This is a genomic window from Frigoribacterium endophyticum (genome assembly GCF_011759585.1).
In the GTDB taxonomy this organism is placed as follows: Bacteria; Actinomycetota; Actinomycetes; order Actinomycetales; family Microbacteriaceae; genus Frigoribacterium; species Frigoribacterium endophyticum.
On the sequence record NZ_JAAOYV010000001.1, the window covers coordinates 1372002 to 1428813 of the forward strand.

At 72.7% G+C, this 56812-nt stretch carries 53 protein-coding genes (2 of these 53 only partly in view); 12 read left to right on the plus strand and 41 right to left on the minus strand.

Annotated features, from left to right (window positions below):
• The 4 genes from ctaD to FHR77_RS06395 all read right to left on the minus strand — a co-directional run.
• Positions 1–1042, minus strand: partial view of an aa3-type cytochrome oxidase subunit I gene (ctaD, locus tag FHR77_RS06380; RefSeq protein WP_167259245.1) — the 5' portion only. 701 nt of this gene lie to the left of the window's left edge; 1042 of the gene's 1743 nt are visible here — the first part of the coding sequence; its start codon is at positions 1040–1042; its stop codon lies beyond the left edge, outside the window.
• A 12-nt stretch (positions 1043–1054) separates the two neighbouring features.
• A complete protein-coding gene (ctaC, locus tag FHR77_RS06385) occupies positions 1055–1942 on the minus strand; it encodes an aa3-type cytochrome oxidase subunit II (RefSeq protein ID WP_481797694.1) in 888 nt (295 codons plus the stop codon).
• Between the two features lie 230 nt (positions 1943–2172).
• Positions 2173–2556 carry an iron-sulfur cluster insertion protein ErpA gene (gene erpA / locus FHR77_RS06390; RefSeq protein ID WP_056055034.1) on the minus strand — a complete coding sequence of 128 codons (384 nt, stop codon included), beginning with the start codon at positions 2554–2556 and terminating at the stop codon, positions 2173–2175.
• Between the two features lie 108 nt (positions 2557–2664).
• On the minus strand, positions 2665–4080 hold the full coding sequence (locus FHR77_RS06395) for a dipeptidase (RefSeq protein ID WP_167259247.1): 1416 nt from the start codon (positions 4078–4080) through the stop codon (positions 2665–2667).
• A gap of 39 nt (positions 4081–4119) precedes the next feature.
• Here FHR77_RS06395 and FHR77_RS06400 point away from each other — a divergent pair, with 39 nt between their 5' ends.
• On the plus strand, positions 4120–4698 hold the full coding sequence (locus tag FHR77_RS06400) for a DUF3043 domain-containing protein (RefSeq protein WP_341777245.1): 579 nt from the start codon (positions 4120–4122) through the stop codon (positions 4696–4698).
• Between the two features lie 101 nt (positions 4699–4799).
• Here FHR77_RS06400 and FHR77_RS06405 read toward each other — a convergent pair whose 3' ends face one another.
• From FHR77_RS06405 to hisD, 3 genes are read right to left on the minus strand one after another with little or no spacing between them, the layout of a single operon-like run.
• Positions 4800–5843 carry a quinone-dependent dihydroorotate dehydrogenase gene (locus FHR77_RS06405; RefSeq protein ID WP_167259249.1) on the minus strand — a complete coding sequence of 348 codons (1044 nt, stop codon included), beginning with the start codon at positions 5841–5843 and terminating at the stop codon, positions 4800–4802.
• Positions 5840–6322, minus strand: coding sequence for a transcriptional regulator NrdR (gene nrdR / locus FHR77_RS06410; RefSeq protein ID WP_056055048.1), 483 nt, complete (start codon positions 6320–6322; stop codon positions 5840–5842). The genes FHR77_RS06405 and nrdR overlap by 4 nt, the downstream gene beginning before the upstream one ends.
• Before the next feature lie 60 nt (positions 6323–6382).
• Complete coding sequence (hisD, locus tag FHR77_RS06415; protein ID WP_167259250.1) at positions 6383–7693, minus strand: histidinol dehydrogenase; 1311 nt, start codon at positions 7691–7693, stop codon at positions 6383–6385.
• Between the two features lie 71 nt (positions 7694–7764).
• On the opposite strand from hisD, the gene FHR77_RS06420 reads away from it, so the two are divergent.
• On the plus strand, positions 7765–8283 hold the full coding sequence (locus tag FHR77_RS06420; RefSeq protein ID WP_167259251.1) for a flavin reductase family protein: 519 nt from the start codon (positions 7765–7767) through the stop codon (positions 8281–8283).
• A gap of 6 nt (positions 8284–8289) precedes the next feature.
• Here FHR77_RS06420 and dnaE read toward each other — a convergent pair whose 3' ends face one another.
• The 21 genes from dnaE to FHR77_RS06525 all read right to left on the minus strand — a co-directional run bounded on the left by dnaE (position 8290) and on the right by FHR77_RS06525 (position 32845).
• Positions 8290–11754, minus strand: a complete 3465-nt coding sequence (gene dnaE, locus FHR77_RS06425) for a DNA polymerase III subunit alpha (protein WP_208380712.1) — start codon at positions 11752–11754, stop codon at positions 8290–8292.
• Between the two features lie 98 nt (positions 11755–11852).
• On the minus strand, positions 11853–12776 hold the full coding sequence (locus FHR77_RS06430; protein ID WP_167259253.1) for an RluA family pseudouridine synthase: 924 nt from the start codon (positions 12774–12776) through the stop codon (positions 11853–11855).
• A complete protein-coding gene (gene lspA, locus FHR77_RS06435; protein ID WP_208380414.1) occupies positions 12773–13393 on the minus strand; it encodes a signal peptidase II in 621 nt (206 codons plus the stop codon). The genes FHR77_RS06430 and lspA overlap by 4 nt, the downstream gene beginning before the upstream one ends.
• Before the next feature lie 4 nt (positions 13394–13397).
• Positions 13398–14210 (minus strand): DivIVA domain-containing protein, encoded by an 813-nt coding sequence (locus FHR77_RS06440; RefSeq protein ID WP_167259254.1) that lies wholly within the window; start codon positions 14208–14210, stop codon positions 13398–13400.
• A 160-nt stretch (positions 14211–14370) separates the two neighbouring features.
• The gene (locus FHR77_RS06445) at positions 14371–14661 is read right to left on the minus strand and encodes a YggT family protein (RefSeq protein ID WP_056055064.1); all 291 of its coding nucleotides are present in this window, start codon (positions 14659–14661) and stop codon (positions 14371–14373) included.
• A gap of 79 nt (positions 14662–14740) precedes the next feature.
• Entirely contained in the window at positions 14741–15277 is a 537-nt protein-coding gene (locus FHR77_RS06450; protein WP_056055069.1) for a cell division protein SepF, read from the minus strand.
• A gap of 38 nt (positions 15278–15315) precedes the next feature.
• Positions 15316–16014, minus strand: a complete 699-nt coding sequence (locus FHR77_RS06455) for a YggS family pyridoxal phosphate-dependent enzyme (protein ID WP_167259255.1) — start codon at positions 16012–16014, stop codon at positions 15316–15318.
• Complete coding sequence (ftsZ, locus tag FHR77_RS06460; RefSeq protein ID WP_056055076.1) at positions 16014–17177, minus strand: cell division protein FtsZ; 1164 nt, start codon at positions 17175–17177, stop codon at positions 16014–16016. Before ftsZ ends, FHR77_RS06455 begins: the two co-directional genes overlap by 1 nt.
• 137 nt (positions 17178–17314) lie before the next feature.
• Entirely contained in the window at positions 17315–18031 is a 717-nt protein-coding gene (locus tag FHR77_RS15965) for a cell division protein FtsQ/DivIB (protein WP_341777246.1), read from the minus strand.
• A gap of 431 nt (positions 18032–18462) precedes the next feature.
• The gene (gene murC, locus FHR77_RS06470; protein ID WP_167259256.1) at positions 18463–19893 is read right to left on the minus strand and encodes a UDP-N-acetylmuramate--L-alanine ligase; all 1431 of its coding nucleotides are present in this window, start codon (positions 19891–19893) and stop codon (positions 18463–18465) included.
• Positions 19890–21053: a UDP-N-acetylglucosamine--N-acetylmuramyl-(pentapeptide) pyrophosphoryl-undecaprenol N-acetylglucosamine transferase gene (locus FHR77_RS06475; RefSeq protein ID WP_167259257.1), complete on the minus strand. Its 1164-nt coding sequence runs from the start codon at positions 21051–21053 to the stop codon at positions 19890–19892. Before FHR77_RS06475 ends, murC begins: the two co-directional genes overlap by 4 nt.
• Positions 21050–22438: a putative lipid II flippase FtsW gene (gene ftsW, locus FHR77_RS06480; protein ID WP_167259258.1), complete on the minus strand. Its 1389-nt coding sequence runs from the start codon at positions 22436–22438 to the stop codon at positions 21050–21052. Before ftsW ends, FHR77_RS06475 begins: the two co-directional genes overlap by 4 nt.
• Positions 22395–23966 carry a UDP-N-acetylmuramoyl-L-alanine--D-glutamate ligase gene (murD, locus tag FHR77_RS06485; RefSeq protein ID WP_167259259.1) on the minus strand — a complete coding sequence of 524 codons (1572 nt, stop codon included), beginning with the start codon at positions 23964–23966 and terminating at the stop codon, positions 22395–22397. The genes ftsW and murD overlap by 44 nt, the downstream gene beginning before the upstream one ends.
• Positions 23963–25066, minus strand: coding sequence for a phospho-N-acetylmuramoyl-pentapeptide-transferase (gene mraY / locus FHR77_RS06490; RefSeq protein ID WP_056055088.1), 1104 nt, complete (start codon positions 25064–25066; stop codon positions 23963–23965). Before mraY ends, murD begins: the two co-directional genes overlap by 4 nt.
• Positions 25063–26469: a UDP-N-acetylmuramoyl-tripeptide--D-alanyl-D-alanine ligase gene (locus FHR77_RS06495; protein WP_167259260.1), complete on the minus strand. Its 1407-nt coding sequence runs from the start codon at positions 26467–26469 to the stop codon at positions 25063–25065. Before FHR77_RS06495 ends, mraY begins: the two co-directional genes overlap by 4 nt.
• Positions 26466–28019, minus strand: a complete 1554-nt coding sequence (locus tag FHR77_RS06500) for a Mur ligase family protein (protein ID WP_167259261.1) — start codon at positions 28017–28019, stop codon at positions 26466–26468. Before FHR77_RS06500 ends, FHR77_RS06495 begins: the two co-directional genes overlap by 4 nt.
• A gap of 14 nt (positions 28020–28033) precedes the next feature.
• Positions 28034–29863, minus strand: a complete 1830-nt coding sequence (locus tag FHR77_RS06505; protein ID WP_341777247.1) for a peptidoglycan D,D-transpeptidase FtsI family protein — start codon at positions 29861–29863, stop codon at positions 28034–28036.
• Between the two features lie 76 nt (positions 29864–29939).
• A complete protein-coding gene (gene ftsL / locus FHR77_RS06510) occupies positions 29940–30593 on the minus strand; it encodes a cell division protein FtsL (protein WP_167259262.1) in 654 nt (217 codons plus the stop codon).
• Positions 30590–31540, minus strand: a complete 951-nt coding sequence (rsmH, locus tag FHR77_RS06515) for a 16S rRNA (cytosine(1402)-N(4))-methyltransferase RsmH (protein WP_167259263.1) — start codon at positions 31538–31540, stop codon at positions 30590–30592. The genes ftsL and rsmH overlap by 4 nt, the downstream gene beginning before the upstream one ends.
• A gap of 103 nt (positions 31541–31643) precedes the next feature.
• Positions 31644–32075 (minus strand): division/cell wall cluster transcriptional repressor MraZ, encoded by a 432-nt coding sequence (gene mraZ, locus FHR77_RS06520; RefSeq protein WP_056055098.1) that lies wholly within the window; start codon positions 32073–32075, stop codon positions 31644–31646.
• A gap of 365 nt (positions 32076–32440) precedes the next feature.
• A complete protein-coding gene (locus FHR77_RS06525; RefSeq protein ID WP_056055956.1) occupies positions 32441–32845 on the minus strand; it encodes a DUF3040 domain-containing protein in 405 nt (134 codons plus the stop codon).
• A 96-nt stretch (positions 32846–32941) separates the two neighbouring features.
• On the opposite strand from FHR77_RS06525, the gene FHR77_RS06530 reads away from it, so the two are divergent.
• Positions 32942–34063, plus strand: coding sequence for a polyprenyl synthetase family protein (locus FHR77_RS06530; RefSeq protein WP_167259264.1), 1122 nt, complete (start codon positions 32942–32944; stop codon positions 34061–34063).
• A gap of 48 nt (positions 34064–34111) precedes the next feature.
• Here FHR77_RS06530 and FHR77_RS06535 read toward each other — a convergent pair whose 3' ends face one another.
• Entirely contained in the window at positions 34112–34468 is a 357-nt protein-coding gene (locus FHR77_RS06535) for an Rv2175c family DNA-binding protein (RefSeq protein ID WP_341777248.1), read from the minus strand.
• A 278-nt stretch (positions 34469–34746) separates the two neighbouring features.
• On the opposite strand from FHR77_RS06535, the gene FHR77_RS06540 reads away from it, so the two are divergent.
• Positions 34747–36000, plus strand: a complete 1254-nt coding sequence (locus tag FHR77_RS06540) for a LysM peptidoglycan-binding domain-containing protein (protein WP_424955677.1) — start codon at positions 34747–34749, stop codon at positions 35998–36000.
• Positions 36001–36105: 105 nt separating this feature from the next.
• On the plus strand, positions 36106–38064 hold the full coding sequence (gene pknB / locus FHR77_RS06545) for a Stk1 family PASTA domain-containing Ser/Thr kinase (RefSeq protein WP_208380718.1): 1959 nt from the start codon (positions 36106–36108) through the stop codon (positions 38062–38064).
• A 74-nt stretch (positions 38065–38138) separates the two neighbouring features.
• Here pknB and FHR77_RS06550 read toward each other — a convergent pair whose 3' ends face one another.
• From FHR77_RS06550 to FHR77_RS06560, 3 genes are read right to left on the minus strand one after another with little or no spacing between them, the layout of a single operon-like run.
• Entirely contained in the window at positions 38139–39512 is a 1374-nt protein-coding gene (locus FHR77_RS06550; protein WP_167259267.1) for a class II 3-deoxy-7-phosphoheptulonate synthase, read from the minus strand.
• A gap of 52 nt (positions 39513–39564) precedes the next feature.
• The gene (locus FHR77_RS06555) at positions 39565–40254 is read right to left on the minus strand and encodes a lysophospholipid acyltransferase family protein (protein ID WP_056055110.1); all 690 of its coding nucleotides are present in this window, start codon (positions 40252–40254) and stop codon (positions 39565–39567) included.
• Between the two features lie 34 nt (positions 40255–40288).
• Positions 40289–41239 carry an ROK family glucokinase gene (locus tag FHR77_RS06560; protein ID WP_056055112.1) on the minus strand — a complete coding sequence of 317 codons (951 nt, stop codon included), beginning with the start codon at positions 41237–41239 and terminating at the stop codon, positions 40289–40291.
• A 99-nt stretch (positions 41240–41338) separates the two neighbouring features.
• Here FHR77_RS06560 and FHR77_RS06565 point away from each other — a divergent pair, with 99 nt between their 5' ends.
• Positions 41339–43192 (plus strand): AMP-binding protein, encoded by a 1854-nt coding sequence (locus FHR77_RS06565; protein WP_167259268.1) that lies wholly within the window; start codon positions 41339–41341, stop codon positions 43190–43192.
• A 25-nt stretch (positions 43193–43217) separates the two neighbouring features.
• On the opposite strand, the gene FHR77_RS06570 is transcribed toward FHR77_RS06565, so the two are convergent.
• Positions 43218–43715 (minus strand): peptide deformylase, encoded by a 498-nt coding sequence (locus FHR77_RS06570; protein ID WP_167259269.1) that lies wholly within the window; start codon positions 43713–43715, stop codon positions 43218–43220.
• Positions 43716–43818: 103 nt separating this feature from the next.
• On the opposite strand from FHR77_RS06570, the gene FHR77_RS06575 reads away from it, so the two are divergent.
• Positions 43819–44631 carry a ParA family protein gene (locus FHR77_RS06575; protein WP_056055961.1) on the plus strand — a complete coding sequence of 271 codons (813 nt, stop codon included), beginning with the start codon at positions 43819–43821 and terminating at the stop codon, positions 44629–44631.
• 84 nt (positions 44632–44715) lie between these two features.
• Here FHR77_RS06575 and FHR77_RS06580 read toward each other — a convergent pair whose 3' ends face one another.
• The 3 genes from FHR77_RS06580 to FHR77_RS06590 all read right to left on the minus strand — a co-directional run bounded on the left by FHR77_RS06580 (position 44716) and on the right by FHR77_RS06590 (position 46644).
• Positions 44716–45264 carry a MerR family transcriptional regulator gene (locus FHR77_RS06580; RefSeq protein WP_167259270.1) on the minus strand — a complete coding sequence of 183 codons (549 nt, stop codon included), beginning with the start codon at positions 45262–45264 and terminating at the stop codon, positions 44716–44718.
• Between the two features lie 157 nt (positions 45265–45421).
• On the minus strand, positions 45422–46120 hold the full coding sequence (gene ftsR / locus FHR77_RS06585; protein ID WP_056055123.1) for a transcriptional regulator FtsR: 699 nt from the start codon (positions 46118–46120) through the stop codon (positions 45422–45424).
• Positions 46120–46644 (minus strand): FHA domain-containing protein, encoded by a 525-nt coding sequence (locus FHR77_RS06590; RefSeq protein ID WP_056055126.1) that lies wholly within the window; start codon positions 46642–46644, stop codon positions 46120–46122. The genes ftsR and FHR77_RS06590 overlap by 1 nt, the downstream gene beginning before the upstream one ends.
• Before the next feature lie 224 nt (positions 46645–46868).
• On the opposite strand from FHR77_RS06590, the gene FHR77_RS06595 reads away from it, so the two are divergent.
• Positions 46869–48353, plus strand: coding sequence for a S1C family serine protease (locus tag FHR77_RS06595; RefSeq protein WP_167259271.1), 1485 nt, complete (start codon positions 46869–46871; stop codon positions 48351–48353).
• A gap of 115 nt (positions 48354–48468) precedes the next feature.
• Here the strand turns inward: FHR77_RS06595 and FHR77_RS06600 are convergent, their stop codons facing one another.
• Positions 48469–49401: an NUDIX domain-containing protein gene (locus tag FHR77_RS06600; protein WP_341777250.1), complete on the minus strand. Its 933-nt coding sequence runs from the start codon at positions 49399–49401 to the stop codon at positions 48469–48471.
• A gap of 239 nt (positions 49402–49640) precedes the next feature.
• Positions 49641–50594: a DnaJ domain-containing protein gene (locus tag FHR77_RS06605; RefSeq protein ID WP_167259273.1), complete on the minus strand. Its 954-nt coding sequence runs from the start codon at positions 50592–50594 to the stop codon at positions 49641–49643.
• Between the two features lie 130 nt (positions 50595–50724).
• On the opposite strand from FHR77_RS06605, the gene FHR77_RS06610 reads away from it, so the two are divergent.
• Complete coding sequence (locus FHR77_RS06610) at positions 50725–51870, plus strand: glycerol dehydrogenase (RefSeq protein WP_167259274.1); 1146 nt, start codon at positions 50725–50727, stop codon at positions 51868–51870.
• A 78-nt stretch (positions 51871–51948) separates the two neighbouring features.
• Here the strand turns inward: FHR77_RS06610 and FHR77_RS06615 are convergent, their stop codons facing one another.
• Positions 51949–52281, minus strand: a complete 333-nt coding sequence (locus FHR77_RS06615; protein ID WP_167259275.1) for a PGPGW domain-containing protein — start codon at positions 52279–52281, stop codon at positions 51949–51951.
• Between the two features lie 152 nt (positions 52282–52433).
• Here FHR77_RS06615 and FHR77_RS06620 point away from each other — a divergent pair, with 152 nt between their 5' ends.
• From FHR77_RS06620 to FHR77_RS06630, 3 genes are read left to right on the plus strand one after another with little or no spacing between them, the layout of a single operon-like run.
• Positions 52434–53405: an aldo/keto reductase gene (locus FHR77_RS06620; RefSeq protein ID WP_167259276.1), complete on the plus strand. Its 972-nt coding sequence runs from the start codon at positions 52434–52436 to the stop codon at positions 53403–53405.
• Between the two features lie 13 nt (positions 53406–53418).
• Entirely contained in the window at positions 53419–54297 is an 879-nt protein-coding gene (locus tag FHR77_RS06625) for an aldo/keto reductase (protein WP_167259277.1), read from the plus strand.
• The gene (locus tag FHR77_RS06630) at positions 54294–54833 is read left to right on the plus strand and encodes a YbhB/YbcL family Raf kinase inhibitor-like protein (RefSeq protein ID WP_167259278.1); all 540 of its coding nucleotides are present in this window, start codon (positions 54294–54296) and stop codon (positions 54831–54833) included. The genes FHR77_RS06625 and FHR77_RS06630 overlap by 4 nt, the downstream gene beginning before the upstream one ends.
• A 106-nt stretch (positions 54834–54939) precedes the next feature.
• Here the strand turns inward: FHR77_RS06630 and FHR77_RS06635 are convergent, their stop codons facing one another.
• Both FHR77_RS06635 and FHR77_RS06640 read right to left on the minus strand, forming a co-directional pair.
• Positions 54940–55446, minus strand: a complete 507-nt coding sequence (locus FHR77_RS06635; RefSeq protein WP_167259279.1) for a hypothetical protein — start codon at positions 55444–55446, stop codon at positions 54940–54942.
• A 127-nt stretch (positions 55447–55573) separates the two neighbouring features.
• A protein-coding gene (locus FHR77_RS06640) for an MFS transporter (RefSeq protein ID WP_167259280.1) crosses the window boundary here: on the minus strand, positions 55574–56812 show its 3' portion. The gene runs 78 nt beyond the window's last position; 1239 of the gene's 1317 nt are visible here — the last part of the coding sequence; its start codon lies off the right edge, out of view; it ends in the stop codon at positions 55574–55576.

The window sequence follows — 56812 nt, forward strand, 5'->3', positions numbered from 1 at the left end:
AGTTGAAGATCTTCACGCCAGTGGGGACGGCGATGAGCATCGTCATCAGCGAGAAGAACGGCAGCAGCACCGAGCCGGTCACGTACATGTGGTGGGCCCACACCGTGACGGAGAGGGCCGCGATCGAGATCGTCGCGTAGACGAGGGTCTTGTAGCCGAAGATCGGCTTGCGGCTGAAGACCGGCAGGACCTCGCTGATGATGCCGAAGAACGGCAGCGCGATGATGTAGACCTCGGGGTGACCGAAGAACCAGAAGAGGTGCTGCCAGAGGATGGCGCCGCCGTTGGCCGGGTTGAACACCTGCGCGTCGAAGACGCGGTCGAAGCCGAGCCCGAAGAGGGCAGCCGCCAGCACGGGGAACGCCATGATCACGAGGATCGAGGTGATCAGCGTGTTCCAGGTGAAGATCGGCATGCGCCACATCGTCATGCCCGGCGCACGCATGGTGACGATGGTGGTGATGAAGTTGACCGAGCCGAGGATGGTGCTGAAGCCGGTCATGCCCAGTCCGAAGACCCACAGGTTCCCGCCGAGGCCTGGCGAGAACGTCGTGTCGGAGAGGGGCGCGTACGCGAACCAGCCGAAGGACGCGGCACCCTGCGGCGTGAGGAAGCCGGCGACCGCGATGATCGAGCCGAAGAGGTAGAGCCAGAAGGCGAAGCCGTTGAGCCGCGGGAACGCGACGTCGGGGGCACCGATCTGCAGCGGCATGAGCACGTTGGCGAAGCCCGAGAAGAGCGGCGTCGCGAACATGAGCAACATGATCGTGCCGTGCATGGTGAAGAGCTGGTTGTACTGCTCCTTCGTCGCCACGACCTCGAGGCCCGGAGCGAACAGCTGCGCACGGATGATCAGCGCCATCACGCCGCCGAGGCAGAAGAAGAGGAACGACGCGATCAGGTACATGTACCCGATCGTCTTGTGGTCCGTCGACGTGATCCAGCTCACGACGACGTTGCCCTTGCGGCCGACCTTGGAGGCCCCGAAGTCCTGGCCTGAGGACGCCCCACCGGTGGTGGGACGCGTGGCGGTGGCTGTCATCGAACCGTGCCCTTACTTCTCGTCGGAGCCGGCGGCGACGGGCGCCTCGTTGTTCGGCTCGTTGGTGTTGGTGTTGTACTGGTCGCCCAGCAGGCCGGTGTTGCCCTGCTGCGCGAGGGTCGCGAGGTAGTCGTCGTACTCGGACTGCGACACGACCTTGACGTTGAAGAGCATCAGCGAGTGGTACTCGCCGCAGAGCTCCGCGCACTTGCCGGTGAAGGTGCCTTCCTTCTCCGGCGTGAAGTACATGTAGTTCGTCTTGCCGGGGATCGTGTCCTTCTTGTAGAGGAAGTCGACGACCCAGAAGGAGTGGGCCACGTCGCGCGAGTTGAGGTCGATCTCGACCGACTTGCCGACGGGGAGGTAGAGGACGGGCAGCTGGCTCTCGTCGATGTTGCCGTCGCCGAGCTCTTGGGCCTGGATGCCCTGGTAGTAGACGCTGTCGTCGTCGTTCTTCTGGTCGATGTAGTTGAAGTCCCACGCCCAGCGCTTGGCGTAGACGTCGATCTTCACGTCGGGGCTCGCGGTCGGCGCCTCGATGGCGGCCTGGTCGCGGGCCGTGAAGGCGAAGAAGCCGAGGACGAGGATCAGCGGCACGACCGTGTAGAAGATCTCGATCGGCATGTTGTAGCGCAACTGCACCGGGAGGCCGGTCTGGCCCTTGCGACGGCGGTAGGCGATGCACGCCCAGATGACGAGGCCCCAGACGATCAGACCGACGATGAGCAGCACGATCCACGACGTGACCCAGAGGCCGATGATGCTGTCGACGTGGTTGGTGGTGCCCGCGGTGGTGGGCAGCCACCCCTGGAGCTGGTCGGTCGTGCAGCCTGCCAAGACCAGGGCCATGACGGCGGCCACGGGGATGGCGGCCCAACGAAGACGGCGGTTAGAACGCACTGTTACCTCTCGGATGACACGACAGCAAGGGGGATCTCCCAGTCTAGGACGGGACTTCCCTAGCCTACTCGCAGGTTGCACCGTCGATCGAACGCAGCACGCCGTTCGTTCGACATCGAGACGGGAGCCCTGCTCACGGACGACGACGGGGACCGCCCCGGACGGGACGATCCCCGGGATCGCGGTGCTGATGGTGGCCCGGACCGGCAGCCCGGTCGGGCGGGAGCGACCTAGTGGAAGCTGTCGCCGCAGGCGCAGCTGCCCTGGGCGTTGGGGTTGTCGATCGTGAAGCCCTGCTTCTGGATGGTGTCCTCGAAGTCGATGGCGGCACCGTCGAGGTAGGGCACGCTCATCTTGTCGACGACGACCTCCACGCCGTCGTAGTCGACGGTCGCGTCGTTCTCGAGCAGTCGCTCGTCGAAGTACAGCTGGTAGATGAGCCCCGAGCAGCCACCGGGCTGGACGGCGACCCGGAGGCGCAGGTCGTCGCGCCCCTCCTGCATCAGGAGGCTGCGGACCTTGTCGGCCGCGGTGGAGGTCAGCTGCACGCCGTGGGCGGCGGCCTCGGCCGTGCTGGCCGTCTCGACGGGGGCGGTGGTCGCGGTGTCGGTCATGGTGTCTCCGTTCGGGCGGTGGGAGTGTCGGACACTCGTCGTCGACCAGTGTAAGCAGCACTCCCCCGGTTTTGTTCCTCGTACGGCGGACGACCAGGGAGGCGGGCCTCAGCCCCGGGCGTCGAGGCGCGCCAGCAGGATGGCCTCGCTGAGGACGGCCCGGTGCAGCACGCCGAGGTGCTGCGACTCGTTCGGGCTGTGGGCGCGCGTGTCGGGGTCCTCCACGCCGGTCACGAGGATCTGCGCGGCGGGGAAGGTCCGCACGAGGTCGGCGATGAAGGGGATGGAGCCGCCGATGCCGGTCTGGAGCGGCGCCTCGCCCCAGCCCTCGGTCATCGCCACGGTCGCGTCGGCGATGGCCCAGCCGGTGGTGTCGACCAGGAAGGGGTCGCCCTTGTCGACGTCGGTGATCTCGACGTGCGCCCCGAACGGCGCGTGCCCGAGCACGTGAGCCTCGAGCGCCTCGTAGGCGGAGTCCGCCGTCTGGCCGGGGGCGATGCGCGCGCTGACGCGGACGGATACCTCGGGCAGGAGCGTGTTCGACGCGTTCGCCACCGACGGGGCGTCGATGCCGGTCACGGTGATGGAGGGCTGCGACCAGACGCGGCTGAGGAGGGGGCCCGTGCCGATCGGGGCGACCCCGTCGAGGAGGCCCGACTCCTCGCGCAGGGTCTCCTCGGTCTGCTCGGGGTGCTCGGCGTCACGGCTCTCCAGGCCGGCGACCGCGACGCTGCCGACCTCGTCGTGGAGGGTGCCCAGGAGGCGGACCATGGCCATCACGGCGTCCGGCACCGCGCCTCCCAGCATCCCGGAGTGCGAGGCATGGGCCAGCGTGCGGACGGTGAGGCGGAAGGTCACGTTGCCGCGGAGGCCGACCGTGATGGCCGGGACCGTCGTGCTCCAGTTGTCGGAGTCGGCCACGACGATGACGTCGGCCTCGAGGTCGTCGTGGTGCTGACGGAGGAAGTCGGCGAAGGAGCGGGAGCCGAACTCCTCCTCGCCCTCGATGAAGAGGGCGACGCCGACCCCGAGGTCGTCGCCGAGCACCTCGTGGACGGCCCGGAGCGCGGCGACGTGGGTCATGACCCCGGCCTTGTCGTCGGAGGCGCCCCGGCCGTACAGCCGGTCGCCCTTGAGGGTGGGCTCGAAGGGCGGGGTGTCCCAGTCGGCGTCGTCTCCCTGCGGCTGGACGTCGTGGTGCGCGTAGAGCAGGACGGTCGGCTTGCCCTCGCGGGCCGCACGACGGGCCAGGACGGCGGGCTGCCCCGTGGCACCCGAGTCGCCGATCGGAGCGCTGCTGACGCGGACCTCGTCGAAGAGGCCGGTGCTCCGCACGAGCTCGGCGACGGCGTCGGCGCTGGCGGCGACGTGCGAGGGGTCGTAGGCGTCCCACGAGACCGAGGGGATCCGCACGAGCGAGCTCAGGTCGGCGATGGTCCGGGGCAGGCCGCCCTGCACGGCCTCCGCGAGTTCGCTGACAGTGCGGGGGTCGGTCGGGGAGACGGGATGCTGCGAGACGGTCATGCAGGTAATCTTAGGAACTCGACGAGACCCGAGGACACCGTGGCGAAGGCATCAGACAAGACCATCACGACGACGCAGGTCGCCGACCCCGAGTCGACGACGGCGGGCAAGGGCCGACCCACCCCGTCGCGTCGCGAGCGGGAGCAGGCCAACGTCCGCCCCCTCGTGGCGAAGGGCAAGGAGGCGCAGAAGGCCCAGCGGGCCCGCCTGGCCGAGCAGCGTGACCGGGCCCGGGTCGGCCTCGCCAACGGCGAGGAGAAGTTCCTCCCCGTGCGCGACAAGGGGCCGCAGCGCCGCTTCATCCGCGACTACGTCGACGCCCGGTACAGCGTCGGCGAGGCGATGATCCCGCTCATGGTGCTCGTCATCGTGATGAGCCTGGTCAACGTCACCGCCGTCCAGGCGGCCACCCTGTTCGTCCTCTGGGGCTTCTTCATCGTCGCGATCATCGACTGCCTCGTCGCCGGTCACCTGGTCACGAAGAAGCTGACGGCGAAGTTCGGCGCCGACGCCGTCCAGAAGGGCAACCGCTGGTACGCCGCGATGCGCTGCATGCAGCTCAAGCCCATGCGCCTGCCGAAGCCGCAGGTGAAGCGCCGGGAGTTCCCGGTCCTCTGAGACCCGCCCGCGCCTCCTCCGGGGGCGCCTGCACCACGACGACGCCCCGCTCCTCTCGAGGAGCGGGGCGTCGTCGTGTCGCCGGTACGGGCGCCCTGGCGTCAGCCTCGGCGTCGGAGCGCTCGGAGACCCCGGTTGACCTGGCGGGCCCAGAGCGGACCGCGGTACAGGAACGCCGTGTAGCCCTGCACGAGGGTCGCACCGGCCCGGAGGCGGTCGGCCACGTCGCGTGCCGTGCTGACGCCGCCGACCGAGATGACGCAGACCTCGGCGGGGAGAACCTCGCGGAGCAGGCGGAGGACCTCCAGGGACCGCGTCGCCAGGGGCGCCCCGGAGACTCCCCCGGCGCCCGCGGCCTCGACCACGGACGCCGGCGTCGTGAGCCCCTGGCGGGACAGGGTCGTGTTGGTGGCGATGACGCCGGCGAGCCCGAGCTCGGTGACGAGCCCGCCGATGCGACGGACGCCCTCGTCGTCGAGGTCAGGGGCGATCTTGACGAGGACCGGCGTCCGGCCCGCGGCGTCGCGCACGGCGCTGAGCAGCGGCGAGAGCCGGTCGAGCTCCTGGAGGCCGCGGAGGCCGGGCGTGTTCGGCGAGCTGACGTTCACGGCGAGGTAGTCGGCCAGGGGCGCGAGGAGGCGGGTGCTGACCAGGTAGTCGTCGACGGCGTCGTCGACGTCGACCACCCGGCTCTTGCCGATGTTGACGCCCACGATGGGGCGGACGGCGGCACGGCGGGCCCGCGTGAGCTCCTCGGCGGCCTGCTCCGCGCCTCCGTTGTTGAAGCCCATGCGGTTGACGACCGCCTCGTCGGGCACGAGGCGGAAGAGACGCGGGCGCTCGTTGCCGGGCTGTGCCTGCGCGGTGATCGTGCCGACCTCCACGTGGCCGAAGCCCAGGGCGCCGAGGCCGGCGATGCCCCGCGCGTCCTTGTCGAAGCCGGCCGCCACGCCGAACGGCGACGCGAACCGGAGCCCGAGCGCGTCGACGGCGAGCGAGGGGTGGGGAGCCGTGAGCCGCCGCACCACGGGGGCGAGGCCGAGGCGCGGCACCGCACGGATGACGCGGAAGGCGAGGTGGTGGGCGTCCTCCGGGTCCATGCGCGCGAACACCACGTCGAACAGGACCCGGTACGGCGTCCTCATTCGTCCACCGACCGGGCCGGACGCGGTCGCGAGGCGTGCTCGGACCGGAGCTGCGAGATCGACGCCTCGAAGTCGTCGAGGGAGTCGAACGCCTGGTAGACGCTCGCGAACCGGAGGTACGCGACCTCGTCGAGCTCGCGCAGCGGCGGCAGGATGGCGAGGCCGATGTCGTTCGCCTCGATCTGGGACGTGCCGGAGGCCCGCACGGCCTCTTCCACCTTCTGGGCCAGCAGGGCGAGGTCGCCGTCGGTCACCGGCCGCCCCTGGCAGGCCTTCCGCACGCCCGAGATGATCTTCTCCCGGCTGAAGGACTCGAGCACGCCGTTGCGCTTGACGACGTTCAGGCTCGCCGTCTCGGTGGTGCTGAACCGTCGACCGCAGTTCGGGCACTGGCGTCGGCGTCGGATCGAGGTGCCGTCGTCGCTCGTGCGCGAGTCGACGACGCGGGAATCGGGGTGGCGGCAGAAGGGGCAGAACATGGTGCCCTCAGCGTACTGGCAGCGGGGACGGCCGACGGCGGAGCGACGGCGGCGACGGCTCTAGGGCCGCGAGAGGCGCGCCGCGACGGCCTCGCCGTGCGCCGGCAGGAGCTCCGCCCGCGACAGGGCGACGAGCCGGTCGGCGACCTCGGCGAGGGCGTGCGGCTCGTACCGGACGATCTGCTGGGGCCGCAGGAACGTGTAGGCGCCGAGGCCCGACGAGAAGCGGGACTGACCGCTGGTCGGGAGGACGTGGTTCGAGCCCGCGAGGTAGTCGCCGAGGCTGACGGGGGTGCTCGCGCCGACGAAGACGGCCCCCGCGCTCGTGATGCGCGCTAGCACGGCGTCGTCGTCGGCCGTCTGGATCTCGAGGTGCTCGGGCCCGTACGCGTTGCTGAAGTCGGTCGCGACGGTCAGGTCGTCGACGAGGACGATGGCCGACTGGCGGCCGTCGAGGGCGGTCTGCACCCGGTCGGCGCTGAGCGTGCGCGGGACGAGGCGCTCGAGCTCCGCCACGACCGCGTCGGCCAGCTCGGGCGAGTCGGTCACGAGGACGGCGGACGCCACCTCGTCGTGCTCGGCCTGGCTGATGAGGTCGACCGCGACGAGCGTGGCGTCGGCGCTGGAGTCGGCGATCACGAGGATCTCGGTGGCGCCCGCGACCGCGTCGATCCCGACCTGCCCACGGACGTGCTGCTTGGCCGCCGCGACGAAGTTGTTGCCGGGCCCGGTGATGACCTGGACGGGCTCGAGGCCGATCTCGGGCACGCCGTAGGCGAGGGCCCCGACGGCGCCGGCCCCGCCGACGGCGTAGACCTCGTCGATGCCCAGGAGCCCGGCTGCCCCGAGGATGACGGGGTGCACCCCTCCCCCGTGCTCGCGCTGTGCGGGCGAGACCAGGGCGATCGACCGCACGCCGGCGACCTGGGCGGGGACGACGTTCATGACGACGCTCGACGGGTAGACGGCCTTGCCGCCGGGCACGTAGACCCCGGCACGGTCGACCGGCTGCCAGCGCTGCTCGATGACCGCGCCGTCGGCGGGGCGGGTGACGCTGCCGGACGGCACCTGGGCCCGGCTGGCCTCGGTCACGCGGACGATCGACTCCTCGAGGGCGGCGCGGACGAGCGGGTCGAGCGCGTCGACCGCGGCGCGGACAGCCTCGACGGGCACCCGCAGCTGCTCGGTGCGGACGCCGTCGAACCGCTGGGCCTGGTCGCGGAGCGCGGCGGCCCCCCGCTCGCGGACGTCGAGGACGAGCTGCGCGGCCGAGTCGGCGGCGGCGCCGACGTCGACGTGGGAGCGGGGCACGAGGGCGAGGAGGTCGGCGTGGGTAGGCTCGAGGCCCCGGAGGTCTGTGGTCTGGATCATGGCCCGACCAGCCTAGTCACCCGCGCACGGCGGTGGCCCGGCCCGGGCAGACCCGCAGGAGGACCTCCCCCATGACCGACCAGCCCGTCCCCGAGCCCCCCGTCTCGCACGACCTCGACGCCTTCAAGCAGGCGTTCCGTCGACACGCCGCCGGGGTGGCCATCGTCACCGCGCGCGACGCGGACGGCTCGCCCGTCGGCTTCACCGCGACGTCGCTGGCCTCCCTCGCCGCCGTGCCGCCCCTCGCGACCTTCAACATGGCGCGCACCGCGAGCTCCTGGCCCGCCGTCGCGGAGACCGACCACGTGATCGTCCACCTCCTGGGGCTGCGCAACCGTGACCTGGCGGCGAAGATGGCCGGCCCCGCCGCGGAGCGGTTCGTCGGCGACCACTGGGAGGAGGGCCCGCACGGGCTCCCCCTGCTCCGCGAGGTGACGGCCTGGATGTCGGGTCGCGTCGTCGAGCGCTTCCCCGTGGCCGCCAACGCCGTCGTCGTCGTCCAGGTGGAGCAGGGCGACGTCGGGGTGGACGACGACGCCCTGCTCTACCACGACCGCCGGTACCTGCGGCCGCTGCACCTGGACGAGTAGCCGGGGCTAGACCAGGCAGCCGGGGCCGAGGAGGCTCTTCAGCTCGCCGAAGAGGTCGGCGGTGACGTCGACCGGCATCGGGATCTCGAACATGCGGGCCAGGTCGCCCTTCACCAGGCGGAGGCGCACCTCGGTGGAGCCGGAGTGCCGACCGAGGACGGCCGCGAGCTCCGTCACGGTGTCGGTCGTGGCCCGGTGCTCGGGCATCTGCAGGACGAGCGGGCCCTGGTTCACGCCGACCCCGAGATCCGGTGAGAACATGCTCGCGGCGTGCATGTTCATGCCGTCGTCACGCACGCTCACGCGGCCCTTGAGCACGATGATCGAGTCGCCGACCAGCGACGGGCCGAACTCCTGGTACGTCTTGCCGAGGAACATCGCGGAGATCTCGCCGCCGAAGTCCTCGACGGTGATGATGCCGTACGGGTTGCCGGAGTTGCGGGCCACGCGGTGCTGGACGCTCGTGATGAGGCCCGCGATGGTCACGGTCTCGCCGTCGATCGTGGCGGGGTCGCTCGACAGCACGTCGGTGACGGTGGTGCTGGCGTGCTTGGCGAGCGGCAGCTCCAGGCCGGCTAGGGGGTGGTCCGAGACGTAGAGGCCGAGCATGTCGCGCTCGAAGGCGAGCTTGTCGCGCTTCGTCCACTCGGGGCGCTCCGGCACGTGCTGGACGTCCTGCGGCTCGTCCCACAGGGAGTCGAAGTCGAAGCCGACCTGGCCGTTCGCCTCGGCCCGCTTCTCGCTGACGGCGGCCTCGACCGCGGACTCGTGGATCTCCACGAGCGCGCGGCGGGTCGACCCGAGGCTGTCGAAGGCACCGGCCTTGACGAGGGACTCCACCGTGCGCTTGTTCGCGACGGGCAGCGGGACCTTGCGCAGGAAGTCGTGGAACGACGAGAAGGCCCCCTCCTTCTGGCGCGCCGCGATGACGTGGTCGACCACGTTGAAGCCGACGTTGCGGACGGCGCCCATGCCGAAGCGGATGTCGTCGCCGACGGCGGCGAAGAACCCGATCGACTCGTTGACGTCGGGCGGCAGCACCTTGATGCCCATGCGTCGGCACTCGTTGAGGTACAGGCCGAGCTTGTCGCGGGAGTCGCCGGTCGAGGTGAGCAGGGCGGCCATGTACTCGGCGGGGTAGTGCGCCTTGAGGTAGGCCGTCCAGTAGGAGACCACGCCGTAGGCCGCCGAGTGGGCCTTGTTGAAGGCGTAGTCGGAGAACGGCAGGAGGATGTCCCAGAGCATCTTCACGGCGTCGGGCGAGAAGCCGTTGTCGAACATGCCCTGCTCGAACCCGGCGTACTGCTTGTCGAGCTCCGACTTCTTCTTCTTGCCCATCGCGCGGCGGAGGATGTCCGCCTGGCCGAGGGAGAACCCGGCGACTTTCTGCGCGATCGCCATCACCTGCTCCTGGTAGATGATCAGGCCGTAGCTCGTCGAGAGGATCTCCTTCAGGGGCTCCTCGAGCTCGGGGTGGATCGGCGTGATCTCCTGAGCGCCGTTCTTGCGCAGGGCGTAGTTGGTGTGCGAGTTGGCACCCATGGGCCCCGGGCGGTACAGGGCGATGACGGCCGAGATGTCCTCGAAGTTGTCGGGCTTCATCAGCCGGAGGAGGCCCCGCATGGGGCCGCCGTCGAGCTGGAACACGCCGAGCGTGTCGCCGCGCCCCAGGAGGTCGTAGGCCGCCCGGTCGTCGAGCTCGAGATCCTCCAGGACGAGGTCGAAGCCGCGGTTCGTCTTGATGTTGTCGAGGGCGTCGTTGATGATCGTGAGGTTGCGGAGCCCCAGGAAGTCCATCTTGATCAGCCCGAGCGACTCACAGGCCGGGTAGTCGAACTGCGTGACGATCTGGCCGTCCTGCTCGCGCTTCATGATCGGGATGATGTCGATCAGCGGGTCGCTCGACATGATGACGCCCGCGGCGTGCACGCCCCACTGGCGCTTCAGGCCCTCGAGCCCGAGCGCGGTGTCGAAGACGGTGCGGGCCTCGGGGTCGGTCTCCACGACCGTGCGGATGTCGCCCGCCTCCTTGTAGCGGTCGTGCTGCTTGTCGAAGATCCCCGTGAGCGGGATGTCCTTGCCCATGACGGCGGGCGGCATCGCCTTCGTCAGCTTCTCGCCCATGCCGAAGGGGAAGCCGAGCACGCGACTGCTGTCTTTCAGGGCCTGCTTGGCCTTGATCGTGCCGTAGGTGACGATCTGAGCGACGCGCTCGTCGCCGTACTTCTCCGTCACGTACTGGATGACCTCGCCCCGGCGACGGTCGTCGAAGTCGACGTCGAAGTCGGGCATCGAGACGCGGTCCGGGTTGAGGAAGCGCTCGAAGATGAGGCCGTGACGGAGCGGGTCGAGGTCGGTGATGCGCATGGCGTACGCGGCCATCGAGCCGGCACCCGAACCGCGCCCGGGGCCCACCCGGATGCCGTTCTCCTTCGACCAGTTGATGAAGTCGGCGACGACGAGGAAGTACCCGGGGAAGCCCATGCCCGTGATGACGCCGATCTCGTACTCGGCCTGCTTGCGCACGTCGTCGGGGATGCCCGCGGGGTAGCGGTACACCAGGCCCTTCTCGACCTCCTTGATGAACCAGGTCTCTTCCGTCTCGCCCTCCGGGACGGGGTACCGCGGCATGTAGTTGGCCGAGGTGTTGAACTGGACGTCGCACCGCTCGGCGATGAGCAGGGTGTTGTCGCAGGCCTCCGGGTGGTCGCGGAAGAGGTGGCGCATCTGCTTCGCGGACTTCAGGTAGAACTCGTCGGCGTCGAACTTGAAGCGGTTGGGGTCGTTCAGCGTCGAGCCGGACTGGACGCACAGCAGCGCGGCGTGGCTGGTCGCGTCGTGCTCGTGCGTGTAGTGCAGGTCGTTCGTGGCGACGAGGGGCAGACCCAGGTCTTTCGCGAGGCGCAGCAGGTCGCCCATGATCTGCCGCTCGATGCCGAGGCCGTGGTCCATGATCTCGGCGAAGTAGTTCTCTCGGCCGAAGATGTCTCGGAAGTCGGCCGCGGCCTTCACCGCCTCGTCGTACTGGCCGAGGCGGAGGCGCGTCTGCACCTCGCCGCTCGGGCAGCCCGTCGTGGCGATGAGCCCCTCGGAGTACTGGGAGAGCAGCTCGCGGTCCATCCGCGGCTTGAAGTAGTAGCCCTCGAGCGACGCCCGGGACGACAGCCGGAACAGGTTGTGCATGCCGGTCGTGTTCTCGGAGAGCAACGTCATGTGCGTGTACGCACCGGCGCCGGAGACGTCGTCACGACCACCGTCGCCCCAGCGCACGCGCGTCTTGTCGCCGCGGTGCGTGCCGGGCGTGATGTAGGCCTCGGTGCCGATGATCGGCTTCACGCCCGCCTCGGTCGCGGTCTTCCAGAAGTCGTACGCCCCGAAGACGTTGCCGTGGTCAGTGACCGCGACGGCGGGCATGCCCTGGGCCGCGGCCTCCGTGATGAGCGGCTTGACCCTCGCCGCCCCGTCGAGCATCGAGTACTCGCTGTGCACGTGCAGATGGACGAATGAGTCTTCGTTCGAGGCCACTCGGCTCCCCGTCTCCTGGTGTTCCTGACTACTGGAGGAACAGCCTAACCGGCACGGAGGACATCGAGCGCGTGCTGCAGATCGGCCGGGTAGGTCGAGCGGTAGACCACGGGCTCACCGGTGCCGGGGTGCCGGAACCCGAGCTGGACGGCGTGCAGCCACTGCCGCGTGAGGCCGAGCTTGGCCGAGAGCGTCGGGTCGGCCCCGTAGGTGGCGTCGCCGACGCAGGGGTGCCGCTGCGCGGCCATGTGGACGCGGATCTGGTGCGTGCGACCGGTCTCGAGGTGGATCTCGAGGAGGGACGCGGAGGGGAAGGCCTCCACCGTCTCGTAGTGGGTGACCGACGGCTTGCCGTCGACGACGACGGCGAACTTCCAGTCCGACGACGGGTGACGCCCGATGGGCGCGTCGACGGTGCCGGTCAGGGGGTCGGGGTGCCCCTGCACGACCGCGTTGTAGATCTTCTCCACGGTGCGCTCACGGAACGCCTGCTTCAGCTCGGCGTAGGCGCGTTCGGTCTTCGCGACGACCATCAGCCCGCTCGTGCCGACGTCGAGGCGGTGGACGATGCCGGCGCGCTCGGCCGCGCCCGAGGTGGCCACGGTGAAGCCCGCGGCGGCGAGGCCGCCCAGCACGGTCGGCCCCGTCCAGCCCACGGACGGGTGCGCGGCGACGCCCACGGGCTTGTCGACGACGACGATCTCGTCGTCGTCGTGCACGATGCCGAGCCCGGGCACGTCGACCGGGACGACGGACGGCGCCTCCTTCGGGGCCCACGAGACCTCGAGCCATGCGCCGGCCTCGAGTCGGTCGGACTTGCCGACGGTGCGGCCGTCCACCTCGACGCCGCCGGTCGAGGCCACCTCGGCGGCGAACGTCCGGCTGAAGCCGAGCAGCTTGGCGAGGGCGGCGTCGACGCGCTCACCGGCGAGGCCGTCGGGGACGGGCAGGGACCGCTGCTCGCTCATCGGGGCTCCGTCGTCGGGGCGGCCGCGACGTCGGCGTCGCCCGGGGAGGCGGTGGCCTCGCCCTCGACGGCGCGGTCGTCGGTCTCGGCACGGCCCCGACGCGGCGTCCGGCTGCCGTCGAGCCCGACGCCGAGCAGCGTCAGGAGGACGAGGAGGCACATGCTGGAGACGATGAAGACGTCGGCGACGTTGAAGATCGCCGGCAGCAGCTTTGGGAAGTACAGGAAGTCGACGACGTGCCCCTGACCGAACGACGGCTCTCGGAGGAGCCGGTCGGTGAGGTTGCCGAGGGTGCCGCCGAGCAGCATCCCGAGCATGACGGCCCAGGCCACCGACCTGATCCGCTTGGCGAAGACGACGATGGCGACGACGACGGCCGAGGCCGCGAGGGAGAAGACCCACGTCGTGCCGCTGGCCAGGGAGAAGGCCGCTCCGGGGTTCTTGACGAACAGGAGCTGGAAGAAGGAGCCGAGCACGTCGACCGCACGGCCCTCGACGAGGTCACGCGTGACGAGGTGCTTCGTGCCCTGGTCGAGGGCGTAGGCCACGACAGCGACGAAGGCCAGCGCCGCGATGACGCGGACGCTGACCTTCGCAGCGGGATCTCGAGGTGCCAAGACCCTAGTTGGAGCCGAAGCCCTGCGCGCTGGCGGGCTGGGGCTCGGAGGCACCCTCACCGTCGAGCTCGTGCAGCTGGCCCTCGATGTAGCTCTTGAGCTTCTGGCGGTAGTCGCGCTCGAAGGTGCGGAGGTCGTCGATGCGACGCTCCAGGCCCGTGCGCTCCCCGTTCAGCTGCTCGAGCACCTCGCGGCGCTTGGTCTCGGCCTCGGCCACGACCTCGCGCGAGCGGGTCTCCGCGTCGGCGACGACCTCCCGCGAGCGGTTCTCGGCGTCGCCGACGAGCTCCGCGGAGCGCGCCTCGGCCTCGGCCACGACACGGGCGGCGGTCGACTGCCCCTCGGCGATGAGCGCGTCGCGCTTCTCCGCGCCTTCACGGACGTGCTCCTCGTGGAGGCGACGTGCCAGCTGGAGCAGGCTGTTCGTGCTCTCGGTCTCGTCGGCCGACGGGCCGGCGAAGGCCGGGACGGGCGTGACGGCGGCGGGAGCAGCGGCGACCGGGGCGACGGGCTCCGGCGCTGCCACCGGCTCCGCCTTCTCGAGGACCGGCTCCGGCGCGGACGCCGGCTCGGGCACCGATGCCGGGGCCGGAGCGCTGGCGACCGGGGCCGCGACGACTGCGTCGCGCTGACCGTCGCCGGCGGCGGACTCCGCCGAGGCGAGGCGCTGGCGCAGCTCGTCGTTCTCCGCGCCCAGGCGCCGGAGCTCGGCGACGACCTCGTCCAGGAAGTCGTCGACCTCGTCCTGGTCGTAGCCCTCGCGGAACTTGGTCGGCTGGAACCGCTTGTTGACTACGTCTTCCGGCGTCAAAGCCATTGCCGTCACCTCGTGAATCTGTTGGATCGTGTGATCGTGGTCTGGGTCGTGCACTACACCGTAGCGAACGATCGCCCGTCGGGACGGGGAGGGGCACCGAGGCCCCGCGGAGAGCCTACCCTCTCGGGCGGCGACGACGGGCGCCGCGCGCGGCGCCGTGTCAGATGCGGGCGAAGACGCCCATCAGGACGACGACCGCCAGCATGATGAGGCTCCAGCCGAAGTCGAGCGCCACCGAGCCGAGCCGGACCGGCGGCAGGACCTTGCGCACCGCCTTGATCGGCGGGTCGGTGACCGTGTAGGTCACCTCCGCCAGCACCAGGACGGCCCCCCGCGGCCGCCAGCCCCGGCTGAACGACTGGGCGAGGTCGAAGACGAACCTCGACCACATGAGCAGGAAGAAGACCAGGAGCGCGTAGTACACGATCGAGGAGATCAGGGAGACGATCATGGGTGTGTCATCAGCTCGCACGAGTCGGCGCGGCGGAGGCCGCGGGAGGGGGGGCGGACGGCGGCTCGGCCGCGCCCGGTCAGGACTGCGAGAAGAACGACGCCTCGATGTCGGACTCTACCTCAGCCTGCTCACCGCTCACGGCGATGTGGGCGGGCGACAGCAGGAACACCTTGTTGGTGACGCGCTCGATCTTGCCGAAGAGCCCCTGCGACAGTCCGCTGGCGAAGTCGACGAGGCGACGAGCGTCGGCCTCCGTCATCTGGGAGAGGTTGATGATCACGGGGATGCCGTCGCGGAAGCTCTCGGCGATCGCCTGGGCGTCCTTGTACTCGCGGGGGTGGACGGTGAGGATCTCGTTCATGTCGTGGGGCACCGTGTTCTTCGTGGTCGGGGTCGTGGCGCGGCGGAGCGGCGTCACGGGGGCGCGAGTGGGGGTCGGGGCGGAGGCGGCCGCCGGCACGGCGACGGGGGCGACGGGCGACGGCGCGGCGGCGGGCGCGGCCGAGCGTGCGGCAGGCTGGGCAGCGGCCTGCTGGGCGGGCTGCTCGTCGTACTCGAGCTCTTCGTCGGCGAGGCCCAGGTAGACCATCGTCTTGCGCAGGGGGTTGGCCATGGGGGTGTCCTCCGGATCGTGGATCGTCTAGACCGACATTAACCAGCGTCGGGCCGAGAACCCGTGATTGCCGTGCCGATGCGGAGGTGTGTCGCGCCCTCGGCGATCGCGTCGGCGAAGTCCTGCGACATGCCCGCCGAGATCTGGTCGGCGTCGGGCGCGACGGCCCGGACCCGCTCCGAGACGAGCCGGAGGCGCTCGAAGGCCGGGCGGGCCGGCTCGTCGAGCGGGGCGACGGCCATGACGCCCCGGAGCCGCAGGCCCGGGGTCGAGAGGACACGCTCGACGAGCGTGTCGACCTCCGTGACGGCGACGCCGCCACGGCCCGGGTCGTCCGTGAGGTTCACCTGCACGAAGCCGTCCACCCACGCCCCGTCGTCCGATCCGAGCGCGTCGACGACGCTGGCGCGGTCGAGGGAGTGGACCGCCGCGGCGTAGCGCCGAGCCTGCCGGGCCTTCTTCGACTGCAGCTGGCCGACGAAGTGCCAGCGGAGGCCCTCGAGGTCAGCCGTCTCCACCGACTTGGCCTGCGCCTCCTGGTGTCGGTTCTCCCCGACGTCACGGACGCCGAGCGCGTGGAGCTCGCGCACGAGCGACGCCGGGTGGAACTTCGTCACGACGATCGTCGTGACCGAGGCCGGGTCGCGCCCGGCCGCCCGGGCCGCGTCGGAGACGCCGGAGGCGACACGGGCGAGTCGCTCGCCCGTGTCGCCTCCGTCGTCGGGGAAGCCCGTCACTACTTCAGGAAGTCGGGGACGTCGAGGTCGTCGTCGCCGTCGTCGAAGGCCGGGTCGGAGGCGCGGGTCGCCGCGGGCTCCTCCGGTCGACGCCACGAGTGCGAGTCCGAGCCGGCACCGCTGTCCGCGATGGCCGACACGCCGGGCACAGCGGCGGACGAGGAGCCCTCCGACTCGACGAAGCTCGATCGACGCTCCTTCGACTTGGCCTGCGGCTCTCCGCCGTCGAAGCCCGCCGCGATGACCGTCACGCGGACCTCGTCGCCGAGGGTGTCGTCGATGACGGCGCCGAAGATGATGTTGGCCTCGGAGTGGACGGCCTCCTGCACCAGGCGAGCCGCGTCGTTGATCTCGAAGATGCCGAGGTTCGAGCCGCCCTGGATGGAGAGCAGCACGCCGTGCGCACCGTCGATGCTGGCCTCGAGCAGCGGCGAGGCGACGGCCAGCTCGGCCGCCTTGATGGCCCGGTCGGCACCGCGCGACGAGCCGATGCCCATCAGCGCGGAGCCCGCGCCCTGCATGACCGACTTGACGTCGGCGAAGTCGAGGTTGATCAGGCCGGGGGTGGTGATCAGGTCGGTGATGCCCTGGACGCCGGCGAGGAGGACCTGGTCGGCGGTGCCGAAGGCCTCCACCATCGAGATGCCCCGCTCGGAGATCTCGAGGAGGCGGTCGTTCGGGACGACGATGAGGGTGTCGACCTCGTCCTTCAGGGCTGCGACGCCGGCCTCGGCCTGCGCCTGACGACGCTTGCCCTCGAAGCCGAAGGGCTTCGTGACGACGCCGATCGTGAGCGCGCCGATCGACTTGGCGATCCGGGCCACGACGGGTGCGCCGCCGGTGCCCGTGCCGCCGCCCTCGCCGGCCGTGACGAAGACCATGTCGGCCCCGGCCAGGGCCTCCTCGATCTCCTCCGCGTGGTCCTCCGCCGCACGGCGGCCGACCTCGGGGTCGGCGCCGGCGCCGAGGCCGCGGGTCAGCTCGCGGCCGACGTCGAGCTTGACGTCGGCGTCGCTGAGCAGGAGCGCCTGGGCGTCGGTGTTGATGGCGATGAACTCGACTCCGCGGAGCCCGAGCTCGATCATGCGGTTGACGGCGTTGACGCCACCGCCGCCGACACCGACGACCTTGATCACGGCTAGGTAGTTGTGGTTCGTTGTCACGTCCGGGCCTCCGCTGGAACCTTAACTCTGTGATTGAAGGTCAAGGTTGTACATTGTATTCGAGTGGGTCAGTCACAAGGTATGGGTCGCGCCTCACCGCCGACCACTCCGAGACGGGCGTGTCGCGAAGGCCGGTCTCAGCGAGTGCGGATGATGCCGTTGTCGGGCGCCGAGACGTCGTACTCGACCGAGGCCGACGGGTCGCGCTCCGCCTGGTCGGCGACGAGGCCGGCGAGCACCTGCGCCTTCTTCTCCGAGTGCTCGGCGCTGCCCCAGACGACCTGCTCCCCCGAGGTCAGGGCGAGCGTGACGTCGTCGGCCGTCGACGCGGTGACCGTGTCGACGGTGGAGCGGAGCGTGAGGGGCAGGGCGAGGAGCACCTCCGCCGCCGACCGGAAGGCCGTGCCGTCGAGGGGCGCGCCGCCGACGTCGACCTGGGGCACGCCGTCCTGACGCCCGTCGAGGCGTTGAACGACGATCCCCGCGGGGTCGACGAGGTCGACGCCGTCGTCGGTCGCGACCGTGGCGATCGGCTGGCGCTCGGTCACGCGGATGACGAGGGTGTGGGGCGGGGCGGTCTCGGTGACGTAGCTCGCGATGAGCGGGAACTGCTCCAGCTCGCCGGTGATCCGGTCGAAGTCGACGAGGGCCAGGGGCGTCCCGAGCTGGTCGTCCACGGCGGCCGTCACGGCGCTGGCGTCCACGCGGCTCGTGCCCTCCACCCGGATCTCCTGCAGGGAGAGGAGCGGCGAGAAGACGGCCACGGTCACCGACGCCACGAGGACGACGACGACCGCGCCGACGGCGGTCCAGGTGGCCCGCCGATGGCGCGAACGGCGCGTGAAGCGACGCACCTCGGACTTCTCGACGCGGCGCCGCTGACGCGACGCACGCCGGGCCGCACGACGCGCCTCCGCGGCTCTCTCCCGGGCGGCGGCCGCCGTCGTGTCGGCCGGCCCGATGCGCGGGGGCTCCGCCGGGCGCACGGCCTCGGGGCGACCGTCCGCCGGGCGTGCGTCCGGAGGCCGAGCGACCTCGGGGCGAGCCGCGGCAGGGCCGGCGGCCGCAGGTCGGTCGGTGCGGGCCGAGCTGGAGGCGCGGGGAGGCCCGGTGACGACAGACACGGGGCCCGTGTCGACGTCGTCCGAGGCCCCAGGGGCCGACGCCGGCGTCTCCGCGCCACGGCGGCGCCGCGCCAGCCGGTCGGCGAGGGACGGTCGGCCGTGGCCGTCCGCCGGCGGCTCGGGGGCGGGCTCCGGGGGCGGCTCGAAGCCTTCGGGGCGCTTCACGCTCCGGTCTCCTCCGCGGTCGACGGGTCGGGGGCGGTGGCGGCGTCGAGCGCGCCGAGCAGCTGGGGCACGATGCGGTAGACGTCGCCGCAGCCGAGGGTGATGACGAAGTCCCCCGCCCGCGCGACCTCCGCGGCGCGGACGGCCGCCGACTGCCAGTCCGGCACGAAGTCGACACGGCCGGCGTCGTGGAACGCCCCCGAGACGAGCGCTCCGGTCACGCCGGGCTCCGGGTCCTCGCGGGCCCCGTAGACGTCGAGGACGATCGTGTGGTCGGCGAGCCGCTCGTAGGTCTCGGCGAAGTCGCCGGCCATCATCCGCGTGCGGCTGTACAGGTGGGGCTGGTGCACGGCGATCAGGCGCCCCTCCCCCACGACCGACCGGGCGGCCTGCAGCGCCGCGGCGACCTCGGTCGGGTGGTGGGCGTAGTCGTCGTAGACGCTGACGCCGCGCACGGTGCCGTGCAGCTCGAAGCGCCGCTCGGTGCCTCCGAAAGCCTCGAGTCCGCGCACGGCGGCCTCGGCGTCGACGCCGAGGCCCACGAGCACCGCGAAGGCGCCCGCCGCGTTCACGGCGTTGTGGTGGCCCGGCACGCGGAGCTGGACGGGCAGGCTGCGGCCGTCGTGGTGGAGCGTGAACGACACCGGCCCGCTCGACGCGACGTCGGTGATGCGGACGTCCGCCGACGCGTCGACCCCGAAGGTCACGACCCGGGGGTGGTCGAGCGCCTCCGTGACCCGCCGGGCACCCGCGTCGTCGCTCGAGATGACGACGAGCTCCGAGGCGGCGCTCGCGAACTCCACGAAGGCCCGGTCGAACGCCTCGTGCGACCCGTAGTGGTCGAGGTGGTCGGCGTCGACGTTGGTGACCAGCGCGATCGCCGTGTCGTAGAGCAGGAACGAGCCGTCGGACTCGTCGGCCTCGACGACGACCAGCTCCTCCGAGCCGCCCGCCGCGCTCACGCCGAGCGACTGGATCACGCCGCCGTTGACGAAGCTCGGGTCGCGCCCGGCCGAGAGGAGGGCCGTGACGATCATCCCGGTCGAGGTCGTCTTGCCGTGCGCGCCCGCGACCGAGACGAGCCGCTGGCCGCCGATCAGGGCGGCGAGGGCCTGCGACCGGTGCAGCACCGGGACGCCGTCGGCGAGGGCCCGCTGGTACTCCGGGTTGTCCTGCCAGAGGGCGCCCGTGACGACGAGGGTGTCCGCGTCGCCGACGTTCGCGGCGTCGTGGCCGATCGCGATCTCGGCCCCGAGCTCGCGCAGGGCCGAGACCCCCGCCGACTCGCGGATGTCGGAGCCGGTGACGCGGTGGCCCGCGGCCAGGAAGACCCGGGCGATGCCGCTCATGCCCGAGCCGCCGATGCCGACGAAGTGGACGGCCCCGAGGTCGGCGGGGATCTGCTGCTGGAGGTCTGGCTTGATCATGCGTTCTCGGCGTCCGTCTCGGAGGGGCTGGTCGGGGTCGCCGTCGAGCGGCCGCGCGCGTGGGCGGCGGGACGGGACGACGAGGAGGCGCGGTCGACGGCGTCGAGGACGAGGTCGACCGTGCGGTCGGTCCCGTCCCGCACCCCGACCGTGGCCGCGCGGACCGCCATGTCGGCGATCGCGGCGCGGTCGAGCAGCAGGCGCACGAGCTCGCGGTCGACCCACTCGGGCGTGAAGTCGGCGTCGGCCACGAGCAGGGCGCCGCCCGCCTCGACGACGTCGGTCGCGTTGAAGCGCTGCTCGCCGTTGCCGACGGGGTAGGGCACGAGGACCGAGGGCAGGCCGAGGGCGGTCAGCTCGCTGACGGTCGCGGAGCCCGACCGCGACACGACGAAGTCCGCGGCCGAGAGGGCGAGGTCCATGCGGTCGCAGTAGCGGAGGAGGTGGTGCCCGGCCAGCCCGGTCGACCGGAGGTCGGACTTCTCGCCGGTGATGTGGAGCACCTGCCAGCCGGCGCCCACGATGCTGGCGGCGGACCGCGCGACCGTCTCGTTCAGGCGACGGGCCCCGGTGGAGCCGCCGGTGACCAGCACCGTGGGCAGCGCGGGGTCGAGGCCGAACTCGGCCAGCGCCTCCTGACGTCGTGCCCGGCGGTCGAGGGTCTCGATCTCGTCGCGGAGCGGCATGCCGACGCGACATGCCCCGCGGAGCTTCGTCGACCGGAAGACGACGCCGACGTGGGGCGTGAGGAACGAGCCCAGCACGTTCGCCATGCCGGGCTTCGCGTTCGCCTCGTGCACGACGAGCGGGACGTGCTCCCGACGCGCGGCGACGTAGGCGGGCGCCGAAGCGTAGCCGCCGAAGCCGACGACGACGTCGACCGCGTGCTCGCGGAGGAGGCGACGGACGCCGTCGACGGCCCCCTTCAGCGCCGCCGGGAACCCGAGCGCCGCCCGGGAGGGGCGCCGGGGGAAGGGCAGACGCGGCACGGTGAGCAGCTCGTAGCCCCGCTGCGGGACGAGCCGGGCCTCGAGGCCCTCGGCGGTGCCGAGGACGAGGATCGTCGCGGTGGGCTCACGACGCCGCAGACGGTCGGCCACGGCCAGGAGCGGGTTGACGTGCCCGGCGGTGCCGCCGCCGGCGAGGAGGTACGTGGTCATCGGAGAGACCCTACCCGCTGCCCGACGGGCGGCATGGGCACGGTCGGGTCCTCCGGACGGCGGGCGAACGACAGGACGACGCCGATGGCGGCGAGGGTGACGATCAGCGCCGAGCCCCCGGCGGAGATGAGCGGCAGGGGGACGCCGAGCACGGGCAGCAGCCCGAGGACGACCGCGATGTTGATCAGGGCCTGGCCGATGATCCACGCCGTCACGGCACCCGTGACGACCCGCACGAACGGGTCGTTCGTGCGGCGGATGATCTTGACGAAGCCGACGGCGAGCACGACGAAGAGCGCGAGGACGACGATCGCGCCGATGAGCCCGAGCTCTTCACCGACGATGGCGAAGATGAAGTCGTTGTCGGCCTCGGGCAGCCACGACCACTTCGACTTCGAGTTGCCGAGGCCGACGCCGAACAGCCCGCCGGAGGCCAGGGCCCAGGTGCCGTGGAGCGACTGCCAGCAGGCGGCCTGGTAGTCGCTCGAGTCGGTGCAGCCGGACATCCACGCGGCGATCCGCTCGTTGCGGGAGTCGGAGCCCGAGGCGATGATCGGCACGACGGCGAGCAGGAACAGCAGGGGCACGGCGAGGAAGCGGAGGCGCACCCCGGCGAACCAGACCGCGGCGAAGACCAGGAGGAGCATGACCATCGTCGTGCCGAGGTCGCCGCCGAGGATGACGAGGCCCACCGACACCCCGACGACGGGCACGAGCGGGATCGCCAGGTGCTTCCAGTCGTCGAGGAGGTCGCGCTTGACGCTGAGGATCATGCCGAGCCAGACCGCCAGGGCGAGCTTCACCGCCTCGGAGGGCTGCGCGCTGAAGGACGTGCCGAGCTGGATCCAGTTCCGGTTGCCGCCGACCTCGTAGCCCAGGGGGGTGAAGACGAGGAGCTGCAGGACCACGGCCGCCAGCAGGATGTGCCACGCCCAGCGCTTCCAGAACCAGATCGGCACCCGCGAGGCGATCAACATGAGCGGCACGCCGATGGCGGCGTACATGCCCTGGCGGATGAAGGCGCCGAAGAACGAGGTGTGCTTCGACGAGATGTACTGCTCGACGCTCGACGAGGAGAGGACCATGACGAGGCCCAGCACGACCATGAAGAGGGTCGTGCCGAGGATGAGGAAGAACGAGCCGGTCTCGGCGGCGAAGAGCTTCTTGACCGCGACGACGGCGGCGGCCTGCCGCACGTCGTGCGGGTGCGCGCCGTGCTCGCCCTCGCCGTGCCCCCGGGCCTCGCGCGCACCCGTGGGGCGGGCGGCGGGCGGGGCCGCGGCGGGGGCCGACGGGGCGGCGGACCGGGTGCGCGGCGCCGCCGCGCGGGGACGCGACGCGTCAGTCGGTCGCCGGCGCGGGAGGCTGGACGGCAGGTCGGCCATCGGCGTCACCCCTCAGGTGCTCGTGGACGGCGGCGGCCCAGGCTCGGCCGCGTGCCGTGTAGTCGGTGAACTGGTCGAAGGACGCCGCGGCCGGTGCCAGCAGCACCGTGTCGCCCGGGAGCGAGGCCTCCGCCGCGAGGCGGACCGCCGTCGGCATCACCCGCTCAGTGTCGGTCTCGTCGACCTCGAACACGGGGACGTCCGGCGCGTGTCGCCGGAGAGCCTCGAGCACGACCTCGCGCTCGACGCCGATCACGACCACCGCACGGAGGCGGTCGGCCACGTCGTCGACGAGCGGGGCGGGGTCGACTCCCTTGAAGGTGCCGCCGACGACCCAGACGACCGAGGGCGCCGACGTCAGCGAGGCCCGGGCCGCGTGCGGGTTGGTGGCCTTGGAGTCGTCGACGAAGCGGACTCCCCCGGCCTCGGCGACGAGCTCCGTGCGGTGGTGGTCGACGCGGAAGCCGAGCACGGCCTCGCGGACGGCCGCGGGGTCGACGTCGACGGCCCGCACGAGGGCGGCGGCGGCCAGGACGTCGGCGACGAGGTGGTCGGCGCCGAGGCCGGCCGCGTCGAGCTCTGTCGTGGTCGCGAGCTCCAAGGCCCGGTGACGCCGGTCGTCGAGGAACGCCCGGTCGACGAGCACTCCGGCGTCGTCGTCGCCCGCGACGACCCCGAAGTCGCTCGGGCCCGGGGCGGAGAGCCCGAAGCCCACCGCGCGGCAGCCCTCCTCGACGTCGGCCTCCTCGACCATGCGCAGCGTCGCGTCGTCGGCCTTGTTGTAGACGCAGGCCACGACCGTGTTCTCGTAGACCTTGGCCTTGGCGTCGCGGTAGGCGCGGGCGCTGCCGTGCCACTCGAGGTGGTCGTCCTCGAGGTTGAGGCAGACGGAGGCGCGGGGCCGGAGGGCGCCCGGGCCGGCGGTCGGCAGCTGGTGCAGCTGGTGGCTCGACAGCTCGACGACGAGCACGTCGAAGCCGTCGGGGTCGCGGACGGCGTCGAGCACGGGCACGCCGATGTTGCCGCAGGCGGCGGCCCGGCGGCCGCCCTGGGTCGCCATCGCGGTGGCGAGCTGCGTCGTCGTCGTCTTGCCGTTCGTGCCGGTGACGAGCAGCCAGTCGGCCACGCGCTCCGTCTTGTCGCGCAAGCGCCAGGCGAGCTCGACGTCGCCCCAGACGGCCGCGCCGCTGGAGGCCGCCCAGCGTGCGAGGGGGTGGTGCGGGGCGAAGCCCGGCGAGATGACCACGAGCTCCGGGGCGAGCTCGACGACGGCGGCCGGCGGCTCCTCCATCGCGGGGTCGAGCACGAGCTCGGCGCCGATGAGCGACAGCAGCTCGGCCCGGTCGTCGTCGACGGTCGGGGCCAGGACGACGACGCGGGCGCCGAGCTCGGCGAGCGTGTCGGCCACGGAGAAGCCGGTCACGCCGAGGCCGAGCACGAGCACGCGGAGGCCCCGCCAGTCGGCGTGCCAGCTGCTCAGGCCGTCGAGGCGTGCGGCCAGGGCGGGGTCGAGGGTCGCGTCGCTCACGAGGTGCGCGAGATCCACTCGAGGTAGAACACCCCGACGCCGGCCGCGACGAAGAGGCCCGCGATGATCCAGAACCGGACGACCACCGTGACCTCCGCCCAGCCCTTGAGCTCGAAGTGGTGGTGCAGGGGGCTCATCAGGAAGATCCGTTTGCCCTTGGTGATCTTGAAGTAGGCGCGTTGCAGGATCACCGAGCCCGTGACGACGAGGAAGAGGCCGCCGATCAGGACGAGGAGCAGCTCGGTGCGGCTGAGGATGGCCAGGGCGGCCAGCGCCCCGCCGAGGCCGAGCGAGCCGGTGTCGCCGAGGAAGATCTGCGCGGGCGAGGTGTTCCACCACAGGAACCCGATGAGACCGCCGCAGATCGCGGCCGCCACGACCGCGAGGTCGAGCGGGTTCGCCACCGTGTAGCAGGCAGACCGCGTGGTCTCGTCGAGGCGCGTGCTGAAGCACGACTGGTTGAACTGCCAGAAGCCGATGAAGATGTACGACGCGATGGCGAGGATGGACGACCCCGTCGCGAGGCCGTCGAGGCCGTCGGCCACGTTGACGCCGTTCGAGGTGCTCACCGTGATCAGCACGACCCAGATGAGGAAGAGCCCCCCGCCGATGACGCTGCCGAACACCATGAAGTCGAGCCACGAGATGTCGCGGATGCCGGAGATCGCGGTGGAGGCGGGGGTCAGGCCGTTCGCGTTGGGGAACGACAGCGCGAGGACGGCGAAGACGGCGCCGACCACGACCTGGCCGGCGATCTTCGCCCAGCCGCCGAGCCCGAGGCTCCGCTGGTTGCGGACCTTGAGGAAGTCGTCGAGGAACCCGACCGTGCCGAGGCCCACCATCATGAACAGCACCAGCAGCCCGCTGAGCGTGAGCTCGTCGCGGGCCACCAGGTGGCCCAGGAAGTACCCGATGACGGTGCCGAGGATGAGCACGATGCCGCCCATGGTCGCCGTGCCGCGCTTGGTGTGGTGCGACTGCGGGCCGTCGTCGCGGATGAACTGGCCCCAGCCGAGGCGGTGGAAGAGCCGGATGAACAGCGGCGTCATGAGCAGCGTGAAGACCAGCGAAAACCCGCCGGCGATGAGCAGCGCGATCACTCGGTCACCCCCGCGAGGCGGTCGCCGAGGAAGCGCAGGCCCGCCGACTTCGACGACTTGACGAGCACGACGTCGCCGGGGTGCAGCTGCCCACGGAGCAGCTCGTAGGCGGCGTCGACGTCGTCGACGAGGACGGACTCGCCGTCCCACGAGCCCTCGAGCCCGGCCGCGGTCGAGATGTGGCGCGCGGCGTGGCCGACCACCACGAGCTGGGAGACGTTGAGCCGTACGACGAGGCGACCGACGCGGTCGTGCTCCTCGCGGGCGGCGTCGCCGAGCTCGGCCATCTCACCGAGGACGGCGATCGAGCGGCCGCCCTCGGGCACGATCTGGACGAGGGTCTTCAGCGCGGCGGCCACGGAGTCGGGGCTCGCGTTGTAGGCGTCGTTGACGACGGTGACGCCGTCGCCGCCGTCGAGCACCTCCATCCGCCAACGCTCGGCGCGGGCGACGCCCTCGAGCACCGTCGCGGCGCGGTCGAGGTCGAGGCCCCACTCCCCCGCGACCGCGAGGGCGGCGAGGGCGTTCATCACGTGGTGCTCGCCGAGGATGCGCAGCGACACCCGGCGGGTCAGGTCGCCGTGGGCGAAGGTGAAGGAGGTGCCCTCGGCCGTCACGTCGACGTCGGAGGCACGGTAGTCCGCCGACGAGGAGAGCCCGAAGGTCACCACGCGCGCGGCCGTGACGGACGCCATCCCGGCGACGCGGTCGTCGTCGGCGTTGAGGATGGCCGTCCCGGTCTCGGGGAGGTCGGTCACCATCTCGGACTTCGCGGCGCGGGTGCCCTCGATCCCTCCGAAGCCGCCGGCGTGGGCGAGGCCGACCTTGAGCACGACGCCGGTGTCGGGGCGCGCGATCTGGACGAGACGGGCGATCTCGCCCGGGCCGGACGCCCCCATCTCGACGACCAGGTACTCGGTGTCGTCGTCGATGCGGAGCATCGAGATCGGCGCACCGACGTGGTTGTTGAACGAGCCCTGGGGAGCGACCGTCGCGGCGACGTCGCCGAGCACGGCGCGGAGCATGTTCTTCGTGCTGGTCTTGCCGTTCGAGCCCGTCACGCCCACGACGCGTAGGGCACCGCGGCGGCGGACGCGCTCGACGACCGCGGCGGCCAGGCGGGAGAGCGCCGTGACGCCGTCGTCGACCACGACGACGGGCACGTCCACGTCGACGGCCGCCTCGGCCACGACGAGGGCGGCGCCGCGCTCGACGGCGGACCCGACGAACAGGCGGCCGTCGGTGACCTCGCCGCGCAGGGCGACGAAGACGGAGCCGGGCTGGACCAGACGGGAGTCGGTCTCGACCGAGCCGGACACGACCTGCTCGGCCCGCGACTCCTGCCCGGGGGCGAGGGAGCCGCCCGTGATCTCGACGATCTCGGCGACGGTGAGGGCGATCACTCGGCCCACCCGGCCTCTCGGAGCGCCGCTCGTGCCTCGTCGCGCGCCGAGTACGGCGTGCGCTCGCCTCGGATGTCGCGGTAGTCCTGGTGGCCGGGCCCGGCCCAGAGGATCGAGTCACCCTCGTCGGCCAGGCCGACGGCGGTGCGGATCGCGGCCTCGGGCGGGCTGACCTCGTGGATCTCGTGCTCGGGGAAGGCGGCCCGGGCGGCCTCGACGAGCGTCGTGCGGATCGCCTGCGGGTCCTCGAAGCGGGGGTGGTGGTCGGTGACGACGAGGACGTCGGAGCCCGCCGCCGCGACGCGCGCCATCTCGGCCCGCTTGGTCTTGTCACGGTCGCCGTCGGCGCCGAACAGCATGATGACCTTGCCGGGCGTGAAGCGGCGAACCGCGGCCAGGGTGGTGAGGAAGGCGTCGGGGCTGTGCCCGAAGTCGACGTAGACGCTCGGGCCCCGGTCGCCGGAGACGCGCTCGGTGCGGCCGGGCAGGTAGGCCACGATGCCGCCGTCGGCCGCGAGGGCCTGCTCGATGGCGCCCAGCTCGAAGCCGGCCTCGACCAGCATGACGAGGGCGAGGGCCGCGTTCGCGACCATGTGCCAGCCGATCAGCGGCACCCGGGTGACGAGCTCGCGGGACTCGGGGCCGGTCAGGCGGAACTCCGTCCACGCGGCCTGCTCGTCGAGGATCTCGACGCGCCAGTCGGCCTCGACCTCGGGGAGGATCGTGATCGTCGTCAACGGCACCCGGGCGCTGTCGACGACGCGCTGGCCCCACGGGGAGTCGAGCGAGATGACCGCGCGGCGCGAGCGGTCGGGCTGGAAGAGCGGCAGCTTCGCCTGGAAGTACTCCTCCATGTCGGCGTAGTCGTCGAGGTGGTCGTGGCTGAGGTTCGTGAACGCGGCCACGTCGAAGACGAGACCGTCGACCCGGTTGCGGCTGAGCGCCTGGGCGCTGACCTCGACGGCGACGGCGCGGACCTCGCTCTCGCGCATGCGGGCCAGCAGGGCGTGCATCTCGCTCGCCTCGGGGGTCGTGAGACGGCTGACGACCGTGAGGTCGCCGATGTGGCGCTCGGCGGTGCTGCTCAGCCCCGTCACGAGGCCGAGCTGACGGAGGACGCCCTCCAGGAGGTAGGAGGTGCTGGTCTTGCCGTTGGTGCCGGTGACGGCGAAGAGGAGGGGCGAGTCGGTGCCCTCGCCCGTGCGGTAGATCCAGGCGGAGACGTCGCCGAGGGCCGCACGCGGCGAGTCGACGAGCACGACCGGGAGCCCGACGTCGCGCGCGATCTCGAGGCCACGGCGGTCGGTCATCAGGGCGACGGCGCCGCCGTCGCGGGCCTGCGCGGCGAACTCGGCGCCGTGCCGGTGCTCGCCGGGCACGCCGACGTAGAGGTCGCCCGGGTGCAGGTCGCCGGTGCTCAGCGTCACGCCGGTCACCTCGACGCCGTCGAGGGAGCCGTCGTGCTCGAGTCCGAACTCGCTGACCAGCTGGCCGAGCGACCTCGCGGACGGATGTTCCGGTCGGAGGACCGGGGGGATCCGGGCGTTCAAAGAATCCTCTTCTCTCACCAGGTCTGGGGGATGACCGGTGCGGGCTCCGTCGACGGAGGGACGCGGTACATCTCGAGGACCTGGGACATGATCTTGTTGAAGGTCGGAGCCGCAGCAGCCGACGTCTTGATGGTACTGGGCTTGGTGAACGTCACGACGACGACGTACTGCGGGTCCTCCGCGGGGGCGAGGCCGGCGACCGAGACGATGCGGTCGGAGCCGTACCCCGTGCCGTCGGACTTGGCGACCTCGGCGGTGCCGGTCTTGGCGCCGACACGGTAGCCGGGGATGGTGAGGACGTCCTTGAGGTCGCCGTCGCTGACGACCTTCTCGATCATGTTCACGGTCGAGTCGGCCGCGGCGGGAGAGACCGCCTGGACGCCCTCGGTGCTCGGGGCCATCGTCACGGTGCCGTCGGGAGCGGTGCAGCCCTCGACGAGGGAGGTGGGGAGGCGCAGGCCGTGGTTGCCGAGGGTCTGGAAGATGCCCGCGACGTGCACGGCCGTCGTCTGCACGCCCTGGCCGAACATCGTGTTGATGCTCGTCTGCTGGTCCCAGTCGGAGGCGGGGCGGACGCCCGAGGTCGGCTCGCCGAGGAAGCCCACGGCGGTCGGCTCGTTCAGGCCGAACTTCACCATGTAGTCGTGGCGCTGCTCCGCCGAGAGGTTCTGGCCGAGCAGCGAGATGCCGACGTTCGAGGAGTCGCGGAGCACGCCCGTGAGGGTCAGCTGCTCGGTGGGGTGGAAGGTCGCGTCGTGGATCTCGCCGCCCCACGGGAAGGTGCGCGAGTAGGGCACGGTCACCCGGCTGGTGGGAGCGGCCTTGCCGGAGTCGAGGAGCATCGCGGCCGTCATCGCCTTGAAGGTCGAGCCGGGCTCGTACGACGAGGTGAAGGCCTTCGAGCCGAGGTCGGCGACGTCCTTCGTGAGGTTCACGTCGTTGGGGTCGACCGCGGGCCAGTCGGCGACGGCGAGCAGCTTGCCCGTCTTGACCTCCTGGACGACCGCCGTGGCCGACTCCGCCCCGATGGCCTGCGCCTGCTCGGCGACGGCCTGCTGCGCCATGTACTGGAGGTCGGAGTCGATGGTGAGCGACAGGGTGCCGCCGGGCGCCGCCTCCTGCGTGGTCACCGTGCTGCCGGGCAGCTGCACGCCGTCCGCGCCGCGCTCGTAGGTCTGGAGCCCGTCGGTGCCGGCCAGGCACTGGTCGGCGCTCAGCTCGAGCCCCGCCTGCGGGCCGTCCGTCCCGATGAAGCCGGTCAGGTTGCCCGCGACCGACCCGTTCGGGTACGAGCGGGCCGACTGGCGCTCGTAGTAGAGCCACGAGACGCCGCTGTTCTTCAGGTCGCGCACGGCGCGGAAGGCGTCGACGTCGACGCCCTTCACCAGATAGGCGAAGTTCGCCTCGGGGTCGTCGGAGATGCTCTTCTGCATCGCGGCCTCGTCGCCGCCGGTGATGTCGGCGACGCGCGCCAGCACCTGCTCGACCGTGAGGGGCTGCTTCGAGGTCGTCCCGTCGGCCGCGGTCTCCGTGACCGTGACGTCCTCGGCGAAAGCCGGTGCGGCCGTGATGTTGTACCGCGTGACGCTGCCGGCGAGGACGGTGCCGTCGGACGAGACGATGTCGCCCCGGTCGCCGTAGGTGACCTGACGGATCTCGCGCTTGTTCAGCGACTGGGCGTTCAGCTCGGAGGCCTGGACGATCTGGATGTCGGCCAGCCTGACCACGAACACTCCGACCAGCGCGATCACCACGGCCATGGCTAGGGTCGCGCGCAGCCGTCGGCTGCGGAGCTCGCTGTGCGGTCGGCCACGACGGCCGCCGGTGCGGGGAGCAGGGTTCACGAGAGGTTCCTCACCGCGGACGGGTCGTCGTGCACCCACCGCTGTCGTCGTCCGGCACGCCCTCACGGGCACGCCGCTAGCGGGTCTCGGGAGCCGCCAGCTGGTTCGGGGCCGAGGCTACCGACGCATCGGCGTTCTGCGCGCCCGCCGCGCCCGGCGCGGCGGAGTCGGCGGCGGCAGCCGCCGCGGTGCCCGCTGCGGCGGTCGGGTCGACCGGGGAGGACCCCGCGGCGGCGCCGTCGGCGGTCTCGGCGGGCACGCCCGCCGGCGGCTGGGTGACGAGCGGCACGCCGTCGAGCAGCGTGTTCGGGATGAGGTTGTCGGTGCCGTCCGCCGCGCCGTCGGCGGGGGCGGGGACGCCGTGCACCGCACCGGTCGCCGGGTCGAGGTAGACCGGGTTCGAGTTGCGCACCATGCCGAGTCGCTCGGCGTTGTTCGCCACGTTCTGCGGGGACGACAGCACGTCGAGCTGCTCGGAGTACTTCTGCTGGTCGCGGGTCAGCTCGGCCTTCTCGGCCTGCAGGTCGGAGATCGTGTAGGCGCCGTCGCTCAGGGCGATGCTGATGGCGAGCTGCCCGAGCAGGAGGACGAAGAGCGCCGCCGTGGCCACGAGCGCGTAGGCGATGCGCGGCCGGGCACGACGCTGGGCACGGGTGGTGACGATCTCGACCGGAGCCCGGCGGGGGGCGCGGGCGGGCTGCGGGATCGGGCTGACGGCCGCGGTGCTCATGCTGCTCTCCGGATTCGTTCGGCGGCGCGCAGCCGCACGGGTCGTGCTCGGGGGTTCTCGTCGATCTCGGCGTCGGTGGCCAGCTCGGCGCCCCGCACGAGGAGCTTGAACTCGGGGCGGTGCTCGGGCAGCTCGACGGGGAGCCCCTGCGGGGCCGTCGACGTCGTCCGGGCCGCCAGCTCGCGCTTGACGAAGCGGTCCTCGAGGGACTGGTACGCGAGGACGACGATGCGCCCGGACTCTGCCAGGCGGTCGAGGGCCGCCGGCACGGCGGCCTCGAGCGAGGCGAGCTCGCCGTTGACCTCGATGCGCAGCGCCTGGAAGACGCGCTTGGCGGGGTGGCCTGCCCGCTGCAGGGCCATGGGCGTCGCGGCGATGAGGAGGTCGACCAGCTCGCCGCTGCGGACGAGCGGCGCCTCGACGCGCTGCTCGACGATGCGGCGGGCGTAGCGCGGGGCCAGCTTCTCTTCTCCGTACTGGTAGAAGATGCGCCGCAGCTCGGACTCGGGGTACTCGGCGAGGATCCGCTCGGCCGTGACCGGGGCGGTCGGGTCCATCCGCATGTCGAGCGGAGCGTCCTTCGAGTACGAGAAGCCGCGCTCGACCCGGTCGAGCTGGAGCGACGAGACGCCGAGGTCGAAGAGGACGGCGTCGACGGTGTCGTACCCGAGGCCGTCGAGGGCGTCGGCCACCCCGTCGTAGCGGGTGTGCACGAGGCGCGCCCGCTCGCCGAAGCCCGCGAGGCGCTCCCCCGCGATGGCCAGCGCCTCGGTGTCGCGGTCGAGGCCGACGACGGTCAGCTCGGGGAACCTCTGCAGCATCGCCTCGCTGTGGCCGCCCATGCCGAGGGTCGCGTCGACCACGACGGCGCCGGGGCGCGACAGGGCGGGGGCGAGGAGCTCGAGGGTGCGCTCGAGGAGCACGGGGGTGTGGATCTGTTCTGCCATGGCGACGACGGTCTCGGGCTCCCGGGGCCTGATCCCCATCCCTCACGACCTGGCACCGGGGAAGGTGCGCCAGGGCGGACGGCTGGGAGTCAGGCTCGAGGAACTAGAAGAGGCCGGGGATCACCTCCTCCGTGGTGTTGGCGAACGCGGCCTCCTGGGCCTCGTAGTAGGCGTCCCACGCCTCGGTGGCCCAGATCTCGGCACGGTTGCCCGCGCCGATCACGGTGAGCTCACGGCCGAGGCCGGCGTAGTCGCGCAGCTGCGCGGGGACGGTGACGCGGCCCTGCTTGTCGGGGACCTCGTCGCTGGCACCGGAGAGGAAGAGGCGCATGTAGTCGCGGCCCTCCTTGCTCGTGATCGGTGCCTGTCGGATGCGGTCGTGCATGCTCTCGAACTCGGCCTGGCTGAAGACGTAGACGCAGCGCTCCTGCCCACGGGTCATGACGAGGCCGGAGGCCAGCTCGTCACGGAACTTGGCGGGGAGGATGATGCGGCCCTTCTCGTCGAGCTTGGGCGAATAGGTGCCGAGGAACATGCCCTCTCCCCCTTCGCCCCCCGCACCCGGTGGCACGTGCCTCCACTTTACTCCACAACGCACCACTCAGCAACGAGAAACGGCCCCGGAGGCGCGGGTCGCCCCCTCCGATCCGCTCCAGTTCGGGGGTCACGAGAGTGGAGGACATCGGGAGTGCCCTGGGCGCGGCGGCGGGCCGGGAGCCCTCGAGCGGCCGCGGGCCCGCCCGCCGCAGGCGTCGGTGGAGCGAAGTGGAGGCAGGGTGGACGCGACGTGGAGACCCGTGGCCGGAGGCGACGCTCGCGACGACGCCCCGGACACGACGAAGGGGCCGGCCCGGAGGCCGACCCCTGAGGTCGTGGTGTGCCGCGTGCGCGGGTGGGACGTTACCGGCGGTCGCCGTCCTGTCGGCGGTCCCAGCGATCGGAGAAGCGGTCCATCATGCTGCCGCCACCGCCGCGCTGCGGGCGCGCCGCCGACGGACGAGCCGAGGTCGTGGGGGCCGGGGCGGGCGCGCCCCTGCGGCGAGGAGGTGCGATCGCGAACAGCGCGCCGGCGACGAGGATGACGAAGCCCAGGACGCCGACGAGCGGCCCGATCGGCGGGGTGCGGAGGATGACGCCGGTGACGATGACGGCGATGCCGACCAGAGCTGCGAGGACGCCCACGACGACCATCGTGTAGTTGGGACGGCCGCGGCCGCCGACCGTCGCCACGAAGTCGGAGTCGTTGCTGTAGAGGCTCCGCTCCATCTCTTCGAGGAGGCGCTGCTCCTGCTCGGAAAGCGGCATGGTGTTGTTCCCTTCGAACACGGGCCCCTCGGCCTCGGGATCGGCGCGATCGGTACGTGCGAGTGTATGCCTGGCCCCTGTGGCTAGGCTAGGCGCGTGGCTGAGAGTACGCGGTTAGTGGACGTCGTCCAAGAGCGCATCGACGCGTTCCTCGAGGGGCAGCGTCCTGCGCTCCGGAGCATCGCTCCGGACCTCGACCCGTTCGCCCTCTTCTCGAGCGATCTGCTCCGGGGCGGCAAGCGGTTCCGCGCGCTGTTCTGCTACTGGGGGTGGCAGTCGGTCGCCGGGCTCGACGTGGGCTTCGACCCGCTCGCCCGCAGCGTCGACGAGCGCTCCCTCGACGCCGTGATGGCCGCCTCCGTCGGCCTGGAGTTCTTCCACGCCGCCGCCCTCGTCCACGACGACATCATGGACAACTCCGACACCCGGCGCGGGCTGCCCGCGGCGCACCGTCGGTTCGAGGCCCTGCACCGCGACGGCGCGTGGCTCGGGTCGCCGGGCGCGTTCGGCACCTCCGGCGCCCTGCTGATGGGAGACCTGCTGCTCGCCTGGAGCGACGAGCAGGTGAGCGCCGCGCTCGACTCCCTCGCCTCCCGCGACGCCGCGCGGTCGGCGCGACGCGAGTTCAACCGGATGCGGACGGAGGTGACGGTCGGCCAGTACCTGGACATCCTCGAGGAGGGCGCGTGGCGGAGCGTGCCCGACGCGGAGCTGCTGCCGCGCGCCCAGCGCGTCATCGTCTACAAGTCGGCGAAGTACAGCGTGGAGGCGCCCCTCACGATCGGCGCCGCCATGGCCGGCGGCAGCGACGAGGCCCTCGCGGCCCTGCGCGCCTTCGGCCTGCCGCTCGGCATCGCCTACCAGCTGCGTGACGACATGCTCGGCGTGTTCGGCGACCCCGCCGTCACCGGGAAGCCCGCCGGGGACGACCTCCGCGAGGGCAAGCGCACCGTCCTGGTGGCGACCGCGCGGCGCGAGCTGCCGTCGTCGGCGGTGCGGCTGCTCGACGAGCTGCTCGGCGACCCCGACCTCGACGACGACCAGATCGGCGTGCTGCAGGCCACGCTCCGCGAGAGCGGGGCCGTGGACGCCGTCGAGCGATCGATCTCGGACCAGGTGGAGCGCGCCGTGCAGGCCCTCGACCGTGCCGACCTGGCGCCGTCCGCCCGGTCGCAGCTGGCGCGTCTCGCCGAGACGGTCACCCGCCGCGACTACTGAGCGTCCGTCGCGGGGCGGGGGCGCCCCGCGGGTCGGGGTGGGGCCCCGCTAGAGGAGGCTCTGGGCGACGCGGCGGACCTCGGCCTTCCGGCCGGCCCGCAGCGCCTCGACCGGGCTGGTGCCGAGCGACTCCTCGACGGAGAGCATCCAGTCGATCGCCTCGTCGTCGGTGAAGCCGTTGTCGGCGAGGACGGTGGCGGTGCCGCGCAGCTCGTGCATCGGCTCGCCGTCGACGACGAAGACCGCGGGGACCTTCGTGACGCCGCCGACCCTCGTGGCGAGCAGCACGTGCTCCTCGACCAGGCGGTGCACACGGCTGACGCTCACGCCGAGCATCTCGACGAGGTCGGGGACGGTCAGCCACTCGGCGTCGGCGAACCAGGGCTTCTGGGAGAGATCGGTCACGCCACAACCTTGCCACGCCCGGGCCGCGACGGGGAACGCTGAGCCCCCCGAGTCACATCCGTCACTCCCGTCACACTGATTGACTTGGTTCTCCTTCTGTGTCAGCTTGGTGCCATCGAGACATGTCGCCGGGGGCCAGGCCACGGCCGTGTCGGACTCCCCGAGCCGAGGATCACCTCATGAACGACAGCACCCCGACCGGCACGCCCGCCGCCGCCACGACCACGGCGGGCACGGCCTTCGCGCGGCCCGCGCTCGTGCCCGACGACGGCCGCGCCATGAGCCGGGTCGCCCGCTCGATGCTCAACACGGTCCCGATCGTGCTCGCCGGCTCCATGGCCCTCGGGCTCACCGGCCCCGTCGCCTCGGTCGACCACGCGCCGCGCCCGGTGAAGGAGCCGCACACGACCCCCCGCCCCACGCTCCCGACGACTCCCCCGGTGGCCGAGGCCCCGCAGGAGGCGCTGGTCCAGACCGCGGCCGCGACCGCCCCGTCGAGCTACACCGTGAAGTCCGGCGACACCGTCGCGAGCATCGCGGGCTCGTTCGGACTCAGCACGGCCAGCGTCCTGGCGCTCAACGGCCTGAGCTGGAAGTCCACCATCTTCCCCGGGCAGGCCCTGAGCCTCGTGGCCGGCGCCGCAGCGGCCCCCAGCGTCCCCGTGAGCAGCAGCCGCGCCTCCTCCTCGCCGACCCGCTACACGATCGCCCGCGGCGACACGCTCAGCTCCATCGCCGGCGCCCACGGCGTCAGCACGAGCGCGCTGCTGCAGGCGAACGGCCTCTCCTGGTCGAGCATCATCTACCCCGGCCAGCAGCTCGCCCTGCCGGGTGCCGCCGCCGCGAGCAGCACGCCGGCCCCGTCCGTCTCGACGCCGCCCGCCGCGTCGACGGGCTCCTCGTCGTACATCATCCGGTCGGGCGACACCGTGGCGTCGATCGCCGCTCGCTCGGGCGTCAGCACGAAGGCGCTCCTCGCCGCCAACGGCCTCGGCTTCACGAGCACGATCTACGCCGGGACGACGCTGACGATCCCCTCGACGAGCGGCACGCCCACCGGCACGACGTCGGCCCCCGCGACGACCGTCGTCGCCACGTCGGCCACGCCCCTCGCGGTCGGCACCGCCCTCACCGCCGAGCAGCAGGGCAACGCCCGCACGATCATCCGCGTCGGTCGGGAGCTGGGCGTCGGAGACCGCGCGATCGTCGTCGCCCTGGCGGCGGCGGCGCAGGAGTCGAGCCTCCGGAACATCGACTGGGGCGACCGCGACTCGGTCGGCCTCTACCAGCAGCGCCCCAGCACGGGGTGGGGCACGGTGGCCCAGCTGACCGACCCCGTCCACGCCACCAAGCTCTTCTTCGGCGGCCGCACCAACCCCAACGTCGGCAAGACCCGGGGCCTCCTCGACGTCAAGGGCTGGTCGGGCATGTCGCTCACGGCGGCGGCCCAGGCCGTGCAGCTGTCGGCGCACCCGACCGCGTACGCCAAGTGGGAGGGGCCCGCCGCCTCCTGGCTCGCGACCCTGGGCTGAGCCCCGCCGGCGCGGGCGTTGTTGCGACCCCGCCGGTGAGTCCGCGCTGCCGGGACGGGGCGAGTCCGTAGAATCTGCGGGGTGAGCGTGAACCAGACTGACCCGATGATCGGCCGTCTCATCGACGATCGTTACCAGGTCCGCTCACGCATCGCCCGGGGCGGCATGGCCACCGTGTACCTCGCCACCGACCTGCGGCTCGAACGACGCGTCGCGATCAAGATCATGCACGGCCACCTCGCCGACGACGCCTCGTTCAAGGAGCGCTTCATCCAGGAGGCCCGCTCGGCCGCCCGGCTCGCCCACCCCAACGTGGTCAACGTCTTCGACCAGGGGCAGGACGACGACAGCGCGTACCTCGTCATGGAGTACCTGCCCGGCATCACGCTGCGCGAGCTCCTCCAGGACCACTCCGTGCTCACCAGCGAGCAGGCGATGGACATCCTCGAGGCGGTGCTGGCCGGCCTCGCCGCCGCGCACCGCGCCGGCATCGTGCACCGCGACCTCAAGCCCGAGAACGTGCTGCTGGCCGACGACGGCCGCATCAAGATCGGCGACTTCGGGCTCGCCCGCGCTGCCACCGCCAACACCGCCACCGGCGCGGCCCTGCTCGGGACGATCGCGTACCTCTCGCCCGAGCTGGTCACGCGCGGCATCGCCGACACCCGCAGCGACATCTACGCCCTCGGCATCATGCTCTACGAGATGCTCACCGGCGAGCAGCCCTACAAGGGCGAGCAGCCGATGCAGATCGCCTACCAGCACGCCAACGACACGGTGCCCGCACCGAGCCTCGTCGCACCGGGCGTGCCGGTGGAGCTCGACGAGCTCGTGCTCTGGGCCACGGCCCGCGACCCCGAGCACCGCCCCCGCGACGCCCGCGCGCTGCTCGAGCAGCTCGTCGACGTGCAGCGGGCGTTGGCGGACCCGGCAGGCGCGAGGCCTGCGCAGCGCACGATGGTGCTGCCGCCCGCCCCCGCGTCGGCGCCGACCTCGGCGACGTCCGTGCTCCCCCGCGGTGCGACGGGCGAGACGCACGTCCTCCCGCGGGCGCGCCACCGGACAGGGCCCGTCCCGCCTCCGCAGGCCGCCAACGTCGACAAGCTCGCCGCAGTGGCTGCCCGTCGGCGGCGACGAGGCGCCGTGTGGCTCTCCCTCGTCGTCGTGCTCGCACTGCTCGCCGGAGGCGCCGGCTGGTGGTTCAGTGCCGGCCCCGGTGCGCAGATCGCCGTCCCGGACGTCACCGGTCAGGATCCCACCGCCGCGACCAGCGCGCTCCAGGCCGCCGGGCTCACCGTCGCCCCCGAGCAGAGGACCGACTTCTCCCCGACCGTGCCGGCCGGGCAGGTCACCGGCACGGACCCGTCGGCGAGCTCGCGGGTGGCACGGGACCGCCCCGTGACGCTGGTCGTCTCCCAGGGCCCCCAGCAGCTCGACCTCCCCACCGTCGTCGGCCTCTCGGAGGAGGACGCCCGTGCTGCCCTCGGCGACTTCACCGTGGGCGACTCCTCGACGCAGTTCGATCCCGCCGTCCCCGAGGGCGCCGTCATCGCCCTGAGCGGCGTCGACGACTCCGGCTCTCCCGTCGACCTGAGCTCGGCTGCCCAGTACGGCGAGCAGCGCCCGGTCACGCTCACCGTCTCGGCCGGGCCGGTGCCCGACGTCAGCGGCCAGCCGCTCGCGGAGGCCCAGGCAGCGCTGGCCGCCGTCTCCCTCTCCGGGCAGGAGGCGGGCACCGAGTTCAGCGACACCGTCGCCTCGGGCTCCGTCATCCGCAGCGAGGCCCAGACCGACGGTGTGCTCGTGCCCGGAGCGACCCTCGACCTCGTCGTCTCGAAGGGGCCGGCGCCGGTCACCGTCCCGGACGTCACGGGCAAGACCATCGACGACGCGGTCGCCGAGCTCCGCGCCCTCGGCCTCCGAGTGACGTACGACAAGTGCACGAACTTCACCTGCGCCTTCTTCGACTGGGAGGCGCGCCTCACCGTGACCGCCACGGACCCCGCTCCGGGCGGCACGGCGGCCCGCGGATCGACGATCGCCCTGAGCTACCGCGTCGAGTAGGCCCCGCGACGACCGACGCCCCGCCCTCTCGAGGAAGGCGGGGCGTCAGGCGCTGGGCATGCGGGAGGCGCGGGTCAGACGGCCGCCAGCTCCTCCGCGACCAGGAAGGCGAGCTCGAGCGACTGCATGTGGTTGAGGCGCGGGTCGCAGAGCGACTCGTACCGCGTCGCCAGCGTGGCCTCGTCGATGTGCTCCGAGCCGCCGAGGCACTCGGTCACGTCGTCGCCCGTCAGCTCGATGTGGATGCCGCCCGGGTGCGTGCCCGCGGCGCGGTGCGACTCGAAGAAGCCCTTGACCTCGTCCATGATCTCCTCGAACCGACGCGTCTTGTAGCCGGTCGGCGTCGTCAGGCCGTTGCCGTGCATCGGGTCGCTGACCCACAGCGGCGTGGCGTCGGCGGCCGAGATGGCCTCGAGGAGGGGCGGCAGGGCGTCGCGGATCTTGCCCGCGCCCATGCGCGTGATGAAGGTCAGGCGGCCGGGCTCACGGTCGGGGTCGAGCACGTCGATCAGCCGCAGCATGTCGTCGGGGGTCGTGCTCGGGCCGAGCTTGACGCCGATGGGGTTGCGCACCCGCGAGAGGAAGTCGACGTGGGCACCGTCGAGGTCGCGCGTCCGCTCACCGATCCAGACGAAGTGCGACGAGAGGACGTAGGGCGTGCCCGTGCGACTGTCGATGCGCGTCATGGGGCGCTCGTAGTCCATCAGCAGGCCCTCGTGGCTGGTGTAGAACTCGACGCGCTTGAGCTCGTCGAAGTCGGCCCCGGCGGCCTCCATGAAGCGGATGGCCTTGTCGATCTCGCGGGCGAGGTTCTCGTACTGGGCGTTGGCGGGGTTCCGGGCGAAGCCCTTGTTCCAGCTGTGCACCTGGCGGAGGTCGGCGAAGCCGCCCTGCGTGAAGGCCCGGATCAGGTTGATGGTCGACGCGGAGGTGTGGTAGCCCTTCACGAGCCGTGCCGGGTCGGCACGCCGGGACTCGGGCGTGAAGTCGTAGCCGTTGACGATGTCTCCGCGGTACGCGGGCAGGGTCACGCCGTCACGGGTCTCGTCGTCGCTCGAGCGGGGCTTGGCGAACTGGCCGGCCATGCGGCCCATCTTGATGACGGGCATCGAGGCGCCGTAGGTCAGCACGACCGCCATCTGGAGGATGGTCTTGACCCGGTCTCGGATCTGGTCGGCCGTGGCCCCGGCGAAGGTCTCGGCACAGTCGCCGCCCTGCAGCAGGAACGCCCGCCCCTGCGCCGCCGCCGCGAGCCGCTCGCGGAGGGTGTCGACCTCGCCGGCGAAGACGAGGGGCGGCAGCGTGGCGAGCTCGGCCGAGGCGGCCTCGACGGCCGCGCCGTCGGGCCAGCGGGGCTGCTGCTTGATCGGCAGGGTGCGCCAGCGGTCGAGGCCCTCGAGCACGTCGGCGTCGGCGATGGCTGCGAACGGTTCAGGGGGCTGGACCACGGTCGTCCTTGCGTCTCGGAGGGGCGGAGCCGGTCGGTTCCGACGAGCGAGCTTATCGCGAAAGGGCCGCGCGCTTCTCCTTGACGGAGGAGGCGTACACGTCGGCGTACTCCTGGCCGCTCAGGGCCGCCAGCTCGTACATGATCTCGTCCGTGATCGACCGGAGGATGAAGCGGTCGCCCTCCATCCCCTCGAACCGGCTGAAGTCGAGCGGCTCGCCGAAGACGACCCCTACCCGGCGGATCTTCGGGATCTTCGTGCCCGTCTGCATCACCTTCTCGGTGTCGATCATCGCGACCGGCACGACCGGCACATGCCCCTCGAGGATCATCCGGGCGACGCCGGTGCGGCCCCGGTAGAGGCGGCCGTCGGGGCTGCGAGTGCCCTCGGGGTAGATGCCCAGCTGCTCGCCCCGCGCCAGGACCGCCAGGCCCGTCGCGAGCGACGCCTCCGACGCCTTGCCCCCCGAGCGGTCGATGGAGAGCTGGCCGGTCGCGGTGAAGAAGAGCCGCATGGCCCAGCCCTTGACGCCGCGCCCCGTGAAGTAGTCGCTCTTGGCGAGGAAGGAGATGCGGCGCTCGAGGGCCAGGGGAAGGAAGATCGAGTCGACGAACGACAGGTGGTTGCTCGCGAAGATGACGGCACCGGTCGCGGGCACGTTCTCGAGGCCGCGCACCCACGGGCGGAAGACGGTGAGGACGAGCGGGCTCGCCACGAACGTCTTGAGGAACCAGTACAGCATCGGGCGGAGCCTCTCTTCTCTGAGCGGTCGGAGCCTAGCGGCTCGCGGCGTGCACCCGCGCGAGGTCGGCGGCGCCGACGACGCCCGCGTCGTTGACGAGCTCGGCGATGACGAACTCGGGCTCGGGGTGGTAGCCGCGCGCCGGCAGGTGCTCGAGGTAGGCAGCGCGGACGGGGGCGAGCAGCAGCTCACCGGCCTGCGCGACGCCTCCGCCGAAGACGAAGACCTGGGGGTCGAGGATGGCGCTCAGCGACGCGGCGGCCTGGCCGAGCCAGGTGCCGAGCTGTCGGAGGGCCTCGAGGGCGCCCGGGTCCCCCGCCGTGAGCAGGTCGCTCACGTCGTGGCCGGTGAGCTCGCCCTTGCGCGTGCGGACCTCGGCGAGGGCGCTGCCCACGCCGCCCTGGTCGGCGACCTCGCCGGCCATGCGGAGGAGGGCCCGGCCCGAGCCGTACTGCTCGATGCAGCCGCGGGCCCCGCAGCCGCAGGGCAGGCCGTCGGGGACGATGCGCATGTGGCCGAGCTCGCCGCCCGTGCCGAAGCCTCCGCGCATGAGGCGGTCCTGGGCCACGACGGCGCCGCCGACCCCGGTGCCGATGGTGAGCATGGTCATGTCGCTGGCCAGCCGCCCGGCGCCGAACCGGAACTCCGCCCAGCCCGCCGCGTTGGCGTCGTTGTCGATCGTGATCGGGAGGTCGATGCGCTCGGCCAGACGGGCGCGCAGGGGCTCGTTCCGCCACGCGATGTTCGGCGTGTAGTAGACGGTGGACTGCGAGGCGTCGATGAAGCCGGGGGCGGCGACGCCCGCCGCGACGACGTCGGGGTGGGCGGCGCGGAGGGCGGTGATCATCTCGACCACGGCGTCCACGATGGCGGCGGAGTCGCCGGCCGGGGTCGGCACGCGACGCTCCTCGACGATCTCCCCGAGTTCGGTGACGACGCCACCCGCGATCTTCGTACCACCGATGTCGATTCCGATTGCCTGCACGAACAGGGAGTCTAGCCTCGCCCCGCTCCCGGGCTCGCCACCGGACGGGCCGGTCCGGCTAGGGTGAGGGGACCGTCGTTCGGTACCGAAGGAGCTGCCGTGAACGAACACACCACCCCCCTGGCCGTCGAGCCGGACCCCGCCGCCAACGCCACCGACCTCCTGGTCGAGCGGGCGGCCCTCACCCCGGACGCTGCGCTGTTCGCCGTCCCCGACGGAGTCGGGGGCTGGCAGGACGTCACCGCGGCCGAGTTCCTGGCCCAGGTGCGGGCCCTCGCCAAGGGCCTGGTCGCCGCCGGCGTCGAGCCCGGCGAGAAGATCGGGCTGATGTGCCGCACGCGGTACGAGTGGACGCTGGTCGACTTCGCCACGTGGTTCGCCGGCGCGATGCTGGTGCCGGTCTACGAGACGAGCGCCCCGAGCCAGGTGCACTGGAACCTCAGCGACTCGGGGGCCACCGCGGTCATCGTCGAGACCGCCGACCACTTCGCCAAGTTCGACGAGGTCCACCCCGAGCTGCCCGACGTGCGGCACGTCTGGCAGATCGACCTCGGCGACCTCGAGAAGCTCGCGGCGTCGGGCGCGGGCGTCCCCGACGCGGAGATCGACCGGAGGCGTCGGCTGGCCACCGCGGCGGACGTCGCGACCCTCATCTACACCTCGGGCACGACGGGCCGCCCCAAGGGCTGCGTGCTGACCCACGGCAACTTCGTGGAGACGAGCCGCAACGCCGCCGTGGCCATGGGCGACGTCGTCGCGCCCGGGTCGTCGACCCTGCTGTTCGTCACCACCGCACACGTGTTCGCCCGCTTCATCGCCGTCCTCTCCGTGCACGCGGGGGTCAAGGTCGGGCACCAGGCCGACACGAAGCAGCTGCTCCCCTCCCTCGCGTCGTTCCGGCCGACCTTCCTCCTCGCCGTTCCACGGGTCTTCGAGAAGGTCTACAACTCCGCCGAGCAGAAGGCGGAGGCCGGCGGCAAGGGCGGGGTGTTCCGTCGGGCCGCGGCCGTCGCGGTGGCCCACAGCAAGGCGCTCGACGCCGGCGAGGTCCCCCTCGGCCTGAAGCTCCGCTTCGCGCTCTTCGACCGGCTCGTCTACAGCAAGCTCAAGAAGGCGATGGGCGGCCGCATCCGGTACGCGGTCTCCGGCTCCGCCCCGCTCGGCACACGCCTCGGGCACTTCTTCCGCAGCCTCGACATCCGGGTGCTGGAGGGCTACGGCCTGACGGAGACGACGGCCCCCGCGACGGTCAACCTCGTCTCGCGCTTCAAGATCGGCACGGTGGGCCCGGCCCTGCCGGGGGTCTCCGTCCGCATCGACGACGACGGCGAGGTGCTCGTGCGGGGCGAGAACGTCTTCGCCGGCTACTGGCACGACGAGGAGGCGACCGCCGAGGTGCTGCGTGACGGCTGGTTCCGCACGGGCGACCTCGGAAGCCTCGACGACGAGGGGTACCTGACCATCACGGGCCGGAAGAAGGAGATCATCGTCACCGCGGGCGGCAAGAACGTCGCCCCGGCGGCCCTGGAGGACCCGATCCGGGCGAACCCGCTCGTCGGGCAGGTCGTCGTCGTCGGCGACCAGAAGCCGTTCGTCAGCGCCCTCGTGACCCTCGACGCCGAGATGCTGCCCGTCTGGCTCAACAACGCGGGCGAGGCGGCGGACATGCCGCTGGCCGAGGCAGCCCGCCACCCGAAGGTGCTCGCCGAGGTGCAGCGAGCCGTCGACACGGCGAACGACGCCGTCTCGAGGGCCGAGTCGATCCGCAAGTTCGTGGTGCTGCCTGTGGAGCTCACCGAGGCCGCGGGGCACCTGACGCCCAAGATGAGCGTCAAGCGCGCGGTCGTGGTGCGGGACTTCGCCCAGGAGATCACCGACCTCTACACGGTCTTCCCGACGACCGAGTCCGTGCGCACCGTCCCGGACGCCCCGACGGGGCGCCGGGCCCGCTGACCCGCCGGGCCGGCGACGCGGCGAGCTACACGCGCCACCAGTCGCTGGCCCGGATCTGGCGCATCGCGTCGCGCTTCGTCTCGGGCTCCAGGGTCATCACGTAGAGGGTCCCGGCCAGGTGGTCGGTCTCGTGCTGCAGCGCCTGGGCCATCAAGCCCGTGCCCTCGAGCACCACGCGGCGGCCGGCGAGGTCGACACCCTCGACGCGGGCGTACGACCAGCGCGGGGTGGGGAACCAGAAGCCGGGCACGGACAGGCACCCCTCGTCGACGAGCCCTCGCTCGCCGCTGGCCTCGACCACGACGGGGTTGAGAACGTAGCCGACCTCGCCGTCGACGTTGTAGCTGAAGGCGCGGAGGTCGACACCGATCTGGGGCGCCGCGACGCCCGCGCGCCCCGGCTCCCGCACGGTGTCGAGGAGGTCGGCGACGAGCGAGTCGAGCCGGGGGTCGCCGACGACGACGGGGTCGGCCGGGGAGCGGAGGACGGGGTCGCCGAAGAGGCGGATGGTTCTGACGGTCACCCCCCTACTCCACCATGCCCGGAGCCGTCCGCGCGCCCACCCGCCGCGTGCCGCGCGGACGACGTGCAGGCGTCTCGACGCCGGGGACGGTATCGTCGTGGTCGTGCATGTACTCAGCGTCAGTTCTCTCAAGGGCGGCGTCGGCAAGACGACCGTGACGCTCGGGCTCACGTCGGCGGCCTTCGCCAAGGGCCTCCGTACCCTGGTGGTCGACCTCGACCCGCAGTCCGACGTCTCGACGGGCCTCGACATCACCGTCGCCGGCCACCTCAACGTCGCCGACGTCCTCGCCTCCCCCAAGGAGAAGACCGTCCGGGCCGCGATCGCGCCCAGCGGCTGGACCAAGGGGCGCCAGGGCAAGATCGACGTCATGATCGGCAGCCCCTCGGCCATCAACTTCGACGGCCCGCACCCGTCGATCCGCGACATCTGGAAGCTCGAGGAGGCCCTGGCGAACGTCGAGGCCGACTACGACCTCGTCCTCATCGACTGCGCCCCGTCGCTCAACGCCCTCACGCGCACCGCCTGGGCTGCGTCCGACCGTGTCACCGTCGTCACCGAGCCCGGCCTGTTCAGCGTCGCCGCGGCCGACCGCGCGCTCCGGGCCATCGAGGAGATCCGTCGCGGGCTGTCACCGCGCCTCCAGCCCCTCGGCATCATCGTGAACCGCGCGCGCGTGCAGTCCATCGAGCACCAGTTCCGCATCAAGGAGCTCCGCGACATGTTCGGCCCCCTCGTGCTGAGCCCCCAGCTGCCGGAGCGCACCTCCCTGCAGCAGGCACAGGGCGCGGCGAAGCCGCTCCACGCGTGGCCCGGCGAGAGCGCGCAGGAGATGGCCCGCAACTTCGACCAGCTGCTCGAGCGCATCATGCGCACGGCGAAGATCGGCGACTACGCGGAGCCCGCGGCCCGCTGATCGACGGCGCCCCACCACGACGACGGCCCCCTCGCACCTCACGGTGACGAGGGGGCCGTCTCGACGAGGGGGCCGGCGGGCCGGTCAGCTGGCGCGGCTGCCGCGGCGAGCCGCGAGCTCGTCGGAGGGATCGGCGGCGGGGGTGCTGTCGAGCTCGACGAGGCTGGTCTCCACCTCGCGGAGCACCTTGCCCACGGCGATGCCGAACACGCCCTGGCCGCGGCTGACGAGGTCGATGACCTCGTCGTCGGACGTGCAGAGGTAGACGCTGGCACCGTCGCTCATCAGCGTGGTCTGGGCGAGGTCGCTGACCCCGGACTCGCGGAGCTGGTTCACGGCCGTCCGGATCTGCTGCAGCGAGATGCCGGTGTCGAGGAGGCGCTTCACGAGCTTGAGCACGAGGATGTCGCGGAAGCCGTAGAGGCGCTGCGAGCCGGAGCCGGCGGCGCCGCGGATCGTCGGCTCGACGAGGCCGGTGCGGGCCCAGTAGTCGAGCTGGCGGTAGCTGATCCCGGCGGCGCGGGCGGCGACGGTGCCGCGGTAGCCGCTGTCGGTGTCGAGCTCGGGCAGGCCGTCGGTGAACAGGAGTCCCAGCTCGTAGCGGGAATCCTCAGGGGACCCTGACTCACTCATGCAGCTGCCTTCCACTGTTCTTCGTCCAGACCCGTAACGTTCAACATCGGGTTGATGGTTTGACCAAGACCCACGGTACCCACACGAGGCGTCGGACGAGGCGACATCCGCCCGGAGCAGTCGGCGTGTCGAGGATATTCCTCCGCCGCCCCGCCGTCTACGTGTCGAGGCGCTCGAGGGCGGTGCGGAGGAGCGCGCCGCGGACGACGTCGAGCTGCTCGGTGATCTCGCGCGAGAGCTCGGCGACACGCGCGCGGCCGGCCGCGTCGCGGCGACGTGCGACGGACGAGAGGGCGTTCTCGACGAGGCCCAGATCGCGCTCGACCGAGGAGCGGACGCCGCGGAGGTGCCTCGGCTCGATGCCCGACCGCGAAAGCTCGACGAGGGCGGAGAGCATCGTCACGGCGTCGTCGCCGTACACGTCGGACGGAGCGACGAGGGAGGCGCTGATCGCGTCGTCGAGGAGGCCCGCGGAGGCGCCGGTGCGGTCGAGCAGCTCGTCACGCGTGACGCGGCGGGGGTGCGACACGATCGACACGGGGGCCGAGCCGGTCGGCAGCGAGGTGGGGCGGCCGGCGTCGAGGTCGTCGAGGTGCTGGCGGATGACCTTGAGCGGCAGGTAGTGGTCGCGCTGCAGCCCGAGGATGAAGCGCAGCCGCTCGACGTCGGCCGGCGAGAACTTGCGGTAGCCGGAGGGCGTGCGCACCGGCGTGACGAGCTGGCGCTCCTCCAGGAAGCGCAGCTTGCTGTTGCTGAGGTCGGGGAACTCCGACTTGAGCCGCGCGAGCACCTGGCCGATGGTGAGCAGGTCGACGGGACCCGACTCGGCGGAGCGAGCGGCGGAGGAGCGGGGCACTACCCGATCGCCAGCTTGGCGAGGTCGACGCGCGAGGCGTAGAAGGTGAGCCGGAACTTGCCGACCTGCACCTCGGCGCCGTCGCTGAGCAGGGCCTCGTCGATGCGGGTGCCGTCGAAGTACGTGCCGTTCAGCGAGCCGAGGTCACGGACGGTGAACGTCGTGCCCGAGCGGCGGAACTCCGCGTGCTTGCGGCTGACCGTCACGTCGTCGAGGAAGATGCCCGCGTCGGGGTGGCGACCGGCCACGGTGACGTCGGAGTCGAGGAGGAACCGGGCGCCGATGTTGGGGCCCCGGCGGACCACGAGGAGGGCGGACCCGGAGGGCAGGGCCGTGACGGCCTCGCGCTCGTCGGTGGAGACGCCGCCCTCGAGGGCGGCGAGCTGCGCCTGGAACTCCTCGTTGAAGCTGAGGGTCGTGTCGACCCCCGACGGTGCCGGGTCGGACGCGTGGCCCTGGTGAGCACGGGTGTGAACGTCGTCACCGTCGTGCGTGCCGGGGACGTTGTTGTCGGGCTCTGCCATCGTGGACCTCCTTCGGCGTCCCAGCGTATAGGAACTCGGACCGCCGACGGGAACCGGATCCGGGCCCGGACGCCGTCGGGCCGCGACGAGCAGCCCGACACGGCCGCCGTTCACGGCTCCTCCTCATGCGACTCCCGCCGCGTTCATGGACTCGTCATCGGGAACGGACAGGGTGCCGACGTCTGATGGGGGCACGTCACCACGACAGCCACAGGAGGCACCCCATGGACCACCCCGAGCGCGACGAGAACGCCCGCACCGACGCCGGCACGGACGACGTCCGCCAGCCCGCCCCGGCGGCGCAGCCCGCCCCGACGCCGTCAGCCACCGACGAGGGCTCCCCGGTCGCTCACGCCCTCCCCCACGTCACGGGCACGTCGGACACCCGGTACGTCTCCGCCGCCCGGCCCGTGGGCGACGACGGCCACCAGTCGTACGACGCGGCCCCGGGCGCGGCCGTGCCCCCGACCTTCGCCGGGCCGGGCACGTCGCCCGCCGCCGCGTCGGGGCGTCGCCGCTCGCGGCGCTGGCTCGCGCTGACCGGGGCCGCCGCCGCGGTCGTGCTCGTGGCCGGCGGCGCCGGTGCGGGCGCCTGGGCCGTCGGCCGCACGGCCGGCGAGGCCGCCGCGGCCTCCGCCGCCGCCCAGCGGCAGGCGCTCGAGCTCGCCCCGCAGCTGCTCGGCCCCCGCTCGGGCAGCACGGGCGGCTCGGGGAGCGCCCAGGGCGGCACCGGCAGCGCCCTGCCGGGCGACGGGACGCAGGGCGGCACGGGCACGACCGAGTCGTCGGCCGTGCCCGCGACGGAGGCGGAGACCGCGGGCGTGGTCACCATCGTCTCGACGCTGAACTACGACGAGTCGTACAAGTCGGCCGGCACGGGCATGGTCCTCACGGCGAACGGGCTCGTGCTCACCAACAACCACGTCGTGCAGGGGTCGACGAGCATCCAGGTGACCGACGAGGCCTCCGGGCGGACGTACACGGCCGACGTCGTCGGCACCGACGCGACGAACGACGTCGCCGTGCTCCAGCTGCGCGACGCGAGCGGGCTCACCCCCGTGACGTTCGACGACCCCGGCGACGTCGCGGTGGGCGACGCCGTGCACTCGACGGGCAACGCAGGCGGCACCGGGGACCTCGTGACGGCGACGGGCACGGTCCTGTCGACCGACGAGTCGATCCAGGTCCAGAGCGAGTCGGGCACGGGGACGGAGTCGCTGAGCGGCCTGATCGAGCTCCGGTCGGACGTCGTCTCGGGCGACTCCGGCGGGCCCCTGCGCGACGCCTCCGGCGACGTCGTCGGCATCGTGACCGCCGCCTCCTCGGGGACCACCCCGATCACGGGCTACGCGATCCCGATCGACGACGCGCTCGACATCGCGCGCCAGATCGAGTCGGGCACGCCGAGCTCGACCGTGCAGATCGGCCTCCCTGCCTTCCTCGGCGCCGAGATCGCCAGCACCGCCACGGGCGGCGTCGCCGGCGTACCGATCGCCGGCACGGTCGACGGGAGCGCGGCCGAGTCGGCGGGCCTCGTCGCCGGCGACGTGGTGACGGCCCTCGACGGCACGCCCGTGAGCACGGCCGAGGCCCTGACCGCGGCGGTCAAGGCGCACGCCTCGGGAGACCGCGTGACGGTCACCTGGACCGACGCGACGGGCGCCTCGCAGACCGCCACGGTCACCCTCGGGGACGGCCCCGCGGCCTGACCCGTGCGGCACCGCCGACGAGACGCCGTGGTCGCCCTCCGGGCGACCACGGCGTCGTCGTGTGCGGCGTGCGGTGGGCGGCGTGCGGTGGGTCGCGTGCGGCGCCGCCGGCGCCTCAGCTCGCGGGCAGCGCGTCGAGGGCCGCGAGCAGGCGGCCCGGGCCCACCACGTCGGCCCCCCGGGCCCGCACCCTGGCGCCGAGCTCGCGGTCGGCCGTCACGACGACGACCTGCCCGCCGCCGGCGCACAGGCGGTCGACGACCTCGACGATCGCGGCGTCGCCGTCGGCGGGCGCCCGCACGACCGTGACGGGGTGGGCCGCGGTGCCCGAGGTGCGGGCCTCGGGGCCGTCGGCGGTCTCCGTCGCGCCCCGCGCCTCCCCCTCGAGGACGACGGTGACGTGCGGCCACCAGGAAGTCGCGGCGCCCGCCCCGGTCGGGGGCTCCGCCAGCACGAGGTCGGCCGGCAGGCCCGTGCGGGCCGCGGCCGAGAGCGCCCCGAGGAGGCGCGTGGCGGCCCCGGCACGGTCGCGCCACCAGCCGTCCGGGCGAGAGCCCACGACGTTGGCCGCGTCGACGACGAGGTGCGGGGCGAGGTCGAGCTGGGCCTCGAGCCCCGGCCACGACGCCGCGAAGCCGGGGTGCAGCGGCAGGGCCGCGACGTCGGCGCGGGGCACCCAGGCGAGCTCGATGCTCTCCGCGTCGGAGATCACGGCCTCGAACGGCCGCTCGACCCGGGCCACGACGGTCGTGTACGACCACGGCGGCACCTCGAGCACGGACTCGAACACGAGCCGCAGGGCGTCGCCGGGCACGGCGGCCTCCTCGCCGCTCTCACGGAGGGCGCCCTCGACCGCGGTCTCGTCGAACTGGCGGGCGCCGCCCGGCAGGCCCCAGGTGCCGCCGTGGTGGCTCCACTCGACGCGGTGCTGCAGGAGGACGCGGTCGTCGGCGTCGACGACGAGCAGGCCGGCGGCGCCCGCCCGGCCCCAGAAACGTCGGCCGTCGGAGGTCTCGACCCAGCCGTCAGCGGGTCCGTGGATGGTCACCCCGCGAGCTTGCCACACGCCGCCGGGAGCGGACCCGGCGAGGTGGCGGGCACGACCCATCCGATCCGGCGGAGGCTCCGAACGAGAACCCGGGGGCTGGTCCGGAACCCGATGTCGGACCATCCCCCACCCTCCCGCCCGGGGCGGGGACGACGAGGTCGCCGCCCGGGGCCGGGTCCGGGCCGCTGGTCGACGCGTCAGCCGGGCGTTCCGTGGAACGATCGGGCGGCCGCCGCGGCCTAGACGAAGCGGATGGCCTGCTGCAGGCGCTCGCGCACCTCGAAGACGTCGCTGATCGAGGTCCGGTCGCCGAGCTCGGGCCCGTACGTCAGGACGTGCGCCAGCAGCGACCGACGCAGCACCCAGGTGGAGCCGCGTCGACCGCGGCCGACCTGCTCGAGGGCCGGCGGGAAGTCGTCGTCGGGCACCACGATCAGCTGGTGCGTGAACGAGACGCGCGTCGAACGTCGCACGGCGCGGGCCTGGCGGGTGAGGTCGCGCACGGGCTGCTCGTGCTCGGGCACGCCGCTGCCGACCAGCTCGCCCCGGGAGACGACGAGCTCGCTCCCCCAGTCGGACGACTGGACGGCGAACAGGCCCGACGGGCCGAGCACGACGTGGTCGAGCTTGCCCTCGTCGCCAGCGTCGACGTCGCTCCAGATCGTGTAGCCGATGCCCAGGCCGGTGACCACGGCCACGGTCGCCTCCTCGGCGAGCGCGTCCGCCAGGACGTGGCGGATCTCGGGCGGGGCTGTGCGGACGAGCTGCTCGTCGTAGGGGTCGTCGAGGGGCACGCCGCGACCGACCCACTCCCGCATGAGGTCGAGGTACCGCTCGCGGTTGGCGCCTCCGGGGTGGCCGTGCACGCGGGCACGCGGCTGGGAGCCCGTGCGCGGAGCGTCGCGGGCCGGAGGGGCCCAGCTGAACGGGGCGCCGCCGGCGGTGCCGGGCCCCGGGGCGCGGGACCCTGATGTGGCGGGGCCGCGGCGGCGGTCGTAGGCGGCCCGCGCCTCCGGAGTCCCGACCTGCTCCCAGGCGAGCTGGAGGGAACGGAAGGCCGCCGCGCTGCCGCCGAGGTCGGGGTGCGTCTCGCGCGCGAGGCGGCGGTACGCGCGGCGGAGCTCGTCGTCGCTCACGCCGGCGGGCACGCCGAGCACCTCGTACGGGGTCGCGGAGGCGGGGCTGGGCGTCACCTGACGGACTTTACCGGGAGCGGCCTGAACCACGGGTCCCGGCCCGCCGGGAGGCGGCTGGGCGTCGCCAGGGGCCGTCCAGAGCCGCCGCGTACCGTCGGCCGCGACCCCGTCGAGAGAGGAAGACACGATGACCACACCGGTCCGCACCGTCATGAGCCCCGCCCGCTACGTCCAGGGGAAGGACGCGATCACCCGCCTCGGCGAGTTCGTCGCCGCCATCGGGTCGTCGCCCCTGATCGTCTCCGACGACGTCGTCTGGGGCCTGGTCGGCGACGCCGTCGAGACGAGCTTCGGCGGCTCGGAGCTGCGCGTCGAGAGGGTCGGCTTCGGCCGCTTCGCGACCCCGGCCGCCATCGACGAGCTCGCCGGGCAGATCCGGTCGACCGAGGCCGACGTCGTCGTCGGCATCGGGGGCGGCAGCGCCATCGACGCGGCGAAGGCGGCGGGCCACCTCGCCGGCGTCCGGTGGGTGAGCGTGCCCACGGTCGCCTCGACCGACGCCCCGACCTCCGCCCTCGCCGTCGTGTACTCGGAGGAGGGCGAGTTCCTCGAGTACCGCTTCTTCCCCCGGAACCCGGACCTCGTGCTCGTGGACACCCAGCTCGTCGCGAACGCCCCGGAGAAGTTCCTGGTCGCCGGCATCGGCGACGCCCTGGCGACCTGGCTGGAGGCGCGGGCCTCGTCGCGGGCCCACGCCACGACCATGGCGGGTGGCCTGGCGACGAGGACGGGCGTGGCGCTGGCCCGGCTGTCGTGGGAGATCATCCACGAGAACGCGTTCTCGGCCCTCGAGGCGGTGCGCGACCACGTCGTCACGCCGGCCCTGGAGGACCTCGTCGAGGCGAACACGCTCCTCTCGGGCCTCGGCTTCGAGTCGGGGGGCCTCGCCGCCGCCCACGCGATCCACAACGGGCTGACCGCGGCTCCGCAGACGCACGGCCTCACCCACGGGCAGAAGGTCAACGTCGGCTCGATGACGCAGCTCGTGCTGGAGGGCGCTCCCCGTCAGGAGATCGAGGAGTTCGTCGTCTTCACCACCCGCGTCGGCCTGCCCAACACCCTCACCGAGATCGGGCTTTCCGTCGACGACCACGACGAGCTCCGGGCGGTGGCGGAGGCCGCCACGGTGGAGTCGGAGACGATCCACTCGATGCCGTTCCCCGTGACGGCCGACGACGTCGTCGCGGCGCTCACCGCGATCGAGCGGCTCTCGCGGAGCATCCGCGCCCAGGCCGGCCTGCCCGAGCCCGTCGCGTACGTCGCTCCGCACTAGGCGGACCGACCACGAGAGGGGCCCCCTGCGCAGGCAGGGGGCCCCTCTCGTCGTCGGCTGACCGGCCCGCGCCAGGGGTCAGGCGGCCCGCGCCGACCGGGCGACGCGCCAGGCCCGCCAGCGCAGGTGCAGCCGGCGGCCGAGCCGTCGCACGGCCTGCGTGACCCGGTGGGCTGCCGGGAACTCCGTGCCGAGCACGGCCACCCCGACGAAGACGATCAACCACCCCGGGCCGGGCAGCGGGACGAGCACGAGCCCGAGGGCCACGACGAGGAGGCCCACGAGCGCGACGAGCACCTTGTAGGCGACGCGGAGGCGCGGCCAAGAGTCGAGGCGGACCCTGGCCGCGACGTAGCGGGCGCGGGCCCGGGCGCGTCGGGTGCCGGAGGCGGTGGTGCTGCGGGACAACATGCCCCGACGGTAGGCGGTCGGCCTGGCAGGGCCCGCCGTGCCGCCTGCCAAGCGCCTGGGCACGCCGGCGTCGGACGGCCAGCGGGCCAGCCCGGGCCGCGACCAGGCACCACCTGTGAGCGGTCACCGCCCCGAGGGCGTAGCCAGGAGCCATGGACTACACACATCTGGGACGCACGGGGCTGTCCGTCTCGAGGGCGGTGCTCGGCACGATGAACTTCGGGCCGCAGACCTCCGAGGCCGACTCCCACGCGATCATGGACCGCGCCCACGACCTGGGCGTCAACTTCTTCGACACGGCCAACGTCTACGGGTGGCAGAAGGGCGAGGGCGTCACCGAGCAGATCATCGGCCGCTGGTTCGCCGGCGGCGGCGGCCGCCGCGAGAAGACGGTGCTCGCCACGAAGCTCTACGGCGACATGAGCGACTGGCCCAACGGCGGCAAGCTCAGCGCACTGAACATCCGACGCGCCCTCGACGAGAGCCTCACACGGCTGCAGACCGACCACATCGACCTCTACCAGTTCCACCACGTGGACCGTGAGACGCCGTGGGAGGAGATCTGGCAGGCGATGGAGGTGGCCGTCCAGCAGGGCAAGGTGCTCTACGCCGGCAGCAGCAACTTCGCCGGCTGGCACATCGCCCAGGCGCAGGAGGCGGCGAAGGCCCGGCACTTCACCGGCCTCGTCAGCGAGCAGTCGATCTACAACCTCATCGTCCGCGACGTCGAGCGCGAGACGCTGCCGGCGGCCCGCGCCTACGGCCTGGGCATGATCCCCTGGTCGCCCCTCAACGGCGGCCTGCTCGGCGGCGTGGTCCGCAAGGCCGACCAGGGCGTCCGCCGCCTCGAGGGCCGTGCGGCCGAGTACGTGGCCGAGCACCGTGAGCAGCTCGAGCGCTACGAGGCCCTGGCCGACGACCTCGGCCACGCCCCGGGCGAGCTCGCCCTGGCGTGGCTGCTGCACCAGCCGGGCGTCACCGGGCCCATCACCGGCCCGCGCACCATGGAGCAGCTCGAGTCGGCCGTCGCGGCCGTCGACATCCGACTCGACGACGACGCCCTCGGGCGTCTCGACGAGATCTTCCCCGGGCACCGCACGGCGCCCGAGGACTACGCGTGGTGAACAGGAGAACAGCATGAGGACACGGACAATCGGAGACGTCACCGTCAGCGCGATCGGCCTCGGGGCGATGCCCCTGTCGATCGAGGGCCGGCCGGAGGAGAAGCAGGCGGTGGCGACGATCCACGCCGCCCTCGAGCAGGGCATCACCCTGATCGACACGGCCGACGCCTACCACCAGCCCGGCGCGCACGAGGTCGGCCACAACGAGTCGCTCGTGGCCCGGGCGCTCGCGAGCTACCACGGCGACACGTCGGGCGTGCTCGTCGCGACCAAGGGCGGCCACCTCCGCCCCGGCGCCGGCGACTGGTCGCAGAACGGCGACCCGGCCTACCTGAAGGAGGCGGCACGCGCGTCCGCGCAGCGCCTCGGCGTCGAGACCATCGGCCTGTACCAGTTCCACCGCCCGGACCCGGCCGTGCCGTACGCGGACTCGATCGGGGCCCTGGCGGAGCTGCTCGACGAGGGCGTGATCCGCATGGCGGGCATCTCGAACGCCGACGTCGACCAGATCCGCCTCGCGAACGAGGTGCTCGACGGCCGTCTCGTGTCGGTGCAGAACCAGTACTCGCCGGCCTTCCGGTCGAGCGAGGTCGAGCTGGCGCTCTGCGACGAGATGGGCATCGCCTTCCTGCCGTGGAGCCCCCTCGGCGGCATCACCGACGCGGCCGAGCTCGGCTCGAAGCACGCCGTCTTCGCGGAGATCGCGAACGCGCGCCGTCTCAGCCCCCAGGTGCTCACCCTCGCCTGGGAGCTCTCGAAGAGCGAGCTCGTCGTGCCCATCCCCGGCTCGCGACGCCCGCAGACCATCATGGACTCGGCGACGGCGGCCACGGTCAAGCTGTCGGCCGACGAGATCCAGCGTCTCGACGCCGCGGCAGGAGGAGACGAATGAGCGACCCGCGCACGAACCCCTACGACAGCATCTCCGAGGTGCCGTCGTTCACCCTGACGAGCACCGACCTCGTCGACGGCGGGGTGCTGTCGACGCCCCAGGTGAGCGGCATCTTCGGCGCGGGCGGCGAGGACGTCAGCCCGCAGCTCTCGTGGTCGGGCGCCCCCGAGGGCACGAAGGGGTACGCGGTGACCGTGTACGACCCCGACGCCCCGACGGCGGCCGGCTTCTGGCACTGGGCGGTCGCCGACCTGCCCGCGACGACGACCTCGCTGCCCTCCGGAGCCGGTGACGACGACGGCTCGGGGCTGCCCGAGGGCGCCTACCAGCTGCCGAACGACGCGGGCCTCCGGCGCTTCCTCGGCGCGGCACCGCCGCAGGGCCACGGGCCGCACCGCTACTTCGTCGCCGTGCACGCGCTCGACGTCGAGACGACGGGCGTCGACGCCGTCGCCACGCCCACGCTGCTGGCCTTCACCATCCGCGACCACACCCTGGCGCGCGCGGTGGTGCACGCCACCTGGGAAGCGGCCTAGCCGCACACGGGCCCTCGCGGCCCCCTCGAGGAGGCGCGACCCGGCACCCAGCCGGGCCGCGCCTCCTCGCGTCCGTGGCCGGGCACCGGCGCGGCGGGGCCGCCGGTCAGTGGTGGGGGTTCCGCATCATCACCGGCCGCCGGTCGGGCAGCGGGCTGGCCGGGCCGTCGGGCAGCACGTGCTCGGCCAGCTCGCCGCTGAGCGGGCGGGCCGGGGAGAACCCCGACGGCGAGCGGTGCACCTGGCCGTGCAGCCGTAGCCCGCCCGACGCCAGCCGGTCGGAGATCCCCCGCGCCCACGTCGAGACGGCGAGGTCGTCGAGCTCGGACTCGAGGGCCCGCTGCCAGACCAGCGCCAGGCCGCGCGCGCGGCAGGCCGACGCCTGGTCGCGGAGCAGCCGCTCGAGCACGTCGACGTCACGGCCGTACGGGAGGCGGGGCTGGCCGCGGAGCCGCAGCACGCTCTGGCAGGGCTCGCGCGCCACGTCGACGAGGACGACGTAGAGCAGGTCCTCGTCGCAGGGCTCGTCGCAGACGACGGCCGCCCACTCCTCCAGGGTGGTGGCGGAGTCGCGGTCGGGCAGGCGGGGGACGGTTCTCTCGGTGGGGGTCATGCCGACCACCGTGGCGGCCCGGAGCCGGGGCCCGCGGCGGCCCCTGCACGCCCTGGGGACCACGAGCGCGGAGCCCCTGTGTGGAGGGACGCCCTCAGCCGCCCTGTGGAGAGACCGCGGGTCCTGCCTACGCCCGCCCGGCCTCGCGCCGCCGGTGCTCGGCGTCGACGGCGTCCGCCCGCAGCTCGGCGAGGCGGGCACGACGGGCCACGCGCTGGAGCACCGCCGCCACGGCGGCGGCGAGGACGACGAAGGCCCCGTACGCGCTCAGCACGGCGTCGAGCCCGTCGACGGGGACGAACACGCCGGCGAGCACGCTCGGCACGCCGAACGCCAGGTAGCTCGCCACGTAGACGCTCGACAGCACGCCGGCCCTCGCGTCGACGGGCGCCTCCGCGAGCACGAGCCGCAGCGCCGCCTGGAACCCCGCGCCGAACCCGACGCCGCCGACCACGGCCGCCACGACGAACAGCGGCACGGAGGCCGTCCAGAGCGCCGCGACGATGCCGATCGGCCCGACGACGAGGGCCACGACCCCGACGCGCAGCGCCCTCGCGGCGTCGACGCGCTGGATCGCGAGCCCCGTCAGCGCCCCCGACCCGGTGAAGAGCGCGATCGCGGCCCCGGTCAGCGCCGGGCTCGACACGTCGAAGGTCGTCCGCAGGATCGTGCCCGCGAAGGCGAGGAACATGCCGCCGAGGCCCCAGCTCGCGATCATGCAGCCGACGACCGCGACGAAGACGCGCCGCGCCTCCCCCGGCACCGTGACGGTGGGCACGAGCGACCGCAGGGCCCCGGAGGCGCGGGGCACGCGCTCGGGGACGAACGCCACCGCGACCCCGCACGCCACCATGGCGGCCGCCAGCACGAGGAAGACGAGGCGCTCGGGCAGCGGCCCGAACTCGACGAGGAGCCCGCTGGTCAGCGCCCCGACGGTGAGCGCGACCGGCGGGGTCACGCCGTTGAGGAAGGCTGCGAGGGCGGGCCGGGAGGCCGGCTGGTGGTCGATCATCCCAGCGCCGAGGGCCCCGGTCGCGAGGCCGATGGCGAGGCCCTGGAGCACGCGCGCGACGACGAGCGCCAGGTCGCCCGTCGCGACGGAGAAGACGAGCATCGCCGACACCGACACCGCGAGGCCGGCCAGCACGAGGGGCCGACGCCCGACGTGGTCCGACAGCCGACCTGCGGTGAGCAGGGTCGCCAGCAGGCCCGCGACGTAGACCGCGAAGACCACCGTCAGCGCGAGCGGCGAGAGCGACCACTCCTCCTGGTAGATCGGGTAGAGCGGCGACGGGGCCGAGCCGCTCGCGACGAGCACGAGCAGCGTGAGGGCGTAGACGACCAGCCCCGCCGACCCTCCGCCGCC

Bases quoted from the DNA above. Each gene is read 5' to 3' on its own strand.
- erpA (WP_056055034.1), bottom strand. From the start codon at position 2,556: ATGACCGACACCGCGACCACCGCCCCCGTCGAGACGGCCAGCACGGCC.
- FHR77_RS06395 (WP_167259247.1), bottom strand. From the start codon at position 4,080: ATGACCGTCTCGCAGCATCCCGTCTCCCCGACCGACCCCCGCACTGTC.
- FHR77_RS06405 (WP_167259249.1), bottom strand. From the start codon at position 5,843: ATGAGGACGCCGTACCGGGTCCTGTTCGACGTGGTGTTCGCGCGCATG.
- nrdR (WP_056055048.1), bottom strand. From the start codon at position 6,322: ATGTTCTGCCCCTTCTGCCGCCACCCCGATTCCCGCGTCGTCGACTCG.
- hisD (WP_167259250.1), bottom strand. From the start codon at position 7,693: ATGATCCAGACCACAGACCTCCGGGGCCTCGAGCCTACCCACGCCGAC.
- FHR77_RS06420 (WP_167259251.1), top strand. From the start codon at position 7,765: ATGACCGACCAGCCCGTCCCCGAGCCCCCCGTCTCGCACGACCTCGAC.
- dnaE (WP_208380712.1), bottom strand. From the start codon at position 11,754: ATGCTCGACGGGGCGGCGAGGGTCAAGCCGCTCATCACGGAGGCCGCG.
- FHR77_RS06430 (WP_167259253.1), bottom strand. From the start codon at position 12,776: ATGAGCGAGCAGCGGTCCCTGCCCGTCCCCGACGGCCTCGCCGGTGAG.
- FHR77_RS06440 (WP_167259254.1), bottom strand. From the start codon at position 14,210: ATGGCTTTGACGCCGGAAGACGTAGTCAACAAGCGGTTCCAGCCGACC.
- FHR77_RS06445 (WP_056055064.1), bottom strand. From the start codon at position 14,661: ATGATCGTCTCCCTGATCTCCTCGATCGTGTACTACGCGCTCCTGGTC.
- FHR77_RS06450 (WP_056055069.1), bottom strand. From the start codon at position 15,277: ATGGCCAACCCCCTGCGCAAGACGATGGTCTACCTGGGCCTCGCCGAC.
- murC (WP_167259256.1), bottom strand. From the start codon at position 19,893: ATGATCAAGCCAGACCTCCAGCAGCAGATCCCCGCCGACCTCGGGGCC.
- FHR77_RS06475 (WP_167259257.1), bottom strand. From the start codon at position 21,053: ATGACCACGTACCTCCTCGCCGGCGGCGGCACCGCCGGGCACGTCAAC.
- ftsW (WP_167259258.1), bottom strand. From the start codon at position 22,438: ATGGCCGACCTGCCGTCCAGCCTCCCGCGCCGGCGACCGACTGACGCG.
- ftsL (WP_167259262.1), bottom strand. From the start codon at position 30,593: ATGAGCACCGCGGCCGTCAGCCCGATCCCGCAGCCCGCCCGCGCCCCC.
- rsmH (WP_167259263.1), bottom strand. From the start codon at position 31,540: ATGGCAGAACAGATCCACACCCCCGTGCTCCTCGAGCGCACCCTCGAG.
- mraZ (WP_056055098.1), bottom strand. From the start codon at position 32,075: ATGTTCCTCGGCACCTATTCGCCCAAGCTCGACGAGAAGGGCCGCATC.
- FHR77_RS06525 (WP_056055956.1), bottom strand. From the start codon at position 32,845: ATGCCGCTTTCCGAGCAGGAGCAGCGCCTCCTCGAAGAGATGGAGCGG.
- FHR77_RS06540 (WP_424955677.1), top strand. From the start codon at position 34,747: ATGAGCCGGGTCGCCCGCTCGATGCTCAACACGGTCCCGATCGTGCTC.
- pknB (WP_208380718.1), top strand. From the start codon at position 36,106: ATGATCGGCCGTCTCATCGACGATCGTTACCAGGTCCGCTCACGCATC.
- FHR77_RS06555 (WP_056055110.1), bottom strand. From the start codon at position 40,254: ATGCTGTACTGGTTCCTCAAGACGTTCGTGGCGAGCCCGCTCGTCCTC.
- FHR77_RS06580 (WP_167259270.1), bottom strand. From the start codon at position 45,264: ATGAGTGAGTCAGGGTCCCCTGAGGATTCCCGCTACGAGCTGGGACTC.
- FHR77_RS06590 (WP_056055126.1), bottom strand. From the start codon at position 46,644: ATGGCAGAGCCCGACAACAACGTCCCCGGCACGCACGACGGTGACGAC.
- FHR77_RS06595 (WP_167259271.1), top strand. From the start codon at position 46,869: ATGGACCACCCCGAGCGCGACGAGAACGCCCGCACCGACGCCGGCACG.
- FHR77_RS06610 (WP_167259274.1), top strand. From the start codon at position 50,725: ATGACCACACCGGTCCGCACCGTCATGAGCCCCGCCCGCTACGTCCAG.
- FHR77_RS06615 (WP_167259275.1), bottom strand. From the start codon at position 52,281: ATGTTGTCCCGCAGCACCACCGCCTCCGGCACCCGACGCGCCCGGGCC.
- FHR77_RS06620 (WP_167259276.1), top strand. From the start codon at position 52,434: ATGGACTACACACATCTGGGACGCACGGGGCTGTCCGTCTCGAGGGCG.
- FHR77_RS06625 (WP_167259277.1), top strand. From the start codon at position 53,419: ATGAGGACACGGACAATCGGAGACGTCACCGTCAGCGCGATCGGCCTC.
- FHR77_RS06630 (WP_167259278.1), top strand. From the start codon at position 54,294: ATGAGCGACCCGCGCACGAACCCCTACGACAGCATCTCCGAGGTGCCG.
- FHR77_RS06635 (WP_167259279.1), bottom strand. From the start codon at position 55,446: ATGACCCCCACCGAGAGAACCGTCCCCCGCCTGCCCGACCGCGACTCC.